This window comes from uncultured Prevotella sp. (genome assembly GCF_946407605.1).
Taxonomy (GTDB): domain Bacteria; phylum Bacteroidota; class Bacteroidia; order Bacteroidales; family Bacteroidaceae; genus Prevotella.
Genome location: NZ_CAMJOS010000007.1, coordinates 1 through 57671, shown reverse-complemented (window position 1 = coordinate 57671; position 57671 = coordinate 1). Strand labels below are relative to the sequence as shown.

Genomic DNA, 57671 nt, shown 5'->3' with positions numbered 1-57671 from the left:
AGGACGCGACACCTCAGAGCTCTCGGCTCAGGAGGTGAGGACGGCTGCCTTGGAGACCCTCGCCGAGAACCTGAGCGACGGTGTCATCGCGCCCCTGTTCTGGTTCGCCATCATTGGCGTGCCAGGCATGTTGGCCTATAAGATGGTGAACACCCTCGACTCGATGATTGGCTATAAGACAGAACGCTATCGTGACTTCGGCTGCTGGGCAGCACATATCGACGATATCGCCAACTATATCCCAGCACGATTGACGGCCCTACTCATGGTGTTGCCTCACGCAATTCTTAATTTTAAATTCTCAATTTTCAACTTCGTTCGTAAGAACGGAAGACACCATGCCTCGCCCAATAGCGGTTACCCAGAAGCTGCCCTTGCTGGCATCCTGAACTGTCGCTTTGGAGGGCCACACTATTACTTCGGACAACTGTTTCCCAAACCCTATATTGGGGAGAACGAACGTCCACTCACCACAGAAGACATGAAAAAAGCCGTTCGCATCAATAGAACGGCAGAAGTGTTGATGGTTGTACTCACAGCTCTTAGCTTGTGGTTATGCCACTAAAGCGCAGACCGTCAAGTAAAACGATAATTCGCTTAGCAGACAGACGGCACCACAACAGTCTCCAGTATAGCCTCGAAGTCGGCGCCATATCAGCCAACAAAGTAAGCACGTCACCAAGCAGGGCACGACGATAATCATCACCCATGATAATCCTGTATACCATAGGAATGCTATTAGCGGCAACAAGCCCTGAATACAGAGACTGATACCTGCTTTCCAATCAATAGTCCTATATACCGTCTTGTTCTTGGCTGTCTCTTCCGTTCTGGCATAGGGCATCATGACGACCATGATACTCGTAATCATCTTACTAAATGGATTGGCGGCAAGGATGGTTAGCGCAGCTATCTTGGGTGACATCGAGATGAGTGCGAACACTAAGAGAGCAATGTAGAGGATGAGACTTAATACGCCATAGGTGCCGATATGTGAATCCTTCATGATGTCGAGGATTCTCTGACGGTCTGAGCCCCCACCGCCAAAGCCATCGAAGAAATCGGCGAGTCCGTCTTCGTGGAGGGCTCCTGTGATGAGTAGACGAATGACGATAGCGGCAATGACGGCGACGGCATAGGGCATCACCATAGCGCCATAATAGAGGGTGGCAGCCATCGCACCACCAATGAACCAGCCTGTGAGTGGCCACCATTCCACCACAGCGGCATATGATGACTTGGGCGGCTGATATACTCGCCAGAAAGGCAGACGCGTGAAGAAGATGAATGCCGCCCAGAGGTGGTCGTAGAACTTAGAAGTATTTTGTGATTCTTGCATCTTTGAAATTATTCATTTCATTTATCATTCGTACAGCGCTGTCAACGATAGGATAAGCACAAAGGGCTCCTGTTCCCTCACCCAGTCTTAATCCAAGGTTCAGCAACGGCTTGGCATCTATGATATCGAGCATCATCTTATGTCCACTCTCATCGCCGCAATGGGTAAAAATCATATAGTCCTGCGAGGCAGGATAGAGTCTAATGGCAGCCAGCGCACATGCCGTCATAATAAAACCGTCTACTAATATGATAAGGTGATGTTCAGCAGCCCGCAACATTGCACCAATAGCGGCAATCATCTCGAAGCCTCCAAAGTATTGCAGAGGAAGTATACAGTTCTCATTGGCTTTATAAGTCTTATAGGCTTCCAACGCCTTGGTCAGTACCTCATATTTATGGCGGATACCATCGTTGTCGAGTCCTGCGCCTGCGCCAATGCAATCCTTCAGAGGGATATCGCCAAACAGACTCATCCAGATACTGGAAGGCGAAGTATTGCCGATGCCCATCTCTCCGATACACAGCACATTACATCCCTCGGAAATACACTCGTCCACAAGATCGGCACCCACCTCTATAGCCTTGTTGAACTCCTCTTCCGTCATAGCGGGCCCGTATAAGAAGTTTTTCGTACCACGTGCTATCTTTCGATGGATGATGCCTGGCTCATCACTCAAGTCGTAGTCCACTCCCACATCCACGATGCGTAACTTGAAACCATGCTGACGACAAAACATATTGACGCCTCCGCCACCATGAGTAAAGTTGATCATCTGTTGCCAAGTCACCTCACGTGGCGACACACTCACGCCTTCACGTTCTATGCCATGATCACCACCTAACAGCAGATGATAGGGATGTTGCAACGATGGTTCCAGAGTCTGCTGAATCAGACAAATATGCATCGCCAACTCCTCCAGCCTACCAAGCGAGCCTTTGGGTTTGTTCAGGTTGTCAATCTTATCCTGAATGACAGCCTGCAGCGATTTGTCTGTTGCTTGTATATCGAATGTCTTCATATTTCTTTTTTACCCTTTTACCTTTACGGCTATGCCGCTCACCATGAGTATCACCTCGTCAGCCTTCGAGGCAATATACTGGTTCATCCAGCCTTGCAGGTCGGTGAACTTCCTTTGCAGGGCATTTTCGCTCACACCACCGCTGCCTATCTCGTTGGTCACAAAGATATAGGTTGCATCGCGTTCTGTGAAACGGTCGAACTCAGCTTTCGCTGTTTCTAACGCCTTATCCTCATCAGAATCTTCGAAGAACAGGTTCGTCAACCACAACGTCACACAGTCTATCACAGCCACACGCCCAGTGAGGTCATGCTTACTCAGGGCCTTTTCCTCTTCTATGTTTGTCCATTGTGGTCCCCTTCGCTCCTGATGTTTAAGCACCCGTTCACGAAACTCGTCATCCCAGATATGAGCCGTAGCCAGATAGACAGGATGGTCCGTAAGACTTAACGCCATCTGCTCTGCCTGACTGCTCTTACCTGAGCGTTGACCACCCGTTATCAGAATGATTTTCCTCTTCACTTTCGTATAATTTTCTGATTTATGCCGCAAAGATACAAATAAATATCAATTATCAATTGTCAATTATCAATTATTTTTATATCTTTGCAGCAGATATGAAGAAAATAATTATTGCAGGCATAGGACCAGGCAGTCGTGAGGACATCACTCCTGCCGTGATGGAGGCCGTCAGAGAGGCCGATGTCGTAGTAGGCTATAAGTATTACTTCCAGTTTGTAGAGCCATACTTGAAGCCGGGCTGCGAGTGCGTAGATACAGGCATGAAGAAAGAGCGTGAACGAGCAGAACAGGCTTTTGCGCTGGCAGAGCAGGAGAAGACCGTTGTGGTTATCTCCTCTGGCGATGCAGGCATCTATGGTATGGCACCACTTATCTATGAGATGAAGCAGGCGCGTCAGTCTGACATAGAGATCGTGACGCTTCCTGGTATCTCGGCATTCCAAAAGGCTGCCTCGCTGTTGGGAGCACCTATTGGTCACGACATGTGCATCATATCGCTTTCCGACCTGATGACCCCCTGGGAGGTTATTGAGCGGCGTATCAAGGCAGCCTCAGAAGGCGACTTCGTGACAGCCATCTATAACCCCAAGTCGCATGGACGCTACTGGCAGTTGTATCGCCTGGTGGAACTGTTCTTACAGGTCCGCTCGGTAGAGACTCCTGTGGGCTATGTTCGTCAGGCTGGTCGAGATGATGAAGAAATCAAGATCACAACACTTGGCGCTTTTGACCCAGAGGACATCGATATGTTTACTGTCATTCTGATTGGCAACTCACAGACATATATTTCTGAGGGTAAGATGATAACGCCTCGCGGCTATTACCGCGAAGAGAAAGAGAATGACGTTAAGCCAGGTCAGCAGATTATGATGGAGTCGTTCCGTACCATCGCCAGCGAACTGAAGCGTCAGGACTATCCCCTCGACCACAAATGGGCACTGCTACATGCCATCCACACAACTGCCGACTTCGACATGGAGGATATCCTCTATACTGATTCTTTGGCTGTAGAGACATTATATAATAAGGTAAAGAACGGCACACTAACCACCATCATCACCGATGTCACGATGGTGACCAGCGGCATCCGTAAGGGCGCTCTGCAGCGATTAGGTATCGAGGCCAAGTGCTACCTGTCTGACCCACGTGTAGCTGAAATGGCAGCCACACAGGGAATCACCCGTACCCAGGCAGGCATCCGGCTGGCTGTGGAGGAACATCCCGATGCACTCTTTGCCTTTGGCAACGCACCAACGGCACTCATGGAACTATGCGACCTGATTCGTAAGGGCAAAGCCCATCCTGCTGGTATCATTGCTGCCCCCGTCGGATTTGTACACGTCAGGGAGTCGAAACACATGGTGAAACCCTTCAAGGATATTCCAAAGATTATCGTTGAGGGTAGAAAAGGCGGCTCTAACCTTGCCGCCACCCTCTGCAATGCCATCCTCACTTTCGACGATGCTGAACAACTGAAGCCTGGTCGCGACTTATAAAACGAACACGGATTAAACGGATTAAGCGGATAATATGCAACGGTTCATCGTTATAGGAATAACGGACAATCCCAAACCTTGGTTTCCTCCAGAAGTGCTGGAAATTATCAAGAGCGGAAAGGTCTTTTCTGGAGGCAAGCGCCACCATGAGATAGTAGCGCCGTTATTGCCAGAAGGCGTGGAGTGGATAGATATCACCGTACCCCTCGATGCCGTCTTTGAGCAGTACAGCCACTATTCCCAACGGTTTTCCGTTGGGTCCATCATCATCTTCGCCTCTGGCGACCCGCTTTTTTTCGGATTTGCCAATACCATCAAGCGTAAAATGCCAGAAGCCGACATCGTGGTTTATCCCTCCTTTAACTCCCTACAGTTGCTGGCGCACCGTCTCGTGATGCCCTACCACGACATGCGTATCGTCTCGTTGACAGGTCGTCCTTGGCCTGAGTTCGACAAGGCGCTGATAGAGCAGGCAGCAAAGATCGGCATCCTGACGGATATGGAACACACGCCTGCAACGATAGCCCAGCGCATGATAGACTATGGCTACACCAACTATCAGATGCATGTGGGTGAACATCTGGGTAATCCTTCACTCGAAAAGGTCACCACCTTGTCGCTTGAAGAGGCAACCCAACGCAACTTCACGATGCCGAACTGTGTCATTCTTGACGCTGTCAGCCATCAGACATCAGCCATCAGACATCCTTTCGGCATCCCCGATTCCGAGTTCACATTGCTCGACGGCAGAGAAAAGATGATTACCAAGATGCCCATCCGTTTGCTGACACTACAAGCCCTTGAATTGCGCAAGAGGAGCGTCCTCTGGGACATCGGTTTCTGTACAGGCAGCGTCTCTATCGAAGCCCGTCTGCAGTTTCCTCATCTTCAAGTCTGCGCCTTTGAGATCCGTCCTGAGTGCGAAGCGATTATCCAAGAGAACACTCGCAAGTTTGGTGCCCCAGGCATCGATGTTCATATCGGCGATTTCCTCGGAACAGACCTCTCTGCATTGCCTCGTCCTGATGCCGTATTCATCGGAGGTCACGGAGGCCGCCTGAAGGAAATCATGGCGAAGGTGCTGACCGTATTGCCGGATAATGGCTGTATCGTGATGAATAGCGTCAAGGCACCTCTTGTCAAGACTGACAGCCATCAGTTATGGGATGAGGCCTGTCAGGAACTGGAGCTGAAGCAAGAACCACCCACCAGGATTATCCTCAACGACAACCATCCTATCGAGATCCTCAAGGCCTATTATCATCCTGACAAATAGGCTACACACAAAACTTAATTCACTAATTTTTTTGTGCTTTAAGAAAAAAGCATTATCTTTGCAGAAAATTTCCGTTCCAAACTTTGGAATGCACATACCAGACTCTGGAATGTAGATACCAAACTTTGGGATGGACATTTCAAACTTTGAAACAAAAATTAATTAGTATTATGGCAAAATATATTATTAAGGACATGCCCGAGGGCATGGGAAACAACAAGAAAGGGAGAATATTCCCTAAGATGCAAGTCTATACGGAGTTCGACAACGACAAGGTTGTGGAACTTATCAACAAGTATTCGCCAGCATTCAGTCAAGGCACCATACGAGGTGTGCTCGATACATTATCCACTGTGATGAAAGCATATCTCCCAATGGGTCACAGCTTGAAGATCGACTATCTGGGTGTGTTCTCGCTGTCGCTGCAATTCTCTGACAACAAGGCAGATGCCAATACTCAAGAAACTTCGCAGACAGAACCAAAGACCAAATACCGTCATGTGGAAATCAAGGGCATCAACTTCAAAGCCGACAAAAAGCTGGTGAAAGAAATGAACAAGGAGAACAGCTTTGAGCATACTTCCTCCAACCCAGTTCCATCCTCCTCATACACCCCTCAGGAGCGTTTGCAGCGCGCCCTCCAACATATCGACAAGAATAGATTCATCACGCTTCAGGAATATGCCAACCTTAACGATCTCAGTCGCAGCTCAGCATCAAGAGAACTGGTGGCCTTTGTAAACGACCCATCATCAGGCATCACCACCAAAGGCGCCGGCTCACACAAATTCTGGGTGAGAAGAAAATAAAGCGATAAATCCTTGGAAGTTTCGATTATTCTCCTTATATTTGCAGGCAGAAAACGATCTGAAACCTCGCCTGAGTATAATTTCAGTTACCCTGGACACGTAAAATCGCATCTCTGAAGGCACAGGCAGAGGCCTTCCTGAAATTTATTGGATGACAATGAATATAGCAATTATACAAATCAGTGAGGCTGGTAGTGAGATGGCCTCGACGCTGCGAAGGGAGCTGAAAGCCAAAGTGATCCAGCGCTCAGAAGTGGGTGAGGAATGGCAGAAGCAGGATGCCTTTATCTTTATTGGAGCGATGGGTATCTGTGTTCGCACCATTGCTCCTTATATCAAGAACAAGCACGAAGACCCTGCTGTGGTATGCGTGGATAGTCTGGGACAGAATGCCATCTCCGTGCTTTCAGGACATATCGGAGGGGCGAATGATCTGGCTCGTGAAGTTGCAGGTATCATCGGAGGCAGAGAAGTAATTACCACCCAAAGCGACAATGCAGGACTTTGGGCACTCGACACCTTTGCAGAACGATTCAACTGGGCCATCGCCAGCGACGACGATATGAACGAATGCATCTTTGCTTTCGTCAATCGCGAGCCTACTGCCCTGCTGATGGAAATCTGCGATGAGGGTACGGACTATCTTGAGAAGACATTACCTGAGCATGTGACTGTTGTGAAAAGCCTCGAAGAGGTCGATCCCAAAAAGTTTAAGTTGGTCATCATGGTGACACCTTACAACCTCTGTGCACCATACGGCGTGCTCGAGTTGCATTTCGTGCCGATGATAGCATCTTTAGGCTTCGGACTCGCACATCATCCTGTGGACTATGAGGACATCTACGATGAGATCGACGAGGCTATGAGTCAGATTGGTGTATTGCCTTGCTACAAGCGCTATTGCACCATCGATGTGAAGCAGGATGAAGAATTTTGCGCGATGCTTGTCGATGACTTAGGTGAAGAGCTGGTATTCTACACAGCAGAGGAACTCGCCAAGGTTGAGGTGCCTAATCCCAGCAAGACCGTTCAGAAGCATGTAGGTACACCCAGCGTTTGCGAGGCTGCTGCCATCCTTGGGGCAAACAATGGCAAACTGATTGTTCCTAAAGTGAAAGGCAAGAACTGGACTGCAGCCCTCGCCATTGACTACAAATACCTGCGAGAGAAGAAAGGTCATATCGAGATTGTAGGTGCCGGTCCTGGTGACCCTGATCTGGTATCTGTACGAGGACGCAAGATGCTCGAAAGGGCTGACCTTATATTATATGCAGGTTCGCTGGTGCCTAAGGCTTTGACAGAATGCCACAAACCGGGGGCTGTGGTGCGCTCTTCAGCCGATATGAACCTCGAAGAGCAATGCCAGCTGATGAAGCAGTTTTATGACGAGGGAAAGTTCATTGTTCGTCTGCATACTGGCGATCCTTGTATTTTTGGGGCTATCCAGGAACAGATGGCTTTCTTCGATGCCAATGGAATGGATTATCACATCACCCCAGGTATTTCGTCGTTCCTCGCTGCTGCTGCTGAACTGCGCTCCCAGTTTACCATCCCAGAGCGTACGCAGACCATCATCTTGACTCGTGGTGAAGGTCGCACACCCATGCCCGAAAAAGAACAATTGCATCTGCTGGCCAAGAGTCAGAGCACCATGTGTATCTTCCTCTCTGCCGCCATTGTCGATGACGTGCAGCGCGAACTCCTGCAGGAATATTCTGAGGATACTCCTGTTGCTGCCTGCTACCATCTGACATGGCCTGACCAACACATCTATCGTGGTGTGCTGAAAGACCTCGCAAAGATTGTTCACGATAACCACCTCACCCTCACTACGATGCTCGTGGTTGGTGAGGCTATCGACAACCGTCAGGGGCTCTCCGAGTTATATAACAAACACTTCACCCACCTGTTCAGACAAGGCGACGCTTCATGATATTGGTATTCGGAGGGACAACTGAAGGACGTAGTGCGGCAGAGGTGCTGGAAGAAGCTGGCAGTCTCTATTACTATAGCACGAAGATGGGTGAACAGGAACTGACGCTGCATCATGGTGTGCGCATTGATGGGGCGATGGATGCTGAGGCCATGAAAGCCTTTTGCTGTAATCAACAGATTCGGCTGATAGTGGATGCTGCCCATCCGTTTGCGTCAATGCTGCATCAGACGATAGGCAAGGTAGCGTCTGACATGCGGATTCCCGTCATCCGTTACGATAGGATCTATCCACAAAGAGACCCCGATATTACGTGGATTGACGACTACTTAGAGGTTCCGACAGATATCCATACCCTTCTTGCTACTACGGGTGTGCAGAGCATTAGTAAACTGAAGTGGTTGGAGGAGCTGGGTGTCAAGGTTATCTACAGAATCTTAAGACGTGAAAGCAGTCTCTTGATGGCTTACGAGCAAGGCGCTACCGATGAACAACTATGTTATTTTGAAGACGGTCTCCTGCCAAAAGCCGATGCTATCCTGCTAAAGGAGAGTGGACTTAGTGGCGGCTTTGTAGAGAAGGTGGAAGCAGCACGCGAAAAAGGCATGCGGATTATCGTCCTTAAACGTCCAAGCTATGGGACTTATAAGGCCAATGGGGCCTATAAGGAAGTCAACGGACCGTATGGATTGCGGCGGATGGTGGAGAAGCTGTTGCCAGAGTTTTATCCGCTGCATAGCGGACTGACGACGGGAACGTGTGCTACTGCAGCGGCGATTGCTGCAACGATAAGACTGACGAAAGGTGAGACACCTGCGGAAGTCCCCGTTTTATTGCCAGATGGCGAGACGATTACTGTTCCCGTCGGTTTTGCCGACAGGTATGCCTACTGCATCAAGGAGGCAGGTGACGACCCCGACGTGACTGACGGTATTGAGGTGAGGGCTCACATAGAACAATCCGAACAGTTTGAAATTATTGGTGGTGAAGGTGTGGGGCGTTTCACGCTTCCAGGATTTGATTATCCTGTAGGTGAAGCCGCAATCAACAAGGGACCTCGTGAGATGATGCGCCAAAACATCAAAGAAAATGTTAGGATTACTATTTCTGTACCGCAGGGTACGGAGATTGCCAAACGGACTTTTAACCCCCGTCTGGGTATTGAGGGCGGCATCTCGATAATCGGTGTGAGTGGCATTGTGAAACCATTTAGCGAGGAGGCTTTTATCGACAGCATCCGCAAGTGTATGACTGTGGCAAAGGCCTCAGGCGCTGAACGCGTAGTTATCAATAGCGGCGGCAAGAGCGAACACTTTGTGAAGGCCCTCTATCCCACCCTGCCCCAGCAGGCGTTTGTGGAATACGGCAACTACATCGGAGAGACCCTGAAGATAGCCAATGAATTGAATATCAATACTGTGACACTGGGAGTGATGTTGGGTAAAGCGGTTAAATTAGCTGAAGGCCATTTGGACACACATAGTCGGAAGGCCACGATGGATAAGGCGTTTATTCAGCAGATTCTGGAGGAATCGGGCATCAGCATCGACATCAGCGATATGACGCTGGCCCGCGAGCTATGGGAACGTATTGCTGAGAACAGCCGAGCGGCTTTTGCCCACACTGTTATACGGCATTGTTATGAGCACTGTGCTCCGTTATTGCCCAACGGTGAACTTACGGTTTTACTGATTGACGATAATGGAAAAATATATGAAGTATAACAATCTAAGAGACGTTATTCCTCAGTTTCGTTCTTGCGCTTGCGGAAGAGCACTGCAGCGATGACAGGGGCTCCTACAAGGGCTGTGACGCTGTTAACAGGCAGGGCACCCTCGAAGCCAGGCATACGGGCAATGAAGTTACAGAAAAGTGCGAGTACGGCACCACAGAGAGCTGTAGCTGGCATTAGGATACGATGGTCGCTGGTGCGGAAGATGGCTCTTGTCAGATGAGGAACAGCCAGGCCAATGAACATAATCGGGCCGCAATAGGCAGTAACGATGGCAACGAGAACGCCAGAGGAGATGATGACCAACATACGGCTGCGACGGATGTTCAAACCCAGATTAGAAGCATAGCGGTCGCCCAACAGCATCAGGTTCATATCCTTCACCAACAGACAGGCCAACGGCAACAGGATGCACATCAGCACAATAAACAACACCATCTCGTCGCCAGATACCCTTGAGAACGAGCCTAAGCCCCAAACCACGAAGGCCTTCACATCTTCCTCAGGCGACAGGAACTTCAGCACGCCAATAACGGCATTGGCCAAGTAGCCTATCATTACACCTATTATTAATAAGGTGACATTGCCCCTTACCTTTTGAGATATCCAAAGAATCAATGTCAGCACGGCCAAGGCACCAATGACGGCTGCCACACTCATGGCAGCGTCACCCAGATAACCCAGACGCGAAAGTGCCACGCCACCGATACGTCCAGACAACAGCACCACAAAAGCTACGCCCAAGGCCGAACCATTTGAAATACCAAGCACTGAGGGTCCTGCCAGGGGGTTACGGAATACGGTCTGCATTTGAAGACCACTGACAGCAAGTCCGGCACCAGCCATAATGGCCGTCAGAGCCTGTGGGAGTCGTGACTTCCAGATAATGTTCTGCCATATTTCTGATTCCGATGCATCGCCCAGCAGAATACGGCAAACATTCTTTAGGGGAATGTCAACGGAACCGATGAGAAGGTTGACAATAGCTAAAACCACTATTGCCACTATGAGCATCAGAATCAGGGGTAGAGTACGTCTTATCATTTCAACAGATAATAAAATGTGGGGCGATAATCATCCTCCACCAACTCTGGATGGAAGATAGCTACAAAGTCTTTCAGCAGAAAGTCTGGTTCTACAGGCGAAATCTCATAGTAAGGCGTCTGCTTCATATTGCAGTAGATAACCTTCTTTTCTTTGAATGCCTTGAACAATTCGTTGCGAGGCTCAGAGGCCTTCAGCGCCTCGTACGAGAACTCGTCGGGATAACTGTTCAGGATACGCCAGTAATCTGCATTGGCAGCCAAGGAATACATCTTCTCAAACTCCAAGTCTTCGCCAGCTGTCTCATCGTCGTTGATGACATAGTTGGCTCCGGCATCACGGAAAATCTGCGCCAGATAGTTCTTTCCACCCACAGCGTGCCAATTGCCATAGTGCATTTCGCCGCTGAAAACTGTGGGCAAGACTTTGTAATCTGAACTCTGGACTTTGGACTTCAGGTCGTTATATCGACTCTCAATACCGGCGAACACCTCGTTGGCTTCTTTCTCTTTACCAATAAACATACCCACGAACTTAATCCATTCGGCCTGTCCTAAGGGATTGAGTTCCTGATAACCCAGGTGGGGTACCAATGTGATGCCTGTCTCCTTGATGGCATCATAGCCACCACGCTTTGAGGGCGATATAAAGATGACATCGGGATTAGCAGCCAGCACCATCTCGGTATCGAAGTTGCCTTCCATACCGATCTTCACAATACGTCCGTCTTTTACACGTTGTATGATGTCTTTGTTAAAGAGGTTCTTCGTACCTGTCAGGCCTTTCACTATGTCATGAGCATTGAGAATCGTGAAGTTAGACAACTGTAAAGATGTCATACAGATGGTATTTTTAATAGGAACCTTCACCTTCGTGTAGCAATCGGGAACGTCCAAACCGTCATCGGCGACCAATGCAAAGTGATATCCACCGTCCACATCCACCAGTCGCACTCCAGCGCTATCTCTCACCTCATAGCCCGTCGCATACTTGGGACTCATCAGCGAGTCTACATCTATCATACTACTAACAGTCTTGTTTCCACTGTTGCTGCAGGAATAGAATAAGCACATACATAGGCCTGTTAGGTAAAAAGCAAGAATCTTCTTCATCTTTTCTCAATTATATTCTTGAAAAACTTTGCAAATTTAATGAATTTCGTCAAAGTATCGATATTTTTTCTTCGTTTATTAGGAAAGTTTAGATTTTAAGTCTCGCAACTTATGCGCGTCTGTCTGCTCTGTTTGTCATGTTGATGTACATTCAGATCACAAGAAAAGGGAACCTTCACAGGCTCCCTTTTAATTACCAATTAAAGAAAATTTAATTGGTTTTTGGGGAAGTTTGATTGTCTCGCGACAACCAACCTTCAAATTAACCTTAATAATCTAATACCATGAAAAACACACTGCAAATATAGGAATATAATTCCAAAAAAGGAAGAATTGAAGTAGAATGGGGTTGTTATTTAATAAAAATTAACTAAAACCAAATCCTTTTGCATGTTATCTGCTCATATAGTTTGGCTATTTAACTGATTTTTCGTAACTTTGCACCCATAATGAACGAAATGTCACCCAAAATAGCTATTATAGACCCTAACACCTTGGCTGCGCTTGGACTGCGACAGCTGCTGCAAAGTGCCATACCCTTTATTGAGGTTGAATCCTTTGGCAACATGGAGGAAGTTCTATCTAGTAAGGAACAATATATGCACTATTTTGTGGTAGTAGATGTGTTCTTAGAGAACAAGTCTTTTTTCTACACCAACGTCAGAAAAACAATTGTTTTGACCAACTCAGACAACCAGCAAGAGCTTCTGCCTGGATTTCATACCATTAACATCAACGTACCCGAGGAAGAGTTGGTAAAACAGATTCTGAAATTGCAGCAGCATGGTCATAAGGGTGGACGCAACCTGCCAGAGAAGTCGAGAAACGCCATGATGAATAAGACGTTAAGTGACCGCGAGGCTGAGGTTATGGTGCTGATTGTCAAAGGCTATATTAACAAGGAAATTGCTGACAGACTAAACATCGGACTAACCACCGTAATTTCTCATCGCAAGAACATCATGACGAAGCTGGGATTAAGAAGTGTGTCGGCTCTGACCATATACGCCGTGATGCATGGTTATATCAATATTGATCAGATATAACCTTAAAGATTCTTAAATATTTATATAAATATGGTACGCAAGTGGCACAATATCAAATAAATTGAGTACCTTTGCAGCCGTTTTGTCCGCATAGTGTGGAGATAGGTGGCAGAACAGGCGCTGACACCTATAGAATATTAACCAATTAAACATGTCTGATAAACGTCTGTTCAGACAAACAAATGCCCACTAAAGGGCGCAAGAGAATTTTATGTCAGAATTAACAAAGAACGTTCAGCCGTTGCAGGATTTCAACTGGGACGAGTTTGAAAATGGCACCGTGGCCAACATCAGCAAGGAAGAGCTTGACAAGGCCTACGACGAGACTCTGAACAAGGTGGCCGACCACCAGGTTGTAGAGGGTAAAGTCATCTCGGTTGACAAAAAAGAAGTGGTAGTCAACATTGGCTACAAGAGCGACGGTATCATCCCCGCTACAGAGTTCCGCTACAACCCCGACCTGAAAGAGGGCGACGTAGTAGAAGTCTATGTGGAGACCGCTGAGGACAAGAAAGGCCAGCTGGTACTTTCTCACAAGAAGGCACGTCTGAGCCAGGCTTGGGACCGTGTGAACCAGGCTCTGGAGGCCGAGGAGATTGTACAGGGCTACATCAAGTGCCGCACTAAGGGTGGTATGATTGTAGACGTATTCGGCATTGAGGCATTCCTGCCCGGCAGTCAGATCGACGTTCATCCCATACGCGACTACGACCAGTTCGTTGGCAAGACTATGGAGTTCAAGATCGTGAAGATCAACCAGGAGTTCCGTAACGTGGTAGTAAGCCACAAGGCCCTCATCGAGCAGGAGCTCGAGGCCCAGAAGCAGGAGATCATCTCTCGTCTGGAGAAGGGTCAGATTCTGGAGGGTACTGTCAAGAACATCACCAGCTACGGTGTATTCGTAGACCTGGGTGGTGTAGACGGACTGATCCACATCACCGACCTGTCTTGGGGCCGCGTAGACGATCCCAAGAAGGTAGTAGAGCTCGACCAGAAGATCAACGTGGTGATCCTCGATTTCGACGAGGAGAAGAAGCGCATCGCTCTCGGTCTGAAGCAGCTCACACCTCATCCCTGGGATGCTCTGGATGCCAACCTCAAGGTTGGTGACCACATCACCGGTAAGGTTGTTGTCATCGCCGACTACGGTGCATTCGTAGAGGTTCAGCCCGGTGTTGAGGGTCTGATCCACGTCAGTGAGATGTCTTGGAGCCAGCACCTGCGCTCAGCTCAGGAGTTCCTGAAGGTTGGCGACGATGTAGAGGCTGTTATCCTGACTCTCGACCGCGACGAGCGCAAGATGTCTCTGGGTATCAAGCAGCTCCGCGAGGATCCCTGGGAGGCTATCGAGACCAAGTATCCTGTTGGCAGCAAGCACACCGCCAAGGTTCGCAACTTCACCAACTTCGGTGTATTTGTTGAACTCGAGGAGGGTGTCGACGGTCTGATTCACATCAGCGACCTGAGCTGGACCAAGAAGGTGAAGCACCCCTCAGAGTTCACCAAGGTGGGCGAGGTTATCGACGTTGTCGTGCTCGACATCGACAAGGAGAACCGTCGTCTGTCTCTCGGTCACAAGCAGCTCGAGGATAATCCTTGGGACGTATTCGAGGAGAAGTACGCCGTTGGTTCTGTTCACACCGGTAAGATTACCGAGGTTATGGAAAGAGGTGCCGTTGTTTCTCTCGAGGAGAACGTTGAAGGCTTTGCCACTCCAAAGCACCTGGTTAAGGAAGATGGCTCTCAGGCCCAGCAGGGCGAGGAGCTCGAGTTCAAGGTGATTGAGTTCAACAAGGACTCTAAACGTATCATCCTGAGCCACAGCCGCACCTTTGAGGATGCACAGCGTGAGGAGAAGCGTGCTGCCCGCAAGACCGCAGCTCCTAAGAAAAAGGACGAGGCTCCGAAGATTGAGAACGTTGCAGCCAGCACCACTCTGGGCGACCTCGACGTTCTGGCCAAGCTGAAGGCCGATATGGAGAAGAGCGAATAATAGACTCCTCTATTTATAATTTCATTGGCTGCACACCTGAAAGAAGGTTCGTGCAGCCAATTTCTGTATTAGAAAGATGGTCAAAGTAAAAAAAGCATTTTCTAAAAAAAACAAAAAACGTTGATAATTTGCTTTAAAACTATTGTCGTTTCAGAAATTTTTCATATCTTTGGCCTTGGAAACAGTAAAACTTGAAAACTATGGCAAACAAAAGATCTTTGAAGAAAGCGATTAACGTGGTCTGTGAAGAACTATTCGCTGAGGCTGTTGCCGCTTCACTCTATGGCAACGAGGGATACAAAGAAAATACGGAGGCACTATTATTGTCTGTAGTAAAGATACATAAGGAATATACTTGTAGGGTTTCGCACCCCGAACCAGGTATGCCTGCTAAACAATACTATAAGGACCTGAGAGAGAAACTTGCTGCCCAGGTGAGCGAGTTGGTAGACCAAATCAACAATCTCTGATGTGGAAAAAATTCTGTAACTGGCTTTTATATAAGCGAATGGGATGGACGTCGGAAGTAACTGAGGTCCATCCTGATAAGTATATTATATGTCTGGCACCTCACACCAGCAACTGGGACTTCCTGATTGGGCAGCTCTATAACGGAGCACATTGTCTGGGAAGTAACTTCCTGATGAAGAAAGAATGGTTCTTCTGGCCATTGGGACCTATATTCAAAAGCATTGGCGGCATACCCGTATATAGACAGAAAAGCACCAGCATGACCGACTCGATGGCCGAAACAGCACGTGCATGCAAGACCTTCCATCTATGTATTACTCCCGAGGGCACGCGCTCGCGCGTAGAAGAATGGAAGAAAGGATTCTATTTCATAGCCCTCAAGGCAAAGATGCCCATTCTGCTCTACGGACTGGACTACGAGAAAAAGCATATCCAATGCACAAAGACCATCTGGCCATCAGGCGACTTAGAGAGCGACATGCGCGAGATAAAACTCTATTTCAAGGATTTTAAGGGCAAACGGCCTGAATTGTTTTCAATAGGAAATGTCTAAACACACACATATCAAACTATTATTATCATTGGTGCTGACCATTCTCGTCAGCCAGTATTTACCAGCACAAACCACATGGGGCAAAATAGACCACAACGGAGAACCGTGGATCAAGAACGTATCACGCCCCTACTCTATCGAACGAGGACTTGAAGCACGCCACATTGCTCTATGGGCCAGTCATGGACGCTATTTTGACAACAACGAACGTAAATGGAGATGGCAGAGACCAGCACTCTTCGGAACCACCGAGGACCTCTATACGCAGACTATCGTCATACCCTACCTCATACCCATGCTTGAGAATGCCGGAGCCGTGGTCTTCACACCACGCGAACGCGACTGGCAACGCAACGAGGTCATCATTGACAATGACCGTCCTCTACTCCTTGGCAATTACCAGGAGAAGAGCCAGCGCCAACAATGGCTGACGGCTCCCGAGCCAGGATTCGCCTTCCACGCAGAACCCTATCACGACGAGGAGAACCCCTTTGAGGCAGGTACAGCACGAATGATTGAGACCACTCATTCCAAATCGACACTCAGCACTATCAGCTATCAGCCCGACATCCCCCATGAAGGAAGCTATGCCGTCTATGTCAGCTATCAAACTGTAGAAAACAGCGTTGACGATGCCCACTATACCGTTTGGCACAAAGGTCAGAAAACAGACTTCTTTGTTAATCAGCAGATGGGAGGCTCCACATGGGTCTATCTGGGCACATTCGAATTCGACAAAGGCAGTTCAGAGTTCAACCGCGTGGTACTCTCCAACCAAAGCAAGCACAAAGGTTATGTCACTGCCGATGCCGTACGCTTTGGCGGTGGTATGGGAAACATTGAGCGAGGTGGAGCTGTGAGCGGACTGCCGCGCTGTCTTGAGGGCGCGCGTTATGCCGCACAATGGGCTGGAATGCCCTACAACGTCTATAGCTCGAAGCAAGGCGCTAATGACTATGGCGATGATATCAACGTTCGATCGCTGATGACTAATCTGCTCTGCGGAGGCTCATCCTTCGCACCCGATTCCGTGGGTCGTAAGGTACCTATTGAGCTATCTCTAGCCATCCATAGCGATGCAGGATTCACCAACACCGGACTGGGCGTCTATGGCTCGCTAGCCATCTGCACCACACAGTTTGGCGACAGCCTGCTGGCAGCGGGCATCAGTCGAGAGGCTTCACACGAGTTGGCCGTAGACCTGCTTCACAACACCACCGCCGACCTGCAATACCGCTTTGGCGAGTGGAACCTGCGAAAGCTCTACGACCGCAACTACTCCGAGACACGAGTACCCATCGTTCCCAGCGCCATCCTCGAGACCCTTTCGCACCAGAACTTCGGCGACATGCGCTACGGTCAAGACCCTAACTTCCGATTCACGCTGGCACGATCCATCTATAAGACTATACTGCGCTATATCACCAGTCGACACGGCGAGAGCTACGTGGTGCAGCCTATGCCGCCACAAGATCTGCACATCGCCTTTGCTGACAACGAAGGTAGGGTCAACGTCAGCTGGCAAGGTATCGAGGACGGACAGGAACCCACGTCGATACCGACGGGCTATGTGCTCTACATAGCACAGGATAATGGTGACTTCGACAACGGAACGTACCTGCGAGGCACTTCATGTACTGTTAAACTGAAACCCAACGTGCTGTACAGCTTCCGAGTAACTGCCACCAATGACGGTGGACAGAGTTTCCCCACAGAGACGTTATCGGCTCTCTATAATCCCAACGCTCGTCAGACGGTACTCATCGTCAACGGCTTCCACAGACTCTCGTCGCCTGCCATCAGCCGACAGGGACAGGGTTTTGACCTGACAGAAGACATCGGCGTGAGCTACGGACGAAACTGCGGATGGCTGGGACTGCAACGCGTATTCGACACCCAGCGCATGGGCATCGAGGACTCTACAGGGCTAGGATACACCACTCCCGACCTGCAGGGAATGTTCATTGCCGGCAACGAGTTTAACTATGCCAGGGAACATGCGGAAGCCATCCGTACGGCTAATGCCTATAATATCGTCAGCGCATCAGGAAAAGCCGTCGAGAAAGGATTCATGAACCTCAGCAACTATCAGGTAGTTGACCTGCTGCTGGGCCTTGAAGAGAACGACGGACACAGTCTGGTAGCCTATAAAAGCTTCCCGCTCACCCTTCAGCAACAGCTTAGAGGCTATGTGGCCCAAGGTGGCAACATGTTAGTCAGCGGCGCCTACATCGGCACAGACATGGATACGGAAGAAGAGAAACAGTTTCTGGCCGATATCCTCAAGGTGAGACTGGAAGGCACCAACCGCGATATCGACGAAAACATGAAGGGGTTGGGCACCACGTTCGAATGCTACAGGCTACTGAACGAAGATCACTATGCCGCACAACAGACCGATATCCTGATGCCTGCCAACGAGAAGGCCTTCCCTGCACTCGTTTATAGCAGCGGAACAAGTGCCGGTGTGGCTTATCAAGGCAGTGACTACAAGGCCTTTATTATGGGATTCCCCTTTGAGTGTATCAAGGGAAAAGATACTCAAGCAATTATTATGCGAGGAATGTTAAACTTTCTAACAACCAAATAGTTATGATAAAGATTCAAACAAACGCTTCAGGCACAAGAAGCATCGAAATCAGCGAGCAACATCTCTGTGTGATAGACCGCTATCAGCTGTTTCAGGACCTGATAGACTCTAACGGATATATCGACGAGCCTGTGCTCGACAAACTGAAACTGAACATCCGAGCTCTCCTAGAGTCGGAGGCCGGAAGAGACAAGGAACTGCTTGACCTATGCCTCGATGTGGTTTATCATCCCAACATGAAAGCTTTGGGATTACAGAACCTAGTACAGCTTTACAAAGACTGGAGGAACAATCAGGAGAATGGAGTATCGGCTGACTGATTTTCTTCCCACTACCAAAAAGGAACTTGAACTGAGGGGATGGGATTACGTGGACGTTATCCTCTTCTCAGGCGACGCCTATGTAGACCATCCGTCCTTTGGCGCTGCCGTCATAGGACGTGTGCTCGAGGCAGCAGGCTATCGTGTAGCCATCGTTCCGCAGCCCGACTGGCATGGCGACTTCCGCGACTTCAAGAAGTTAGGGCGTCCACGCCTCTTCTTTGGCATCTCGCCAGGATGCATGGACTCGATGGTCAACAAATACACAGCCGCTCGCCGACTAAGGTCCGAGGATGCCTATTCGCCTGACGGACGTCACGACATGAGGCCGGAGTATCCCACCATCGTCTATACCAAGATACTGAAACAGCTCTACCCTGATGTGCCAGTAGTGCTGGGAGGAATTGAGGCCTCGCTGCGCCGACTCACCCACTATGACTACTGGCAAGACAAGCTGCGCCCAAGCATTCTGGTAGATAGTGGCGCTGACTTGATTACCTATGGTATGGGTGAGAAGACCACGATAGAGCTGGCGCGTATAGCTGATGCCTACGGTTGTCTGCCTATTCACGAACTTGTGAAACTGCCGCAGATAGTGTATTTCTCCAATGACATGACGCCCACAAAGGACGATATTGTACTGCATAGTCATGAGGAATGTCTGCAAAACAAAAAGGCGCAGGCCGAGAACTTCAGGCATATTGAGGAACAATCGAACATGATGCATGCTCAAAGGCTACTACAAAAAGTGGGAAACGAGTATGTCGTTGTCAATCCTCCCCACCCACCTATGACTACCGAAGAGCTCGATGCTTCGTTCGACCTGCCCTACACGCGTCAGCCCCACCCCAAATACAAAGGCAAGCGTATTCCTGCCTACGACATGATTAAGCACAGTGTCAACATCCATCGCGGTTGTTTTGGAGGCTGCGCATTCTGCACTATCTCAGCCCATCAGGGCAAGTTTATCGCCTGTCGTTCGAAGGAGAGCATATTAAAAGAGGTGAAGCAGGTGATAGAGATGCCAGATTTCAAAGGTTATCTTAGCGACTTAGGCGGTCCCAGTGCTAATATGTACGGTATGCATGGTCGTAACCTGAATGCTTGCGAGAAATGTAAGCGACCCAGCTGTATTCACCCCCAGATATGTCCCAACCTGAATACCAGTCATCAGAAGTTGCTCGACGTCTATCATGCTGTCGATGCCCTGCCAGGCATCAAGCGCAGTTTCATTGGTAGTGGTGTGCGCTACGACCTGCTGCTGCACAGAAGCAAGGACGAAGAGGCCAACCGTTCAACACAGGAATACACCCGAGAACTGATTTGCAAACACGTCAGTGGCAGACTGAAGGTAGCTCCCGAGCATACCAGCGACCGTGTGCTGATGCTCATGAGAAAACCCTCGTTCACACAATTCGGGGAGTTCAAGCGCATCTTTGACCGCATTAATCGTGAAGAGAATCTCCGACAGCAGATCATCCCCTATTTCATCAGCAGTCACCCAGGATGTCACGAAGAAGATATGGCCGAGTTGGCCGTACTAACCAAAAGTATGGACTTCCAACTGGAACAGGTGCAGGACTTCACGCCAACGCCAATGACAGTAGCAACAGAGATGTGGTACACAGGCTATAATCCCTATACGCTTGAACCAGTATTCTCGGCTAAGACTCCACAGGAGAAACAAGCACAGCGTCAGTTCTTCTTCTGGTACAAGCCGGAGGAAAGGCGCAACATTGAACAGAGCCTCAGACGCATAGGCCGCACAGACCTCATCAGGAAGCTATTCCCAACGCCACCATCACCCTATTCCCCATCAGCCCCGTCAAATAATGGAAATTATAGAGCAAAACATCGTTCCGAAGAACCCAAAGAAAAAAAGCGAGGACGGAATCGTCGTCACTCCTGATTTCATTGCCGTCATCGACGGTTCCACATCGAAGACAAGTCGCCGCTACAGTTTCTTCAAGAGCAACGGCCGCTATGCCATGCAAATAGTAGAGCGTTTTATCAGGAAAGCGCCAAAGAACATCAGCTATAACGACTTCTGTATTGGTGTCACCAAGAAGATACGTCAGCACTATAAGAAAACACAAATAGAACAGTTAACAAAGCATCCGGAAGAGAGACTTACAGCCAGTGCCGTCATTTTCAGCAGAGTGAGACGCGAGATATGGATGATAGGTGACTGTCAATGTTTTGTTGGCGACACTTTTTACGATAACCCCAAACCCTATGAACAGGAGTTGGCCGAGAAGCGAGCCGCCATCATAAAGGCCAGCCCGAAACCGTGGGATCACTTCTTGGAAGAGGACACTGCACGTACTGCCATTATTCCACGAATGCTGGAGACGATGCAAGAGCAAAACAAGTCATACAGTGTCATTGACGGATTTACTATCGACAGACAACATATACGCGTGCTGACGCTCGATTTTCAGCCCTGGGAGATTGTGCTGGCCTCTGACGGTTATCCTTTTCTCTGCAAGACATTAGAAGAGTCTGAACAGCAACTGGCGCGACAAAAGAGCGAAGACCCGCTGAACATCGGAGCCTTCAAAGCCACAAAAGCATTTGCAAAGGAAAACAACTCCTTCGATGACCGTGCTTACATCCGATTTAAGGCTTAAAAATGAGAATTCACCCCACATTATCTCACTACTCAGTAAAGAAAATAAGTTTTTATTTGCTTTAGAGCCCCGAAAATTTGGATGTTTCATAAAAAAACAGTACCTTTGCACTCGCAAATCGGGCACATCCCTGTGATGCAAAGGATGGTTCCGTAGCTCAGTTGGATAGAGCAACAGCCTTCTAAGCTGTGGGCCTTGGGTTCGAATCCCAACGGAATCACATTATCACATAAGCCCCATATTCTTTTAGGATGACGGGGCTTTTTTAATAAAATAGGCTTGCAGATGAAACTAATCATCATGACAAAGGCCACGTTTTTCGTGGAGGAAGACAAGATTCTGACGACCCTCTTTGAAGAAGGGCTGGAGAATCTTCATCTATATAAGCCGAACTCGGAGCCAGTATACTCCGAACGGCTACTCACCTTGCTTTCTGACGATTACTACAAGCGTATCACGGTTCACGACCACTTTTATCTTCGCGAGGAATTTGGACTGAAGAGCATTCACCTTGACTCACTCGACACAGAACTGCCCTATGGCTACAAAGGCGGATTCAGCTGCACATGCCGTTCGCTTAGTCAGTTGCAGGAATGCAAGAAGAAGGCAAGTTATGTATTCCTTCAGAACATCTTCAACAGTCAGAGCAATCCCAACGACACACAATCGTTTACAGAAGAAGAACTGAAGGCTGCTGCCAAACAGGGGCTTATAGATCGTCACGTCTATGCTTTGGGAGGCATCAACCTGGATAATGTACGCATGGTGCGTGATCTCGGTTTCGAGGGTGTCGTCATCTGCGGAGACCTGTGGAACCGCTTCAATATCCATCAGGAGCAGGACTATAAAGACCTGATTGGCCATTTCAAGAAATGGCAGAAGGCTGTCAGTTAACAGAAACTCAAATACGAACCATAATATATAATGACTACACAAAACTCTTACATGGTCTTTTCAGGTACCGCTACAAGATACCTCGCAGAGAAAATCTGTCAAAGTCTGGGATGCCCTCTGGGCAAACTGCAAATCACAAAATTCTCTGATGGAGAATTTGCTGTGTCATACGAAGAGTCCATCCGCGGACGTGATGTCTTCCTGGTGCAGAGCACATTCCCCAACAGCGACAACCTGATGGAACTGCTGCTGATGATTGATGCCGCCAAACGTGCATCGGCCCGCACCATCAATGCCGTGATTCCGTACTTCGGATGGGCTCGTCAGGACCGCAAGGATAAACCCCGCGTCAGCATTGGTGCAAAATTAGTTGCCGACCTGCTGAGTGTAGCTGGTGTAAACCGTGTGATTACGATGGACCTGCATGCCGACCAGATTCAGGGCTTCTTCGATGTTCCCGTAGATCATCTCTATGCTTCTGGCGTGTTGCTGCCCTACCTGCAGAGTCTGAAGTTAGACGAATTAGTCATTGCATCACCCGATGTAGGCGGTTCTAAGCGTGCCAACACCTACGCCAAGTATCTGGGTTGTCCGCTGGTGCTGTGCAACAAGACCCGTGCTCGTGCTAATGTGGTAGCCACCATGCAGATTATCGGTGATGTGGAAGGTAAGAACGTAGTTATTATCGACGATATGGTCGATACTGCAGGCACCATTACAAAGGCTGCTGACCTGATGATGGAATCGGGTGCTAAGAGCGTGCGTGCCTGTGCCTCTCACTGTGTGATGAGTGGTCCAGCCAGTGATCGTGTGCAAGAGTCTGCCCTTGAGGAGATTGTATTCACCGACTCTATCCCCTACACCCAGCGTTGTGCCAAGGTGAAACAGATCAGTGTTGCCGATATGTTTGCCGAGACCATCCGTCGCGTCATCGAAAACGAAAGCATTAGTGATCAATATATAGTATAATATGAAACAGATAGTCCAGTTCTTCGGACTGACTCTGACAGTCCTATTCATGGTTGCCTGTAGCACCAATAGTTTCAAGGTGGATGGTGTGGCCGAAGGTTTTGATGAGGGTGACACCCTGTTAGTGATAAGAGGCGACAAGCCAGAACCTCTCGATACCATCATCGTGAAGGACAACAAGTTTGAGTGGCAGGGAGAAGCTGACTCGGTGGTGTTCTATGTGATTGCAGCACCAAAGGCTAACTCATCGGTAGTGTTTTTTGGAGAACCCGGCACTGTGAAGATTCGGCTGTCGGCAGACGGCAACTCAGAAATCTCTGGAACAAAGTCTAACGAAGCCCTTCAGGAAATGAACAAGCTGAATGCAGAGTTCCAGAAGAAGGTTGACGTTCTTATGCCAAAGTTCTCTGAAGATGTGGACGAAGAACAGCAGAAAGCCCTCTATGAAGAGTATAACAAACTGGTAGAGGAGATGCAGGCCAACGTTGCCGAACTGGCTAAGAAGAATCTGGATAATGAGTTGGGCTTTGTGCTGATGTCAACCATCGCCTATGGTGATGACTTCTCGACTGACGAACTGAAGGAGCTGATTTCAAAGATGCCTCAGGAGTATCAGGACAGACAGGCAATGAAAGATATTCTGAAGATGATTAACGACCGTTTCCCAGCAGAAGAAGGCGATCAGATTCCTAACTTCAGCATGCAGTCTCCTGAGGATACGGAAATATTTATCCTTGACGAAGTAAAGAAGAACAAGGTGACGGTGCTGGACTTCTGGGCTTCATGGTGTGGTCCTTGCAGAGACGAAATGCCTGCTATGAAGAAAATGCTGGCAGACTATCAGGAAGCAGGATTCGGCATCGTAGGTATCTCTATCGACGGCAACAAAGAAGACTGGATAAACTGTATTAAGACATTGGAACTCACCTGGCCTCAGATGTCTGACTTAAAAGGTGGAGCATCGCCTATAGCCCAGAGCTTTGGTGCACGTTTCATTCCTTTCACTGTTGTTGTTGACCAACAAGGCAAAATCCTGAAGAAAGGTTTGCGTGGCGAAGAACTTGCAGCCTTTATTGGAGAGCAGCTGAAATAATTCTTGAATTAAGATAGAAAAATTAAGTGGGTGTTTTTTGAAGACACCCACTTATTTATTTTACTTTATTTGGTTTTATACCAGATGATTGTCCTGAGGGAATACCACCGTTGGTTTGAACGACTTCGCCTCTTCGAAATCCATCAAGGCATACGAGATAATGATGACCGTATCACCCACCTGTACCCTGCGGGCTGCAGCACCGTTCAAACAAACACATCCACTGCCACGTTCGCCCTTGATGATATAGGTCTCAAAACGCTCTCCATTATTATTATCAAGCACCTGTACTTTCTCACCAGCTATCAGATTGGCGGCATCCATCAGATCCTCATCGATGGTGATGCTACCCATATAGTTCAAGTTAGCTTCTGTGACCTGTACACAGTGCAACTTGGATTTCATTACTTCTATCATCATATCTCTACTCTTTATATTTGATATGGTCAATCAAACGGATAGGCGTCTTACCACAATAAACGGTAATACAACCTACCACATACGATGAGTCTTCCCATTCTGCAACATCCTGTAAGGTATTGCCATCAACAATTGAGAAATACTCTACTTCGAGTCCTTCAACCTTATTAATATCATCTACCACCTTATCGTGTGTCTCCTTCAGAGTGTGCTTCTTGGCATAAGTCACACTATTCTTCAGGGCTTTATAAATGGTGGGAGCAATAGCACGCTCATCGGGGGCCAGCAAGGTATTGCGGCTGCTACGTGCCAATCCGTCGTCATCTCGAACAATGGGACACTCCACAATCTGTACAGGCAAGCCCAACTGCCTTACCATTGCCTTGACAACAGCAATCTGCTGCCAGTCTTTTTCTCCGAAATAGGCTCTATCTGGACGAACAATGTAGAACAGACGACTCACCACCTGACAAACACCATTGAAATGGCCAGGACGATGTGCGCCCTCCATCACAGTTGATACTGGCGGGAACTCAAACTGACGTGTATCGGGTGTAGGATACATCTCCTCCACTTCAGGAGCCAGTACATAATCAGCCCCGCAACTCTCCAACAAACGGCAGTCTGCCTCCAGGTCACGAGGATAGTTCTTTAAGTCATTTTTATCATTAAACTGAGTCGGATTCACAAACACAGAAACAACAGTGATTCCGTTCTCTTTCACACTACGTCTCACTAGCGATGCATGACCCTCATGCAGGGCACCCATCGTAGGCACTAATCCGATTTCTTTTCCCTGCTTACGATCATCGAAAAGTGCGTTTTGCAGGTCAACAATCTTCTTAAAAACTTTCATTCTATTTTCCTTATCGTCGATTTGAGGGTGCAAAATAACAACAAATTTCCCAAATATGGAAAAAAAACGCTAAAAATAAGCCTATAAAATGTCACTTTTTCCTAAAATCGCACATTTTATGCGGTTTTATGCAAAAAAAATAGTACCTTTGCATCGTATAATTGAATAAAGATGGCAAAGAAGAAAATCCTATTCATCAATCAGGAGATAGCACCCTATGTTCCTGAAACCACCTTGTCAGTCATGGGTCACGATTTGCCTCGTGCTATGCAAGAGCGTAATAACGAGACGAGAACATTTATGCCTAAATGGGGCAACATTAACGAACGGCGCGGTCAGTTACATGAGGTCATCCGTCTATCAGGCATGAACCTCATCATCAACGACACTGACCATCCCCTCATTATAAAAGTAGCCTCTATACCATCTACTCGTGTTCAGGTGTTCTTCATCGATAACGATGATTATTTCTCAAAGCGCGATATGACACCCGATAACAACGATACTGATGGTTTGCTGAATGGCGAGCGTGCCGTATTCTTTGCCCGCGGCGTTATGGAGACTGTTAAGAAACAAGGTTGGATTCCTGATATTATCCACTGTCAGGGCTGGATGAGCAGCGTTGTTCCTTTCTATATCAAGACAGCTTATCAGGATGAGCCATCTTTTGCCAATACCAAGATTGTTACTTCCATCTTCCCCAAGGAAACGCCTAAAAGCTTAGGACCCGATTTCAAGAAGACGCTGGAGTTCCGTAGTGCAACGCCTAACCTATTGAGCAACTATAAAGACGAGTTCGACACGATTGAGTTAGGTAAGTTGGCTATTGACTATAGCGACGGCGTATTGTTGGCAACAGCCCATTCAGATGCCACGCTGCAGAAATATGCCAAAGACAAAGGGCTGCCTATTCAGAAATTCTTGGCCGAAGACTATGGTGAGGCCTATGAGGCATTCTACGACTCCATCTGTCCGGAGGAACAACAGGAATGAGACATTATCAAAGAAATAATATCATTTATTAATGAAAAGAATATCAATTATGGCTGGCGTCGTACTAACGGCAATAGCCATTTCTTCTTGTAGCGAAGATACTTCAAACATTGGAGAATCACTCATTAAGGATACCGACAAGCTTGACGTGACAACAGAGGAATATGAGGTGTCAACGCAAACTGTCGTTGCCGACTCTGTGTTCACCCTCAGCAACAACTGCTACTTGGGCTTTGTGCGTGATCCAGAGACTATGGCCGATGTTAAAAGCGAATTTACTACCCAGTTCCATTATTTGGAGCATCAATATGTCTCTCCAGACAGTAAGTTCATTAGCCGCGTCGAAGGTAAGGCTGCTGCCGACTCATGTGAGATTATCCTCTATCTGACATCTCCTTATAACTCAAAGGACAGCCTCTCTGCCCTGAAGATGAAAGTACATGAGCTGAAGAAGCCTATGGAAGAAGGCGTTCGTTATTACTCCAACTATAACCCGATGACATTGGGCATGATTAGAGAAGATGGACTGAGCAAGAGTAAGATGTTCACCTTCTTGAACCTGCAGGATGAAGACACCTTACGCACAAAGACCACCTATATTAATAATGTGCGTATCACTCTTAACTCACCCTATACTGACATCAATGGTAATGTATATAATAACTACGGCACTTATATCCTACGCCAATATCATGAGCATCCAGAGAATTTCCGTAACTCTTATACCTTCAGCCACAACGTTTGCCCAGGTTTCTTCTTCCAAATCACCGATGGCTACGGCTTCTATGCAAGGGTGAGAGATATGGGATTGAAGACCTACTATAGAGTACAGACCGACTCAGGCGTAGTCAGCGCCGCACTGACACTGGCAGGTACTAAGGAGGTACTGCAGACAACCTTCATCACCAACGACAAGCAGGCCATCAACAAGTTGGCTGCTGAGCGTAACCACACATATCTGAAATCACCTGCAGGTCTCTTCACAGAGGTTACTCTGCCTGTCAAGGAAATCAAGAAAGGACACGAGAAAGACTCACTTATTGCTGCTAAGATTACCTTCCAGCGCATCAACAACCAGACTGATGATGAGCGTAAGTTCAACATACCTCAGAACATCCTGATGCTACAGAAAGACAGCCTGAACGCTTTCTTCGAAAACAACAAGACGCCAGACAATAAGATGTCGTATTATGCCATTTATAACTATAACGGCAGTACGTATAAGAACAGCAATACCTATAATTTCACCAACATCTCCAACCTGATTACCAGCCTTTGGAATATCAGGCAGAAGGGTGTAAAGGAGAATCCCAACTGGGAGGCCGAGCATCCCAACTGGAACAAGGTGCTGCTCGTTCCCATCAGCTACAATGTTACTTCTTCAACAAGTACAGACCATGATATGTCGCTCACCAGCGCCTGTCTGGTAGGTGGTCCCGACAATGATCACGACCCCGTTACCATCAGCGTGGTCTACGCAAAATTCAAAGAACAATAAAGAAGTTTATGGCAGACGGATATCTGGAGAAACATCAGGCGGACTATGAAGCCCGCAAAGAGGCATATCTCAGGAAGAAGCGACACCTGCCATCAGTGAAACGCACTATAGAGCGTCCAGACGACGAGGCCTTGTAAGATGTGTGTTCTTACAAGGCCTCGCCTTTTACACCTTATTTATATATAAGGAGACAGGTATTCCAGAATTTAGGAATTCATCAGTACGGCGGTACGCACACGACTCAACGTCTCTGGCGTCATCTGCAGATAACTGGCAATATAAACCAACGGTGCACGGAGTACCAGCTGCGGACTGCTCTTTACCAGTTTCTGATAACGGTCCTGAGCACTCTCGAAGCGTAACATGTCTGCACGCTGCTGACTGATGATCAGCGACTCCTCCAGAATCTTACGATATAGAATCTGGATATTCACGCTACGCATGGCCACAGCCTCCAGCTCATTCTTGGGCATAGCATAGATAATGGTAGGTTCCAATGCCTGCATAATCTGCATCGAGGGTTTCTCTTTGAAAAGGCTCTCGATACTCATCATGATGGTGTTCTCGGTAGCCATATATTCCGTCAGCTCCTTGCCGTTCTTAAAGTAATACTGGCGCACCAAGCCTTTCACAATCCAGTAGATATGCTGGCATGTGTCACCTTCGCTCAGGACTCTTTCGCCCTTAGCAAACTTCATTGGCACAAGCACGCTCTCGAGGATGTCGAGTTCTTCGTGCGTCATCGTACTATACCTGCGGGCCAATTCGCGGGCCACGTCGCGTGGGGTTAAACTTAGGTTTGGCATTGTTGTTGATTTAATTATCAATTAGGATTTTTATTAATCAAGTTTCAAGACGGCGAGGAAGGCTTTTTGCGGCACCTCCACATTACCAATCTGCTTCATGCGTTTCTTGCCTCGTTTCTGCTTTTCCAGCAGTTTACGTTTACGGCTCACATCACCACCATAGCACTTGGCCAGCACATCCTTACGTACCTGTTTCACCGTCTCGCGGGCAATAATCTTGGCACCGATGGCAGCCTGAATGGCAATATCGAACTGCTGACGTGGAATCAGCTCTTTCAGTTTCTCACACATTCTACGACCAAAGGTCACGGCGTTGTCCTGATGCGTCAGCGTTGAAAGCGCATCCACCGGCTCACCATTGAGCAAGATGTCGAGCTTCACCAGCTTAGAAGGACGGAACGAGTCAATATGGTAGTCGAACGAGGCATAGCCTTTCGAGATACTCTTCAGTTTGTCGTAGAAGTCAATCACAATCTCACCCAGCGGCAGCATGAAACGCAGTTCCACACGATTGCCGCTCACATACTGCTGGTCTATCAACTCGCCACGCTTGTCAAGACAAAGCGTCATGATAGGACCGATATAGTCAGCAGCAGTAATGATCGAGGCACGGATATATGGTTCCTCAATATGGTCTATCATCGTCTGGTCGGGCAGTCCCGAGGGATTGTGCACCTCTTTCTCTTCTCCCTGCTTGGTGTAGCACATATAGCTAACGTTAGGCACCGTGGTGATCACATCCATATCGAACTCACGGTCCAGACGTTCCTGCACAATCTCCATGTGGAGCAGTCCCAGGAAACCACAACGGAAACCAAAGCCCAGGGCTACTGACGACTCAGGCTGGAAGGTCAATGATGCGTCGTTAAGCTGCAACTTCTCTAACGAGGCACGCAGGTTCTCATAGTCTGTAGGGTCAATGGGATAGACACCTGCAAACACCATCGGTTTCACCTCTTGGAAACCCTCAATGGCTTTGTCGCAAGGTGTAGCCACATGTGTGATGGTATCGCCAACCTTCACCTCTTTTGAGTCTTTAATGCCGCTGATGATATATCCAACATCGCCTGTGCGCAGTTCCATGCGAGGTATCATATCCATCTTCAGCACGCCAACCTCATCGGCGTCATACTCCATGCCGGTATTGAAGAACTTCACCTTGTCGCCCTTACGAATCACGCCGTTCACAATCTTGAAGTAGGCAATGATACCTCTGAACGAGTTAAACACTGAGTCAAAGATCAAGGCTTGCAAAGGTGCCTCTTCTTCACCCACAGGATGAGGAATACGGTCCACCACAGCATCCAGAATCTCGTCAACGCCCTCACCCGTCTTTCCTGAAGCACGGATAATATCCGAAGGGTCGCAGCCTATCAGGTCCACGATTTCATCTTCCACCTCATCAGGCATAGCGCTGGGCATATCAATCTTATTGATGACAGGGATAATCTCCAAGTTATTGTCGATAGCCATATAGAGGTTCGAGATGGTCTGCGCCTGTACACCTTGTGTGGCGTCGACCACCAGCAGCGCACCCTCGCAGGCTGCAATGGAACGAGAGACCTCATACGAGAAGTCCACATGTCCCGGGGTGTCAATCAAGTTGAGTATATATTTCTCTCCATCACGCTCGTACTCCATCTGAATGGCATGACTCTTGATGGTAATGCCTCGTTCGCGTTCCAAGTCCATATCGTCAAGCATCTGTCCCTCAGTCACTTGTATGGTCTTGGTACGTTCAAGGAGTCTGTCGGCAAGGGTTGACTTACCGTGGTCTATATGCGCTATGATGCAGAAATTCCTGATATTCTTCATTAAAGTATGTGTCTTATAGACTGCAAAATTACAAAAAAGAATGCAATTTATTCGCTATTTTACATTTTTTTTGTAACTTTGCAATCAAATTTCAATAATACCTATATTCATGAAGAAAGTATTATTAATGGCATCAGCCGTTATTCTACTCGCATCGTGTCAGGAATCACTTGAAGAGCGTGCAGCCCGTGAAGCCCGCGAAGTGACAGAAGCGAAGTGTCCCATGCCTATTGGCAATAACATGTATCTTGACAGTATCGTCTTCGACATCCCTTCTATCACCCAGACCCAATATTTCCGGTTTACTGGCGACTCTGACAACGACAGCGTAGTAACCGTACTCAATAATTCTGATGTTAAAGGCACGTTGGTTCGTGAGTTGAAAAACGCCGCCAACTACAAGGCCTTGCTGAATCGTGGCGTCAACTTCCGCTATGTCTATCGTTCCAGCAAGAATCCCGAGAAGATATACCTTGACGTCACTCTACACAAAGAAGATTACCAATAATATCCATAAACTATGCAAAAGAAATTATTAATAGCATCGGCCTTGATGGCCGTCAGCTTACAGATGGACGCACAGACCACCATCGCCGCCGATTACAAAGGAACAGCCAACGGCAACCCTATCAGCGCCAACATCTTCTGTGCCGACCCAACAGCACTGGAGTATAATGGTCGTCTATATGTCTATGGCTCCAACGACCACCAACAGTTCATCAAGAATGGTAAGAAAGGAGAGAACAGCTATGGCGAAATCAAATCCATTGTAGTGTTCTCTACCGATGATATGGTGAACTGGACCTTCCACGGCACCATCGACACAAAGAAGATCTGCTCCGGATGGGTTACTAATCCTTGGTATCAAGGCTATGGTGTCTCGTGGGCACCATCCGTCACATGGCGTACTAACGAGGCTGGTGAAGACGAGTTCTTCCTCTATTTCTGCAACAGCAGTCACGGCGTTGGTGTGCTAAAGGCCAATTCGCCTATTGGTCCTTGGACATCGCCCCTGAAAAAGCTGTTGATTCATTACGACACACCAGGTGCTAACGCTATGGGCACGAATGCCAATTTCGACCCAGGCGTAGTCATCGACGACAATGGTGTGGGCTGGCTGTCTTTCGGCGGCCTTGGTCCCAGCCAGATTATGCCTGATGCAGCGCGTATCGTCAGGTTAAAGCCCTCGATGACTGCTGTCGACACGACCGCTGTCAAGATCAAAGCCCCCTATCACTTCGAGGCTAACGAGCTGAACTACATCGGTGGCAAGTATGTCTATACCTACTGCTCTAACTGGGCCAACCGCAGCGATAGCGAGTGGAACACCTATAAGCAGCAGCATGGCATCACCGCCAGCAAGCCCAACACATGCACCATGTGCTATATGGTTACCGACACGCCCAACGACCCCGACTCGTGGGTGTATAAAGGAGTCTATGGTCCCCACCCTGGCATGGGTACCAACAACAACCACTCTCATCTTCAGAAGTTCCAAGGAAAATACTACCACATCTATCACGGAGCTCCTCTGATGGAGAAATGGAGAAGTGCTGGTGTCATCGCGCAGGACTGTGGCATCTTCCGTTCTATCTGTGTCAACAAGGTCACCGTCGACTCGAATGCGGTGAAGATTAATCAGGTGGATCTTTCGGGCGACAAGGGTCTCAAAGGTATCACCACTCCTATCAAGAACTTCAATCCCTACGACCCGCAGCAGATGGAGACTATGGCCAGCTGTGGTGGCGTCAACTACGAGGACTTCAAGAATGTCAAGAACAACACCAAGGTCAGCACCTTGTCCAACGATGCTTCCGAGAATCTGTATGTCAAGATGATTGCCGGCTCATGGACAAGTGTTCGTAAGGCAGACTTCGATACTGGTGCCAAGTCGTTCATACTCAGAGCCCGTGGCACTGGTAAGCTCGAGATTCGTTTCTCTCGTACTGGAACCACTCAGGCCACCATCGAGTTCTCGTCAACATCCTTCGAGGATCATATCATCAATGTCGATTCCACATTGTTCAAGGGCGTGAAGAGCCATTTGTTCTTCGTTGTCACCGAATCAAAGAACGCACAGTTCGACGCTTGGCACTTCTCTCAGGAGGAGCTCACCCCCACCGCCATCAGCGATGTACTCACCAAGCCGGCAGCTACTGTCAGGAAGGGCATCTTTGACCTGAGCGGCCGTCGCCTGCAGAACGGCAACAACAAACATGGCATCATCATTAAGGATGGCAAGAAGATAAAGAAGTAATTTCGAATAACGAATAGACAAAAAGAAAACGGGCTGAATTTCTTCAGTCCGTTTCTTTATTTATAAGAGGTGTGTTCTTACTCCTCAGGCTTCATGTTAGTGTACACAGTCTGCACGTCATCGAAGTCCTCGAGCTTCTCAACCATCTTGTCGATAGCCTCGCGCTGCTCAGGAGTCACATCCTTCAGGTCGTTGGGGATACGGGTGAACTCTGCACCAGTCACCTCAAAGCCCTCTGCCTCCAGGTGTTTCTGGATGGCGCTGAAGCTTGAAGGATCACCATAGATAGTGATTTCGCCTGTCTCCTCATCCTCGTCGAACTCATCCTCCACACCATAGTCAATCAGGTCGAGAATCATCTCGTCCATATCCAGTCCGTCCTTCTTCTTGAAGGTAAACACGCTCTTGTGGTCAAAGAGGAAGCTCAGGCTACCCTGTGTTCCCAGGTTACCACTGAACTTGTTGAACACCGAACGGACGTCACCCACCGTACGGGTGGTGTTGTCTGTCAGCGTCTCAACGAAGATAGCTACTCCGTGAGGGCCATATCCCTCGTAGGTCACCTCCTTATAGTCGCTCTGGTCCTTACCCATTGCGTTCTTGATAGCACGCTCGATATTATCCTTCGGCATGTTCTCGCGCTTGGCGTTGGCAATGCAGGCACGCAGTGCGGGGTTGTTCTCGGGCTCTGGACCGCCAGCCTTCACGGCAATGGCAATCTGCTTTCCGATCTTTGTAAATGTCTTGGCCATGTGGCCCCATCTCTTCAGCTTTGTAGCTTTACGATATTCAAATGCTCTTCCCATATTATTTATTTAAATTTTTCGTTATTACGTTATCACGTTATATCGTTATCACGATAATTATCTCAGCTCAGCACCAAGTTGTTTCTTGATGTTAGCGATGAGCTTCTGCATGATGGCATCAATCTGCTTGTCGTTCATCGTCTTCTCCGTATCCTGCAGGATGAAGTTCACGGCATACGACTTCTTGCCAGCGGGCAGGTTCTTACCCTCATAGACATCGAACAGCTCTACCTTCTTCAGCAGCTTCTTCTCTGTCTGACGGGCTATCTGCTCAATCTGTGCAAACTCCACGCTGTTGTCCACCAGCAGAGCCAGGTCACGACTGACGGCAGGATGCTTCGAGATCTCGGTGAAGGTCACCTCGTTCTTCTTCGTAGCCTTCATCAGCTGCGTCCAGTTCAACTCGGCGAAGTAGACTGGCTGCTGCAGGTCAAACTGCTTCAGCACCTTCTTCGACAGGATACCCATCTCGATGAACTTCTTGCCACCGCGGTTCTCGATGACGATGCCAGCCGAGAAGTTAGGATTCTCGCTCTTCTTCTGAACCATCAGACCCTGCTTCATGCCAATGCGATTCAGGATATTCTGAACATACGCAGCCAGCTCGTAGTAAGTGGTGTCTTCGTTGGGATGTGCCCATGAGCCTTCCACGCGCTTACCCGTCACCCAGACACCCATGAAGTTCTCTTCCTTATAGGCCTGCATGGGATTCTCAGGATCATTCTTCTCAGGGTCGAAGAAGTAACAGTTGCCAAACTCGAAGAACTTCAGGTTGGCATTCTTACGCTTCACGTTATGCTCGATGCTCTCCAGACCGCCATAAAGCAGCGTCTGACGCATTACGCCGAGGTCGCTCGACAGGGGGTTCATAATACGAACCACCGTGGTATCTGCGTCGTCATAATACGACGACTTACTCAACGAGTTATTGAGGATCTCGTTGAAGCCAGCACCCACCAGCTGCTCTGACACCACGTTTTGCAACTTATGCTTGCGGTCCTCCTCGGCCTTGATGACGAGGCTCGACTTCAACTGTGTGGGAATCTCCACATTATTATATCCATAGATGCGCAGGATGTCCTCCACCACGTCGCAGGGACGCTGCACGTCCACACGATAGGCAGGCACCTCCAGCTTCAGGCCCTCGGCATTCTCCTCAAGCACCTTCATCTCCAGGCTCTCACAGATGCTCTTGATGGTCTCCACAGGAATATCCTTACCCACCAGGTTGTGCACATAGATGTAGCTCAGGTCAACGATGGCGTTCTCCATCTTCTCGGGATACACGTCCTTAATCTCCATCGACACCTTACCGCCAGCCAGCTCCTTACAGAGCAGCGCAGCCTGCTTCAGGGCATAGATCACGCCATTGGGGTCGATGCCACGCTCAAAACGGAACGAAGCATCCGTGCTGAGTCCGTGGCGACGGGCACTCTTACGAATCCATGTGGGATGGAAGTAAGCACTTTCCAGCACCACGTTCTTCGTGGTCTCGTACGTACCACTACCCTTTCCGCCAAACACGCCGGCGATACACATGGGATCCTCGGCATTGCAGATAGCCAGGTCGCGGTCCGAGAGCTTATGCTCCTCGCCGTCCAGCGTGACGAAAGGTGTGCCCTCGGGCATCGTCTTCACCACAATCTTGTTGCCCTTCACCATATCAGCATCGAAGGTATGCAGCGGCTGACCATAAGCCATCATCACATAGTTGGTGATGTCCACAATATTATTAATAGGACGCAGACCAATGGTAGTCAACTTGTTCTTCAGCCAGTCGGGCGACTCCTTCACCTCACAACCCGTCACGCTCACGCAGGCATAACGCTTGCAGGCCTCAGTGTTCTGAATCTCCACATCGATGGGCAGGTCATGATTGTCGACGACAAAATCGTCGACCACAGGACGGTGAAGGCTGGTCTCATAGCCGTTCTGCTTCAGCCAGGCATAGAGGTCGCGAGCCACGCCCCAGTGACTCAGGGCATCGGCACGGTTGGCGGTGATGTCCACCTCGATAAGCCAGTCGCTATCCAGGTTGTAGTATTCTGCAGCAGGCGTACCCACCACAGCATCCTCGGGCAGCACGATGATACCATCATGACTGGTACCCACGCCAATCTCGTCCTCGGCACATATCATACCGTTCGACTCGACGCCACGCAACTTCGACTTCTTAATCACAAATTCCTGATCGCCGTCATACAACACGCAGCCCAGGTCGGCCACAATCACTTTCTGACCAGCGGCCACATTAGGAGCGCCACACACAATCTGTGAGGGTTCGCCCTTGCCCAGGTCCACCGTTGTCACATGAAGGTGATCAGAGTTAGGATGCACTTCGCAGGTGAGCACCTTGCCCACATAGAGTCCTTTCAGTCCACCACGTATGGACTGCACTTCTTCCAGAGCGTCAACTTCGAGTCCCGTAGAGGTCAGTGCATCGCATACCTGCTGCGGCGAAAGGTCGAAATCAACGTATTCTTTCAGCCATTTATAAGAAATATTCATTCCTAAAAACTATTGTTAATTCGAATTCGCCTGCAAAGGTACAAATAAGTGAGCAGAAAACCAAAAGATTTTTGAGTTTTCTCGAACGAGAGCGCTCGGCTTTGCCGCTTTTACCAAGCTGAAAGCGACTAAAAGAACCTTCGACCGCAGGTCAGAGGTACGAATAAACGAGCAGAAACCAGTTATTTCTTTTTATTTTCGAGCGAAAAAACTAATAAGTGAGCAATTCCTTTATCAGCGGCACATAGTATTTCTTCACTTCCTCGGCCGTAGGCGTATGAGCACCCGGAAAGTGGAACGATTTATTGTAGTGCTGCAAGAATAGCGGCTCAAAATGTGCCAACGCATCATGATCGCCAAAGAGTCCCCAGATGCGGTCTCGACCTTCAGGCGAGCAGTTATTACGTTCGGCTTCGCCGCTTGGCTTTTCCAAGAATTGATGAGCCTCCATCTCTGCAAACTCGGCTATCAGCTGCTCGTCGATGACGAAGTCCTGCCTGCCGTCCATTCGTGGCGACTTATATTGATGAGCCCCTACCCTCGCCTTCAGAAATTCCGTCATCCTGAAGTGCGGGTTACCCAGCAAGGCAGGCAGTCCCAGGGCCAATGCCACCATCTGTGCGTAGAACGACCCACAGCTGTTACCCACCACCACGTCAGGCTTCTCGCGGTCAATCAACTCTCGCACAAATGCCAGCGCCTCCTTGGGATGCATCGGCAGGTCAGGCGTCATCACCTCCGCTTCACCCTCAAAAGCCTCCCTTAATGCCACTGCCGGCACACATTGACCACTGGCAAAGAAGCCGTGCAAGAACAAAATCCTTTTCATCATCTCTTTTGGATTGCAAAGGTAGTGCAAACCGAACGAAAAACCAAATATATTTGATTATTGTGTAAAAAACGCGAGATTGAAGAATAAGAAAAATTGTTACGTTATTCATAAAAAAGTAATTGGTAAAATGTTTGGTGGTTTCAATTATTCTTTGTACCTTTGTATCGTCAATAAAGATAGAAAAATTGCGTCCCAACTAGAGAAGTTTTCTCGCCAACTGAAGAGATAAAATACTTCAAATAGGCGCGGATAACCTTCAGATTTGATAAGGAAGATGGAAGGCGGAAGTGGCCACCCGTTAGACCAGAACCTTTAGTATTAACTATGAAAAACATTTACAACTATGACACTTAATAGTAAAAGGAAAAGAACAATTCCAAAACATCGGCAAGTTTGCCGGTACGTATCGTTATGTGATTTTGCTCAGTTATGCGTACCTCTGAGGCTGCGCCTCGAAGGTAGGCTGCACCTCGGAAAAACTCAAATAAATTTGGTTTTTCGCTCAGTTTGCACTACTCTGACCTACGGTCGAAGGTACTTTCACTCGAGAATGAAAAGAAAAACAAGTTTTCCTTTTGCATTCTCCTCGCTTATTCGTACCTTTGCAGTATGATATCAAAGAACCAGATAAAATACGTGAGGCAGCTGGAGAGGAAAAAGGGACGCACAGCAGAGGGACTCTTCGTGGCAGAAGGGCCGAAAGTGGTGGGTGACCTGATAGCTGCAGGGTACCAGCCGAAGATGGTGTTTGCCATCAAGGAGTGGAAAGAGAAGCACGGCGACATGGACGTGCAGGAGGTGACTGAGGAGGAGCTGCAGAAGGTGAGCTTCCTGCAGCATCCGCAACAGGTGCTGGCGCTATTGGAGATGCCAAAGAGCGTGGCTCTGGACAATGCTGGCAAGGAGCTGTGCCTGGCGCTGGACGGCGTGCAAGACCCTGGGAACCTGGGCACCATCATCCGCATTGCGGACTGGTTTGGCATCAGGACCATCTACTGCTCGGAGGATACGGCTGACGCCTGGAACCCGAAGGTGATTCAGGCTACCATGGGTAGCATAGCCCGCGTAAAAATGGTATATACCGACCTGAAAGCATTGATAGAGAAGGCTGAGGTGCCGGTATATGGCACGCTGCTGGACGGACAGGATATCTACACGCAGCCGTTATCGAAAGAGGGCATCATCGTGATGGGAAATGAGGGTAACGGCATTTCCCAGGAGATTAGAAAACTGATAACACACCGACTGCTGATACCGAAATATCAGGAGGGCCCAGAGAGCCTGAACGTAGCCATTGCTACGGCGATAACGTGCTCGGAATTCAGACGCAGACTATAACACGTGCTGCATGACGATGGCATCGTGATAATGCTCGCCATCGAAAAGCCAGTCGGCAAGACGCGCTGACTGCTGATAACCCATTTGCTGGAAGAGTCGCAGCGTGTTGTCGTTGCTGACGGCGATAACCACATAGATCTGATGAAGATGGAGCGTGCGGCGGGCATAGTCGTGAATCTTCAGGATGGTGGCGGCGGCATAGCCCTGATGACGACAGGCACGCAGGATGACAAGTCCCAGCTCGGCCTTCATGTTCTTGGGGTCAAAAGACATCAGGTCGGCAAGACCAACGGTCTGGTGCGACTCGTTCTCGATGACCAGTCGCACTTGCTTGTCGGTATAGATGTCGCCTGTGGAACTGGAGAGGAACTCGTGGAGCAGAAAGCGAGAATAAGGCACATTGGTGATGCCCACGCCCCACAGCGCATCGTCGTTTTCGATGCGATAGAGCAGGTCGAGATCCTCAGGTTCGAGTGCCCTTAACGAGATAGCTGGCAATGGTTTCATAAAAACAACTCCCTTTGAACGATAATTACCTGACTGTCGTGATGATAGGTACCTATCTGATAACCGGCATGATGGGTGGCCTGAGTGATGATTTCCTCGTACGTCAAGGTGTCGGCATCGTAGATTAAAGTGACGAATCGCCTGTCGGTAGGCAGCTGCACCTCGGTGAGGCCTTTCTTATGGAGAATGGCGCGACACTCGGCTTTCATCCTGTCGCTGCCAATCAGCACATAGACGCGCTCCTCGCCGTAATTCTTGTAGATGCCCAGAGAACGGCGCACACGTGCGGTGAGCATCTGGATGAGGGCCAGGAAGGCGCGGAAATAGATGGCAAGCTTGATAGGCAGCGTGACCAGCAGGCTGAGGTGGCCGTAGTGCTTGCGGAAGAAGATGAACATGGCCTGATAGAACACATGCACATAGCGGAAAGTAGTTTTCTGCGTGGACTCGCCCTTATAGTGGACGATGCGTGCAGGCACATACCAGTTCTCGTAGCCTGCCTTCTGCAAGCGGTATGACAGGTCGATATCCTCGCCATACATGAAGAAGTCCTCGTCGAGCAGACCGGCTTTGTCCAAAGCCTCGCGACGCAGCATGAAGAACGCGCCGCTGACGACATCAATCTGTCCTGGGCAGTCCCACGACAGATGGCTCATGTAATAACGCTTGGGGAAGCCCAGCATCTTGAGCAGCGAGACAAAGGGTGTGGGCAGACCGCGGCGTGACTCACGGGCGATGGTGCCGTCGGAATTGTGCATCATGACGCCTGCACCGCCAGCCTTGGGATGGGCATCCATGAAGTCGAGCACCTGACGGATGCTGTCGTCGCCTACGAAGGTGTCGGGATTGAGCAGCAGCACATAGTCGCCCTTGGACTGACGAATGGCGAGGTTGTTGCCTTTGGCAAAGCCCAGGTTGTGGTTGCTGTCGATGATGGTAATAGCTGAGCCGAAACGCTGGGAGAGATAGTCCACAGAGCCGTCGGAGGAGTGGTTATCGACAACGATAATCTCGCAGTCGATGTCCTTCGTGGCCTTCTGGACACTGACGATGCTCTGCTCAACGTAGTAGCGCACATTATAATTGACTATGATAACAGACAGCTTCACTCTTCCTCGATTTCAGATTGACAGCGACTCATGGTAGGCAGGATGAACGGCATAGAGAGCAGCACCATCACAGCCAGATAGCCAAAAGCGGCCTCGAAAGCGTAAATATAATATAATAAGGTGTTGGCAATGAGCAACAGCCCCAAGATGTTGATGCGGATGAAACCCCAGCGCAGCAGGGCCGACTCGCGCTGAGTGACCAGCTGGCGATGGACACGGCCGAACTTGAACAGGCGCAGCGACAGTGGCACGAGGCCCAGCGTGAGCAGAATCATCACCATCTGAACAATGTACATCGACGTCTTAGAAGTCTCGGTATCAGACACCATAGCCATATCGACCTCGAAGTAATCGCCCATCACATAGATGATGCCTGCTACGAGCAGAAACTCGCAGTAAAGGAAGAGCAATATGTTTTTGACTTTCTTCATAACCAATTTTATTTATCTTCAAACGGCACACGATGGAGGATAGAACGCCCCAGCGTGACCTCATCGGTATATTCCAACTCGTTGCCAACGGCAATGCCGCGGGCTATCATCGTGACCTTAACATCGAACGGCGCCAACTTGCGGAAGATGTAGAAGTTGGTGGTGTCGCCCTCCATCGTAGAGCTCAGCGCGAGGATGACTTCCTTGACGTCACCTTCGGCCACACGACTGACCAGCGACTCAATCTCGAGATCGGAGGGCCCGATGCCATCCATCGGGGAGATAAGACCGCCCAGCACGTGATAGAGTCCCGTGAACTGCTGGGTGTTCTCTACTGCCATCACGTCCTGGATATTCTCAACCACGCAGATGGTAGAGGCATCGCGACGATGATCGGAGCAGATGGGACAGATGTCCTGGTCGCTGATGTTATGGCACACACGACAGAACTTCACCTCACGCTTCAGACGGTCGAGGGTCTGCGTGAACTGCGACACCTCGTCGGTCTCGAGCCTGAGCATATAGAGCACCAGGCGCAAGGCGGTCTTGCGGCCTATGCCGGGCAGCTTGGAAAACTCCTGTACTGCCGACTCAAGTAGTCGTGAGGGATATTGTTGTGTCATCAACTCTTAATTCTTAACTCTCAATTTCACTGAGTTCCAGCCATCGCATCGACTTCTCATCGAGTTCGTCGTTAAGCAACGGCAAACGCTTACTCATCGTGGTTATCTCATCGACGCTGAGGGTGCCAGAGCTCAGCGCGTCTTCTATGCTTTTCTTCTCGGCTTCCAGAGCGGCGATATCCTTCTCCAGCTGCTCGAACTCGCGTTTCTCCTTGAACGACATCTTACGCTTGGAGGTAGCCTCACGAACGGGGCGGGTGTCTTTCGACTCTTTCACCACCCCACTCTCTCTAGGCTGCAACGCCTGCCACTCACGATACTGGGTGTAGTTGCCAGGGAAGTCCTTGATCTCGCCCTGACCCTTGAACACCAGCAGATGGTCGACCACCTTATCCATGAAGTAGCGGTCGTGGCTAACCACGATGACGCAGCCTGCAAAGTCCTGAAGGTATTCCTCGAGAATCTGCAGCGTGACGATATCGAGGTCGTTGGTAGGCTCGTCGAGTACCAGGAAGTTGGGGTTGCGCATGAGCACCGTACAGAGATAGAGCTTGCGCCGCTCGCCACCCGAGAGCTTATAGACGTAGTTGTGCTGCTGTTCGGGGGTAAAGAGGAAATGCTGCAGAAACTGACTGGCGGTGAGATGTTTGCCACCACCCATATCGACATATTCGGCAATATCGCGCACCACGTCGATGACCTTGGTCTGCTCGTCGAACTGGATGCCGTCCTGCGAGAAATAACCGAAGCGCACGGTGTCGCCAATGACTATCTTGCCGTTGTCGGGCTCCTGCTGGCCTAACAGCATCTTCAGGAAGGTGCTCTTGCCTGTGCCGTTGTTGCCCACGATGCCCATCTTCTCGAAACGCGAGAAGTTATAGTAGAAGTCCTTCATGATGACATAATCATCGAAGGCCTTCGAGATATACTGACACTCGAAAATCTTCGAGCCGATATAGACGTTGGAGGCTTTCAGACGGATGGAACGCTCTTCAATCCTGCTCTTCGCAATACGCTCCAGGTCGTAGAACGCATCCTCGCGGTACTTGGCCTTATGGCCTCGGGCCTGAGGCTGGCGGCGCATCCAGTCGAGCTCGGTGCGATAGAGGTTGTTGGCGCGGGCTATCTCGGCACGGCGGTTGTCGATACGCTCCTGGCGTTTCTCCAGATAATAGGAGTAGTTGCCGCGATAGGTGTAGATGGTGTGGTCGTCGAGCTCGAGGATGACGGAGCACACACGATCGAGGAAATAGCGGTCGTGGGTCACCATCAAAAGCGTCTTGTTGCCACGACTGAGGAAGCCCTCCAGCCACTCAATCATCTCAAGGTCGAGGTGGTTGGTAGGCTCGTCGAGAATCAACAGGTCGGGCTCGGTAATCAGCACGTTGGCCAGCGCCACACGCTTCTGCTGTCCGCCGCTGAGCTGACCCATAGGCTGCTGCAGGTCGCGAATCTTCAGTTGCGTAAGGATCTGCTTAGCCTTGAGTATCTTCTCTTCGTTGCCCTGATGATTAAAGCAGGCATCGAGCACGGAGTCGTCAGGCGAGAACTTCGGCGTCTGGTCGAGGATGCCCACCTTCAGGTCACGACGGAAGATAATCTCACCGCTGTCGTAGCCCTCCTTGCCTGCAAGGATAGAGAGCAGCGTGGACTTGCCCGTACCGTTCTTGGCGATGAGACCCACGCGCTGACGCTCGGCAATAGAGAACGAGATATTCTCGAAGAGCACCAGCGAGCCAAACGACTTCGTGAGGTTCTGGACGTCCAAATACGGTATTTCCTTCGCCATTATTCTTTCAACGACTTGTTGCTATTATTCCTTCAACGACTTGTTGATTTGGTCAATATAGTCGAGCACTTCATCACGACCACGAGCCTTTTCGGCCGAGGTGATGAAATAGGGCGGCATCTCCTCCCACGTCTCCAGCATCTTCGTGACGTAAGCCTGAACGTTGGCTTTCACCTTCGACTCCGACAGCTTGTCGGCCTTGGTGAAGACGATGGCGAAAGGAATAGACGAGATGCCCAGCCAGTTAATGAACTCCAAGTCGATGTTCTGTGCCTCGTGACGAATATCGACCAGCACAAAGACGTTCACCAGCTGCTCGCGTCCGAGGATATAACCGCGAATCATCTGGTCAAGCTTGGCAATCTCGCTCTTCGAGCGCTTGGCGAAGCCATAGCCTGGGAGGTCGACGAGATACCAGTCGCGATTTATCAGGAAGTGATTGATGAGCAGCGTCTTACCAGGTGTGGCTGACGTCTTTGCCAACTTCTTGTTGCGCGACAACATATTAATCAGACTCGACTTACCCACATTAGAGCGGCCAATGAAGGCATACTCGGGCTTCGTGTCCTTGGGGCACATAGTGACGTTGGGGGCCGATAATGTAAATTCCGCGGTTTTTATATCCATCTGTTTAAAAGAGACAATAAAGGGGCGACTCGCTTTTTAGTTCGACGCCCCTATAATCATTTGAGTTATTATCTGATTCTGTCAAGCGACCTCACCAGCTTTTCGTCTTTCACAATAGCCTTTCGAGCCAGGAAGGTCAGCAGGACACCCGCAAGGGGTAACGCCAGAAACCACTCCATAACGGGCTGCTTGACGGCCAACGTGATATAGAACATGATGCCGACAGACATCACCAAGTTGCAGAGTGTGGTCTGGAGCGGACGGTTGCGATAGAGAAATATCGTCACCAACGCCACAAGGGCCATCAGAGCGGCCAGCAGACGGGTGATGAGTTCTCCATCGAACACGGCACAGACTGCCTGGACGATAGCTGCAAGAAACAGGTATACAGTTTGAATGCGCTGTATCATGCCTCTGCGTTCTGAGAGTCCTTGGCGGGGTCACGCCAGTAGACCTTGCCCTCAACAAACTCCTGAGTAGCCAGCAACGAGGGCTTGGGCAGCTTCTCGTAGTAGCGAGAGATTTCAATCTGCTCACGATTCTCGAACACTTCCTCCAGAGAATCGTTATATGAGGCGAACTCAGCCAGCTTCTTAGACAGGTCTTCCTTGATCTGTACAGAGATCTGGTTGGCACGCTTGGCGATGATGGCAACACTCTCGTAGATGTTTCCGGTCTCATCGCAGAGATCCATAATGTTTCTGGTAACGGTATTTACCGGTGCTTTTGATTTCTTGTAATCCATGTTTATAAAATTATTCGCTTATGTTTTGTTCTTAATCTTTCGTAACTTTCTTGCACTTGGCAATATATTTCTCGGCCAGACTGCATTGTGCTGACTCAGGATATTCGTTCAGGAAGCCGTAGCACTCGTCCTCAGCATCGCGATAACGCTCCAGCTTCTTGTCCTCCGTAGAGTTCTCGGCCAACTCGAACTTGCTCTTCATCACCAGCAACGAGAAATCCTCGCGCCACTTGGTGTAGGGATAGGTCTTCAGGGCGTTCTGGGCCACGATGATGCATGAAGAATAGTTGCTCTCGGTGCCAGAATTCACATTGCCGAAATAACCGCCGAGGTTGAAATACAGCTGGGCGGAAAGCAGCTCTTTCACCACCAGCTTGTCCTGCAACTCGAACAGACGGTTCTGAGCCTTCTCACGCAACTGGGAGCCTGGGAAGAAATCGAGGAACTGCTGATAGGCGTTGATGGCACCAATGGTAGGCGTCTGATCCAAACGGGGCTCGGGCGCACTCTCATAGAGCGACTGACCCACATAGTACATAGCCTGCTCGGCATAAATGCCTCGCGGATAAATCTGATAATACTTGCGGAAGGTGGCAGCTGCCGACTCGAAATCTCCATTCATATAGTCGGACATGCCCAGCATATAGAGCGACTCCTCGGCTTCGTCAGAGCCTTTCTTGGCGGTAATCAAATCCTGTAAGAGAATGGCGGCTTGATTGAACTTTCCTTCGGCAAAGCTCTGCTTGGCATACTCATACCGATAGTCTAAGTCGGAACTCTTCAAAACCTTATTGTATTCACCCGCACAGCCCGTCAGAAGGAGGGCTAAAAGCGGCATGACTATAAGTCTTATCTTCATCATTGTTTATTTTTGAGCTGCAAAATTACTCATTTTTATTCAAAACGCAAAGAGTTTACATATTTTTTAACCGCTCATTATACAGATTTCACAGAATATTAGTACCTTTGTACCCCAAAATGAGCATTTTTAATCTTTCTTCAAAGTACAAACCTACTGGCGATCAGCCAGAAGCTATCCGCCAACTGACGGATGGTGTGATGCGTGGCGACAGGGCTCAGGTGCTGTTGGGCGTCACGGGTTCGGGTAAGACGTTCACGATGGCCAATGTCATTGCGAATGTCAACAAACCCACGTTGATTCTGAGTCATAACAAGACGCTGGCAGCACAGTTGTACGACGAGATGAAAGGCTTTTTTCCTGACAATGCCGTTGAGTATTATGTCAGTTATTATGACTACTACCAACCTGAAGCCTACCTGCCTACAACAGATACTTATATCGAGAAGGACTTGGCCATCAACGAAGAGATTGATAGGTTGAGACTATCTGCCGTAAGCAGTTTATTGTCAGGACGAAAAGATGTGGTCGTTGTATCTTCTGTTTCATGTATCTATGGCATGGGAAGTCCCAATGCACTTTCAGAGAATGTCATAGAACTGCATCAAGGGCAACATATCGACCGCAATGTTTTGTTAAGAAAATTGGTGCAGTCGCTATACATTCGTAATGACCTCACCTTGGAACGTGGCAACTTCCGTGTGAAGGGCGATACGGTTGATATCTACATGGCCTACAACAACATTATCCTGAGAGTGATTTTCTGGGACGATGAGATTGACGCCATCGAGGAGCTCGACCCAATCACGATGTTGCGTACTGGTCGCTATGCCGCCTATAAAATCTATCCTGCCAACCTCTTTATGACTACGCAGGAGCAGACCGACAAGGCTATTCACGATATTCAGGACGACCTGGTGAAGCAGGTGGCGTTCTTCGAGGAACTGGGCGACGAGATCAAGGCCCAGCGTATCAAGGAGCGCGTGGAGTATGATATGGAGATGATCAAGGAGCTGGGCCATTGCTCAGGCATTGAGAACTACTCGCGCTACTTCGACGGACGACAGGCTGGCGAACGACCCTACTGTTTGCTGGACTTCTTCCCTGACGACTTCCTGCTGTTTATCGATGAGAGCCACGTGTCTGTGCCGCAAATTGGTGGCATGTATGGCGGCGACAGGGCCCGCAAGACCAACCTCGTGGAATATGGTTTCCGTTTACCTGCCGCCTTCGACAACCGTCCCCTCACCTTTGAGGAGTTCCAGAAAGAGGTGCACCAAGTCATCTACGTCTCAGCCACCCCTGCCGACTTCGAGTTGGAGGAATCGGAAGGCGTGGTGGTGGAACAGGTGATTCGTCCTACAGGCCTGCTCGACCCAGAGATTGAGGTGCGCCCCAGCGAACATCAGATTGACGATCTGCTGGCGGAGATACATCTTCGCATAGACCGTCATGAGCGTGTGTTGGTCACCACGCTGACCAAGCGTATGGCTGAGGAGCTGTCGGAATATCTGCTGAACCACGGTGTTCAGACGGCTTATATCCATAGCGATGTAGGCACGCTGGACCGTGTGCAGATACTGGAGAAGCTGCGTGCAGGAGAATATGACGTGCTGGTGGGCGTGAACCTGCTGCGCGAGGGTCTCGACCTGCCTGAGGTATCGCTGGTGGCTATCCTTGATGCCGACAAGGAGGGTTTCTTACGTTCGCGCCGTTCGTTGGTACAGACAGCTGGTCGTGCTGCTCGTAACGTCAACGGTCGCGTCATCATGTATGCCGATACCATTACGCGTTCTATGCAGGAAACCATCGACGAGACCAACCGCCGTCGCATGAAGCAGCTGAAATATAATGAGGAACATCACATCACGCCTACACAGATTGTGAAGACGCTGAAGAGCTCGCTGAGTCGTGAGGACCGTCCTGATGTGAAGGAGCTGAAGATGACGGCTATTGGCGGTCAGCAGCAGGGCGATATGGCTGCCGACCCGATAGTGGAACACATGACGCGTCCGCAACTCGAGAAGCTCATTGCCGAGACTACCCGTCGCATGAAGGAAGCCGCCAAGGAGCTGAACTTCCTACAGGCAGCCCAGTATCGCGACGAGATTATCCGCATGCAGAAAGAGCTCGAACTGAAATAACCTTCCCTTATTTTCTGATTATCTGCACCTCGCCCGAAGCGCTCAACTTGATGATGCTCGACGGCTTGTGGGGCTTATGCTCCTGTCGGCGCGTCCAGCACACATAGTCCACCTGCTCCAAGATGCGTGGGTCTATGTCGCCATAGTTCTGAGCGGCAGGCTCGCCGCTGATATTCACCGACGTAGAGACGATGGCCTTCTGGAAACGGAAGCAGAGCTCCTTAGAGAAAGGCTCCTGCGTGATGCGGATGCCGATAGAGCCATCCTCGGCTATGAGGTTTGGAGCCAGGTTCACGGCACCATCGAGAATCAACGTGGTGGGCTTGTCCAAACAGTCAATCAGTTGCCAGGCCACATCGGGTACGTTACGGACATAGCGTTGCAAACGGGCATCGCTGTCTACCAAGCAGATCAATGCTTTTGAATCATCACGCTGCTTGATTTCATACACGCGTTTCACGGCTTCCGCATTGGTGGCGTCGCAGCCTATTCCCCAAACGGTATCTGTGGGATAGAGTATCACCCCACCCTTTCTCATCGCCTCAATGGCGTTCTTGATATCTTGTTCCTGTGTCATATTAATGTTTTTGATTTACCTTTCAACTTTCACCTTTCAACTTTCACCTTGATAACTCTAATTCCAGTATGCGAGGCATGTTTCTTGAGATACTGCCCCAGCGTCATCGGCTCTTCCACCACCTTCTTGTGTATCGACGAGGCGTTGAGCAGATGAAGACCATCGGCACGCCAAACGGCAAAACCCAAATGAGCTATGTCGAGTCCTGGCTTCGAACAGGTGATGGCGATGATGTCGCCGTCGTGAACAGCCTGCCGCATGGCCTGCGTGTTCTTCACTTCACGCTTGGGGATAAAGCGGTACTGCCTACCACTAAGTAGTTTCTCTTGCTGGGCTATCGTCGTTATAAACTCTGGATGTGCTTTCAGTGCGTCGTAGGCCTGCGGATGACGGCTCATATAGTTGATGTTCAACGTCTGCACAGCGGTAAAGGGTGCTGTGGTCTGCTGCACCTCGCTCACCAGTTGCATCGATGTCTTGTCGTCAATCCAGTCCGAGAAATAATGCAGGCGAGAGGGATATCCGTCGATGATGCCCTGACGATAGCGCAACAGCTTCAGATAGCGTGTAAAGTCGGCAAAGGTGCGTTCGTTGTTCTGCGCACATAACGTCAGCGCTACCACATACTCTACCAGCGTGGTACAGTCCAACTCGCGGGTATTCACCACCAGTCGCTCATCGCCCTTGGCGTTCACTTCCAGGGTATGGGCCACATAAGGGCGTCCTATCAGTTGACGGGCGAAATAGAGAGGCTCGGCCTGCGCATTCTTCAGCACATCGACCACAAAGAGGCTGTCGGCAGTCTCGTAGTCGATAGTTTGTGCCGATATGGTCAACGGCCACATCAGCAGCACGATGCAGAGTCTCACTAATCGTTTCATGACTTCTTGCGGTATTTCTTTTTCAGTCCGAAGTTACAGCCTACATAGACATTCAGGCTGCCAAAGGTGTTGTTGGTGCGGAAACGAGACATACTATAATTATAGGTATGCACAATGGCGCTGGCGCCAGCATACCATCGCATGTTGTTATAAACCACAGCGAAACGTCCCACGCCGTCGATATTCATATTCTTGAACGTAAAACCGCCACGCTCGTCATTCATCATATCGCCAAAGCTACGCTTATAGCCCAAGGCCATCTGCAGACTGGAGCCAAAGAGCCAGTTCTTGGCAAACACCCAGTTATAGGCATAGCCGCCCGAGATGCTGAGGTCATAATAGCGCACCTCGTCAACCCTCAGGCCGCTGTCAACAAGTATCGCATTTTTACCAAACTTGCTGTCTATCAGGTCTTGCAACTGGTCGGAGTCGAAATCCAGCGAGTGGCGCGTATAGCCCACGCCAGCCAGCCACGATCCGCAGCTTATTTTCTGGATGGTGCTCTGCGAGAAAGCCGCAGGATAGGAGAATCGTCCGTGATTGAAGATATAATAGATATTAGCGCCAGTAATGCCTACCTCTATGCCGTTGAAGGGTTGGTCCTCCAGTTCTGACATATCGGCATTACCGAAGTTCACTTGTTTCAGCTTATAGTCCTGACCTGTACGACGATAGAACAGGTCGATGCCAATCTGCGAGCTATACATGCTGAAGTCAAACTCGCGTCGTCCACCACCGAAGTTCAAGTTGCCCAGTTCGAAGGTATAGCCCAGAAACACCCATTTCCAGCCGGCATAGGGTCCTATGCGCAGGTTCCTGTCGGGCTTCATCGTGATGCTCTGGTTACCACCACTAAGACTGTATCGCTCATAGTTATAGGTAGTCTGTAGCATGGCGGCAAACACATAGTGCTGTGGTTCGATATAGCGTTCGTCCAAGCGGTCGAAACCTCGGATGATGCGACGAATCAGTCCCAGTTTTTTCTTGGGCTGTTCCGGCTCGGCCACAACAGTATCTGCCAACTGCTCAATAGGTGCTTCCATCTCTTCCTGTGCGCCTATTGTGTCAGTCAGCTCAACAGCTCCAGCTGTCATAGCAAACATCCATCCTATAGCTATAGTCAGTAATCTCATCAATATTTTCCTAAAATACGGTCCAGCACCCAGTTGACTGAGGTGGCAGAGACGCTGGTAGCAGTACACACAGCTCGTTCCTGAAGATGTTCACACACATTCTTGACGAGCGGATACTGTACATACTGCGGGTTGGGCACCTCGATATGCTGCGTGCCCTCGCTGGTGTGCACCTCGATGGGTGCGTAGTTGAACACAGAGAAGCTGAGCGACCCTTTGTTGCCAATAAGCAGAATGCGGTCTGTTCGTGCCGACTCGTGACCCACAAAGACCCACGAGCCGCTGCCAGGCAGTCCGTTCTCGAACTTAAACACCGCGCTCACAGAGTCCTCTGCACCATAGAGACCGCCCCTGTTGGCACAGATGCCACGGGCCTCGACAATGACGCCGAACATCTCCTGCAGCAGGTCTATCTGATGGGGCGCCAGGTCGTAGAAATAGCCACCACCCGCAATGTCGGGCTGAAGACGCCAGGGCAGGTTCTCGGGATGACCGTAGTCCAACTCACGCGGGGGCCACGCAAACCTTATCTGCACGTTGATGATATCGCCTATCTGTCCCTGCTCTACTATCTCCTTCACCTTGAGGAAATAAGGCAGGTAACGACGATAGTAGGCCACGAAACAGGGCACGCCAGTCTGCTCGCTAATGCGGTTTACACGGGCACAATCCTCATAGTTGGCTGCCAACGGTTTCTCCACATAAACAGGCTTGCCTGCCTTCATAGCCATGATAGCAAAGGTGGCATGACTGCTGGGCGGCGTGGCCACATAGATGGCGTTGACCTCAGGGTCGTCAATCAGTTCCTGAGCATCTGTATACCATCGTGGCACACCGTGTCTCACGGCATACGAGCGGGCCTTGAACTCCGTGCGACTCATCACAGCCACCACGGTCGAGTCCTCAACCTCGGCAAAAGCTGGTCCGCTCTTTTTCTCGCAGACCTCTCCGCAGCCTATAAAACCCCACTTCAACTGTTTCATATTTCCTAAATTTTTGCAAAGGTACAAATAATTATCAATTTTCAATTGTCAATTCTCAATTATTTTGTACCTTTGCAGAAAATTTCAGATACATCATGAATGCTACAAGCAATTTAAGCCTACATCATGTACGAAGCGTAGGGGCTGTCGTCCGCGACGGCTACCTGCTCTATACCAGCAATTTCAAACGACTTTTCCGGGCATCATGGATTTATGCCCTACTCTATGCGCTGGCCTTTGCCTGGATGACCAGCCGCATCATCTACGACGTGCTGCCGCTCATCGTCATCAGCCAGTATCCCTCGCTCGAGGTTCACTGGACGGCCAGTACCGCTGACTGGATTCTGGTAGCTATCTACTGTCTGGCGTTCGTCATCACCGCCCTGTTGCTGGCTGCCGTAGCCATCAAGGCCTGCGACGACCATCGCACCACTGATGCCATCCAGCGTCCTGACCACTGGTGGGGCGTGCTGCCCAATAAGACGGTGCCCTGTCTGTTGCGTCCACTGCGCAGCAAGTCCTACGCCCACACTACCTTTTTCAAGGGGTTGCGCTATTTCGGACTGCTCTTTGCCACGCTGTTGCTCACGGGCATCATCACCTCGCTGCTCACCTTCTTCTGTGAGTTGCCGGGCATCATCATCGGCACAGCCAACATCAAGGCTTATGCTGGAGCTGCTATGGGCGACCCGCTGGGCTTGCCCGACTACCTGAGCACGCTGACCTTCGTGGCCTTCACCATCGCTGGCTTCATCCAGGCCTACGTTCATCTGGTCACCATCTTCCCGCTCTACTACGCCTGCGGCACCATCGCCCAGCGCGAACAGCTCAACAAGAAGTTCCAGTAACCTTTCAACTTTCAACTTTCACCTCTTCACCAAGTATGAAAAAAATACTCTTTATAGATCGCGACGGAACAATCGTAGAAGAACCCCACGACGAGCAGGTCGACGACCTCTCGAAAATCCGATTCAAGCCAGGCGTATTCCGCTGGCTCGCCTTCCTGCGCGAAAAGACAGATTTCCGTTTCGTCATGGTTTCCAACCAAGACGGCCTAGGCACCTCTGCCTTCCCAGAAGACACTTTCTGGCCCTCGCAGAACTTCATCCTCGATGCCCTCAAAGGCGAAGGCGTTGAGTTCGACGATATCCTCATCGATCCGCACTTCCCTGAGGACAACGCCCCCACACGCAAGCCACAGACCGGCCTGGTAGAGAAATATATCAACAACCCCGACTACGACATCGCCAACAGCTATGTCATCGGCGACCGCGAGACTGACGCCCTCTTTGCCAAGAACATTGGCTGCAAGGCACTCATCCTGGGTGAGAACATGACCTGGAAACAAGTAGCTGAGCAGGTATTCGACGGCGAGCGTACAGCCGAGGTACGACGCACCACGAAGGAGACCGACATCCACGTGCGACTCACTCTCGACGGTACGGGAAAGGCCGATATACAAACGGGACTGGGATTCTTCGACCACATGCTCGAACAGATAGCACGCCACGGACAGATGGACCTGCTGATCCACACCAAGGGCGACTTACACGTTGACGAGCACCACACCATCGAAGATACTGGACTGGCCCTCGGTGAATGCCTCCTCAAGGCGCTAGGCAGCAAGCGCGGCATCGAGCGCTACGGCTTCTCATTGCCCATGGACGACTGTCATGCCCACGTGGCCCTCGACTTTGGCGGACGTCCCTGGCTCATCTGGAAGACCGCCTTCCACCGCGAGCGCATTGGCGATGTGCCCACCGAGATGTTCTTCCATTTCTTCAAGAGCCTCTCCGACGCTGCCCTTATGAACCTCTACATCGAGGCAGAAGGCGACAACGAGCACCACAAGGCCGAGGCCATCTTCAAGGCCCTTGCCCGCTCGCTCCGTGCGGCAGTGCGTCGCGACATTGACCACTATCAGCTGCCCTCAACCAAGGGTATGCTCTAGAGAATATTCTTACATATTATTAACTAATTAATCAATTCTACACAAATGAAAAAAGTTTATTTAGCAGCCATGCTGTCACTCTCTGTGATGGCAGCCAACGCTCAGGAGCCAAATATCCCCATGTTTGGCGGCCAACAGCAAATCGACGTGAATTTCGATGAGTACGTAGCAGCACCTCAAGGCTTTGACCAGGAGCGCGAAGGCATCGCAAAAGGCACCGTGAAGCTCATTGAGTATCAGTCAGAATCAGTAGGCACAGTACGCAAGGCCAACGTCTATCTGCCCCCGATGTACGACGCCAGCAAGAAGTATAGCGTGCTCTACCTGCTCCACGGCATTGGTGGCGACGAGAACGAATGGTATCGTGACGGCGGCAAGCCCAACATCATCATGGACAACCTCTATGCCGACGGCAAAGTGGCCGACATGATTGTGGTGATGCCTAACGGTCGCGCACAGAAGGACGACTCACGCAATGGTGGCTTTGGTTCGTTTGCTGCGTTCGGTGAGTTCGACAAAGACCTCATCGGCAGCCTCATTCCATATATAGAGAAGAACTTCAGCGTCTATGCCGACAGAGACCATCGCGCCATCGCAGGCCTGTCAATGGGTGGCGGTCAGTCGCTCAATTTTGGACTGGGCCACATGGACGTCTTTGCCTTCGTGGGCGGTTTCTCGTCAGCACCCAACACCCAACGTGCTGCACAACTCATCCCCGATGTAGAGAAGGTGAAGAAGGAAAACAAGCTGCTCTGGATGGTATGTGGCGGTGCTGACGGCCTGATGAACAACAGCGCACAGCTCAAGGCGTTCTGCGATGAGAAAGGCATTCCCTGCACCCTCATCAACTATCCTGGAGAAGGTCACAACTTCGTAGTATGGAAGTATGGCCTCTACAACTTTGCCCAGCTAATTTTCAAATAAATTACATGCAAGTGCCAAAAGTGCACTGAATTGAATATAATTATTTGCGCTCACACGAGGAAATAGATTTTTCTACGTGTGAGCGCAATATTTTATATGGTAATGAAATGAATCGTTTCTTAATAATCACAGATGAATTAATGAATGAAACGGAGCTCGCGCAGCTCGTGATCGCCCATAAGACAACTCTTGTCCACCTCACCGCTGACACCGAGGATGCGACCCTTGCAAGTGTACTGCCAGATGATGTAATCGCGCTTGTCAGCAAGCACAGGAGGCTCATCGGCATACATGGCAACCATCAAATGGTATTCGGAAAGCTGGCCTACGAGGTGTTCGTTGTAGAAATTACGATAGGTATAGACCAGTGGTTTCTGATTGTAAGCACCCTCGAGCATGTCGAGGAACTTATGAAGTGAGTCGCAGAACTCACGGTCGGAGAGCTTGCCGGTAGTCTCAACATCGAGCATGGGAATAAGGTCCTGTTCGCCAGGCAGACATTGGGTCATGAAATTCTGGAGCTGGGAATACAGGTTGACGGTAGGACGGAAGAAATGGTAGGAACCCACCTTCAGCCCATGACGATGGGCCAGGTCGATGTTACGTTCATACTGTGAGTCTATGCGGTCGCCACCTTCGGTAGCCTTCAGATAGACGTAAGACATCTTGGTTTTCTCGCCAACGGTTTCCCAGAACACCTCGCCCTGATAATGGCTCATGTCGATGCCGTGAACATGGTTGCAAGTATCCTCACAAACGAGATATGGATTCTCGTGAATAGTTGGTGGCGTTACCTTCTTGCGCTTCACCACGCGGATGGTACGGGCGCGCTTCTTCGTTTTCTTCTTGGGCTTGGCGCCAGTGTCAATCACCATAGCGAAGCAGAAAAGTATTGTCAGGAATATAGTAAGTCTTTTCATGTTAGTTCTGTTTGATAATTACCTTAATCTTGGAGATGCGATGGCCATCGAGTTCTACGATCTCGAACTTGAACTTGTCGTACTCTAAACGCTCGTGCAGGCTGGGGAAGTCGCCCTTCAGCTCGAGCAGCAAACCAGCCAGCGTGTCGGCATCGCCTTCTACGTCCTCGAAGGCCTCGTCGTCAATCTTCAATATCTTATAGAAATCGGACAACAAGGTCTTACCTTCAAAGATATAGGTGTTAGTGTTGACGCGAACATACTGATGGTCGTCCTCGTCATACTCGTCGTTGATTTCGCCCACAATCTCCTCAAGAATATCTTCCAAGGTGATGAGACCGCTGGTGCCTCCAAATTCGTCGACCACAATGGCTATATGCACCTTGTTTTCCTGAAAATCGCGCAGCAGGTCGTCAATCTTCTTGGTCTCGGGCACAAAGTAAGGCGGACGGATAAGCGACTGCCAACGGAAGGTGGCAGGCTTGGAGAGATGAGGCAGTAGGTCCTTGATATATAGGATGCCGCGAATATTATCTATCGAATCCTGATAGACTGGAATACGCGAATAGTTGTTCTCGACAATGCAGTTGATAACCTCGGGGAACGACGAACGAAAGTCGAGGTCGACAATATCCTGACGGCTGGTCATGACCTCCTTGGCCGTCTCGTCGCCAAAACGCACAATACCCTCAAGCATGTTCTGCTCTTCCTTCAGTTCCTCCTTATCGGTGAGTTCGAGGGCCTGTTCCAGGTCGTCAACGCTCAGCACATGGTTCTCCTGATGCACCATCTTACCAGCCAGGGCACCAGAACGGATGAGGATGTTAGAGAGGTAATAAAAGACCTTGCTAAGCACCATGATGGCAGGGGCAAACATTCGGCAAACCGCCAACGCATGCTGTCCGCTATAGACCTTGGGCATAATCTCGCCGAAGAGCAACAGCAGGAAGGTGAGCAGGACAGTAATCATGACAAACTCCAACCACTGGCCGCCATCGTCGAACGAGACAAGCTGTGAGAAGAAATAATTGCAGAGCATAATGATGGTCACATTCACCAAGTTGTTGGTAATCAGAATGGTGGCCAACGTGCGCTCAGAGTTCTCGCGCAGATATTTTATCTTGGCGTCAACACGATTTTTCTCTTCGTCGAGCTCGTTTAAGTCATTGGGAGAAAGTGAAAAGAATGCTATCTCAGAACCTGAGGCGAACCCTGAAAACAGCAGGAGCACACAAGCCAGGACAATAGCAAAGATGGCCCCGAACCCTAAAGGTCCGTTAGGAAAAAACTCTATATGACTAAAAATCGATTGGAGATAATCCATTTTACCGCATTAGAAAGGCATTGCATTATTATCGTCCGATGTAGAAGTAGCGGCTGACGGCTGTGCGGCTGGCGAGGTTTCGGGCTGACCTACAGGGCGCGGTGAGAGCATTTCCATGTTGTCGGCCCAGATCTCCGTATAATACTGACGCTTGCCTTGCTTGTCATCATAGGATGCGTAATGGATACGACCTTCTATATAAAGCTTGTCGCCCTTGTGCACATAATGTTCTACCACCTCGGCCAACTTGCGCCAAAGGATGACAGAGTGCCACTCTGTGCGGTCGGGCACCTGAGTACCGTTCTGAAGGGTATAGCCGCGTTCGGTGGTGGCCAGCGACAAGCGTGCCACAGGCTGACCCTGGTCTACATAACGCACCTCGGGTTCTTTACCTACATTGCCTATCAGCATCACCTTATTCATAGCTCAATCAATATTGGTTCTTTGCCATTCCCAGATAACGGAAACTGAAATTCTTGCCTTTTGCTGAGGGGAACTGACTGCGCTCGTCAACACGCTGACGAAGATGTTCTACGATGCGATTATAGCAGTCGATGCCAGAGATGGCACGCACCTGAGCCACAAAATGGGTGTCGCGATACTGGAACTTACCTGTGCCGGGCACCAGCAACACGCGCTTGAAATCGATGGTTCCCTCATACCAACCGTCGCGCTCCTCGTTCAGCTTCATAATGGCTGACGTTGCTGGGCGCTGGGGCTTCATCTCCATATCGTCGGCACCACGCACGGCACGCTTCTCCTTGAAGTCGAGCATCGTGGCAGCCTCAGTCTTGATAATAATGAAATAAACGCGGGGACGAATCTTATATCTCTTAGGATAGAACACATCGCTTGCCACGTATTCACGGATATCGGCCTCGAGTACAGGATTCATGCCAATTTCATCAATATTGCTCAGAAATTCAATGGCATCATCAGCACTCGACACGAGCGTCTCATTGTCGAAATATCTTAAGTATAAATTCATTATTGCGTGAAAAGGTTGTTTTCCTAAAATAAAAAAAAGAGCGGAAAACGGGACTCGGACCCGCGACCCCAACCTTGGCAAGGTTGTGCTCTACCAACTGAGCTATTTCCGCAGAAGTGAGAAAAAAGAGGTGAAGAGGAGGAGACTCGAACTCCCACGTCGCAATTGACACTACCCCCTCAAA

56 protein-coding genes and 2 tRNA genes (1 of these 58 running past the window's edge) are annotated in these 57671 nt (G+C 49.7%); 28 read left to right on the top strand and 30 right to left on the bottom strand.

The features are described from left to right. Nucleotides 1-565 carry the 3' portion of an adenosylcobinamide-phosphate synthase CbiB gene (gene cbiB, locus Q0R57_RS05010; RefSeq protein WP_294744309.1) on the top strand. 395 nt of this gene lie to the left of the window's left edge, so only the last 565 of its 960 coding nucleotides appear in the window; its start codon lies beyond the left edge, outside the window; it ends in the stop codon at nucleotides 563-565. Here cbiB and cobS read toward each other — a convergent pair. The 3 genes from cobS to cobU are packed head-to-tail and all read right to left on the bottom strand — an operon-like array spanning nucleotide 554 to nucleotide 2882. Next, nucleotides 554-1339: an adenosylcobinamide-GDP ribazoletransferase gene (gene cobS, locus Q0R57_RS05005; protein WP_294744308.1), complete on the bottom strand. Its 786-nt coding sequence runs from the start codon at nucleotides 1337-1339 to the stop codon at nucleotides 554-556. The genes cbiB and cobS overlap by 12 nt on opposite strands. Continuing rightward, the gene (cobT, locus tag Q0R57_RS05000) at nucleotides 1314-2360 is read right to left on the bottom strand and encodes a nicotinate-nucleotide--dimethylbenzimidazole phosphoribosyltransferase (RefSeq protein WP_294744307.1); all 1047 of its coding nucleotides are present in this window, start codon (nucleotides 2358-2360) and stop codon (nucleotides 1314-1316) included. The genes cobS and cobT overlap by 26 nt, the downstream gene beginning before the upstream one ends. 9 nt (nucleotides 2361-2369) lie before the next feature. Beyond that, nucleotides 2370-2882 carry a bifunctional adenosylcobinamide kinase/adenosylcobinamide-phosphate guanylyltransferase gene (cobU, locus tag Q0R57_RS04995; RefSeq protein WP_294744306.1) on the bottom strand — a complete coding sequence of 171 codons (513 nt, stop codon included), beginning with the start codon at nucleotides 2880-2882 and terminating at the stop codon, nucleotides 2370-2372. A gap of 95 nt (nucleotides 2883-2977) precedes the next feature. Between cobU and cobJ the strand changes: the two genes are divergently transcribed. The 5 genes from cobJ to cbiD all read left to right on the top strand — a co-directional run bounded on the left by cobJ (nucleotide 2978) and on the right by cbiD (nucleotide 10120). Beyond that, on the top strand, nucleotides 2978-4378 hold the full coding sequence (cobJ, locus tag Q0R57_RS04990; protein WP_294744305.1) for a precorrin-3B C(17)-methyltransferase: 1401 nt from the start codon (nucleotides 2978-2980) through the stop codon (nucleotides 4376-4378). 34 nt (nucleotides 4379-4412) lie between these two features. Continuing rightward, nucleotides 4413-5654 carry a precorrin-6y C5,15-methyltransferase (decarboxylating) subunit CbiE gene (cbiE, locus tag Q0R57_RS04985; RefSeq protein WP_294744304.1) on the top strand — a complete coding sequence of 414 codons (1242 nt, stop codon included), beginning with the start codon at nucleotides 4413-4415 and terminating at the stop codon, nucleotides 5652-5654. A gap of 170 nt (nucleotides 5655-5824) precedes the next feature. Then, a complete protein-coding gene (locus Q0R57_RS04980; protein ID WP_294744303.1) occupies nucleotides 5825-6463 on the top strand; it encodes a hypothetical protein in 639 nt (212 codons plus the stop codon). A 157-nt stretch (nucleotides 6464-6620) separates the two neighbouring features. Beyond that, nucleotides 6621-8396: a precorrin-4 C(11)-methyltransferase gene (gene cobM / locus Q0R57_RS04975; RefSeq protein ID WP_294744302.1), complete on the top strand. Its 1776-nt coding sequence runs from the start codon at nucleotides 6621-6623 to the stop codon at nucleotides 8394-8396. Continuing rightward, nucleotides 8393-10120 (top strand): cobalt-precorrin-5B (C(1))-methyltransferase CbiD, encoded by a 1728-nt coding sequence (gene cbiD / locus Q0R57_RS04970; RefSeq protein WP_294744301.1) that lies wholly within the window; start codon nucleotides 8393-8395, stop codon nucleotides 10118-10120. The genes cobM and cbiD overlap by 4 nt, the downstream gene beginning before the upstream one ends. 14 nt (nucleotides 10121-10134) lie before the next feature. On the opposite strand, the gene Q0R57_RS04965 is transcribed toward cbiD, so the two are convergent. After that, the gene (locus Q0R57_RS04965) at nucleotides 10135-11172 is read right to left on the bottom strand and encodes an iron ABC transporter permease (RefSeq protein WP_294744300.1); all 1038 of its coding nucleotides are present in this window, start codon (nucleotides 11170-11172) and stop codon (nucleotides 10135-10137) included. Beyond that, complete coding sequence (locus Q0R57_RS04960; RefSeq protein WP_294744299.1) at nucleotides 11169-12194, bottom strand: ABC transporter substrate-binding protein; 1026 nt, start codon at nucleotides 12192-12194, stop codon at nucleotides 11169-11171. Before Q0R57_RS04960 ends, Q0R57_RS04965 begins: the two co-directional genes overlap by 4 nt. Nucleotides 12195-12733: 539 nt before the next feature. On the opposite strand from Q0R57_RS04960, the gene Q0R57_RS04955 reads away from it, so the two are divergent. From Q0R57_RS04955 to Q0R57_RS04900, 12 genes are all read left to right on the top strand, one after another. Next, entirely contained in the window at nucleotides 12734-13330 is a 597-nt protein-coding gene (locus tag Q0R57_RS04955; protein ID WP_294744298.1) for a response regulator transcription factor, read from the top strand. Between the two features lie 211 nt (nucleotides 13331-13541). After that, nucleotides 13542-15323: a 30S ribosomal protein S1 gene (gene rpsA / locus Q0R57_RS04950; protein ID WP_294744297.1), complete on the top strand. Its 1782-nt coding sequence runs from the start codon at nucleotides 13542-13544 to the stop codon at nucleotides 15321-15323. Between the two features lie 200 nt (nucleotides 15324-15523). Beyond that, a complete protein-coding gene (locus tag Q0R57_RS04945) occupies nucleotides 15524-15793 on the top strand; it encodes a hypothetical protein (protein ID WP_294744296.1) in 270 nt (89 codons plus the stop codon). Continuing rightward, a complete protein-coding gene (locus Q0R57_RS04940; protein ID WP_294744295.1) occupies nucleotides 15793-16347 on the top strand; it encodes a 1-acyl-sn-glycerol-3-phosphate acyltransferase in 555 nt (184 codons plus the stop codon). Before Q0R57_RS04945 ends, Q0R57_RS04940 begins: the two co-directional genes overlap by 1 nt. Continuing rightward, nucleotides 16340-18937 carry a xanthan lyase gene (locus Q0R57_RS04935; RefSeq protein WP_294744294.1) on the top strand — a complete coding sequence of 866 codons (2598 nt, stop codon included), beginning with the start codon at nucleotides 16340-16342 and terminating at the stop codon, nucleotides 18935-18937. The genes Q0R57_RS04940 and Q0R57_RS04935 overlap by 8 nt, the downstream gene beginning before the upstream one ends. 2 nt (nucleotides 18938-18939) lie before the next feature. Next, on the top strand, nucleotides 18940-19257 hold the full coding sequence (locus Q0R57_RS04930) for a hypothetical protein (RefSeq protein ID WP_294744293.1): 318 nt from the start codon (nucleotides 18940-18942) through the stop codon (nucleotides 19255-19257). Beyond that, nucleotides 19238-21166: a YgiQ family radical SAM protein gene (locus Q0R57_RS04925; RefSeq protein WP_294744292.1), complete on the top strand. Its 1929-nt coding sequence runs from the start codon at nucleotides 19238-19240 to the stop codon at nucleotides 21164-21166. Before Q0R57_RS04930 ends, Q0R57_RS04925 begins: the two co-directional genes overlap by 20 nt. Further along, nucleotides 21090-21887 carry a hypothetical protein gene (locus tag Q0R57_RS04920; RefSeq protein ID WP_294744291.1) on the top strand — a complete coding sequence of 266 codons (798 nt, stop codon included), beginning with the start codon at nucleotides 21090-21092 and terminating at the stop codon, nucleotides 21885-21887. The genes Q0R57_RS04925 and Q0R57_RS04920 overlap by 77 nt, the downstream gene beginning before the upstream one ends. Before the next feature lie 146 nt (nucleotides 21888-22033). Next, nucleotides 22034-22107, top strand: a tRNA-Arg gene (locus Q0R57_RS04915). A gap of 65 nt (nucleotides 22108-22172) precedes the next feature. Beyond that, nucleotides 22173-22781: a thiamine phosphate synthase gene (locus Q0R57_RS04910; RefSeq protein WP_294744290.1), complete on the top strand. Its 609-nt coding sequence runs from the start codon at nucleotides 22173-22175 to the stop codon at nucleotides 22779-22781. Between the two features lie 30 nt (nucleotides 22782-22811). After that, complete coding sequence (locus tag Q0R57_RS04905; RefSeq protein ID WP_294744289.1) at nucleotides 22812-23750, top strand: ribose-phosphate pyrophosphokinase; 939 nt, start codon at nucleotides 22812-22814, stop codon at nucleotides 23748-23750. A gap of 1 nt (nucleotide 23751) precedes the next feature. Then, a complete protein-coding gene (locus tag Q0R57_RS04900; protein WP_294744288.1) occupies nucleotides 23752-24843 on the top strand; it encodes a TlpA disulfide reductase family protein in 1092 nt (363 codons plus the stop codon). Nucleotides 24844-24918: 75 nt separating this feature from the next. Here the strand turns inward: Q0R57_RS04900 and panD are convergent, their stop codons facing one another. Then, nucleotides 24919-25263: an aspartate 1-decarboxylase gene (gene panD, locus Q0R57_RS04895; protein WP_294744287.1), complete on the bottom strand. Its 345-nt coding sequence runs from the start codon at nucleotides 25261-25263 to the stop codon at nucleotides 24919-24921. Between the two features lie 4 nt (nucleotides 25264-25267). After that, the gene (panC, locus tag Q0R57_RS04890; RefSeq protein ID WP_294744286.1) at nucleotides 25268-26119 is read right to left on the bottom strand and encodes a pantoate--beta-alanine ligase; all 852 of its coding nucleotides are present in this window, start codon (nucleotides 26117-26119) and stop codon (nucleotides 25268-25270) included. A 171-nt stretch (nucleotides 26120-26290) separates the two neighbouring features. On the opposite strand from panC, the gene Q0R57_RS04885 reads away from it, so the two are divergent. Genes Q0R57_RS04885 through Q0R57_RS04875 form a run of 3 tightly spaced genes read left to right on the top strand, consistent with a single transcriptional unit; the run spans nucleotide 26291 to nucleotide 28747 of the window. After that, complete coding sequence (locus tag Q0R57_RS04885) at nucleotides 26291-27112, top strand: glycogen/starch synthase (protein WP_294744285.1); 822 nt, start codon at nucleotides 26291-26293, stop codon at nucleotides 27110-27112. Between the two features lie 31 nt (nucleotides 27113-27143). Next, entirely contained in the window at nucleotides 27144-28610 is a 1467-nt protein-coding gene (locus Q0R57_RS04880) for a DUF4270 domain-containing protein (protein ID WP_294744284.1), read from the top strand. 8 nt (nucleotides 28611-28618) lie between these two features. After that, nucleotides 28619-28747 (top strand): dehydrogenase, encoded by a 129-nt coding sequence (locus tag Q0R57_RS04875; RefSeq protein WP_294744283.1) that lies wholly within the window; start codon nucleotides 28619-28621, stop codon nucleotides 28745-28747. Between the two features lie 69 nt (nucleotides 28748-28816). Here the strand turns inward: Q0R57_RS04875 and Q0R57_RS04870 are convergent, their stop codons facing one another. After that, on the bottom strand, nucleotides 28817-29416 hold the full coding sequence (locus Q0R57_RS04870; RefSeq protein ID WP_294744282.1) for a Crp/Fnr family transcriptional regulator: 600 nt from the start codon (nucleotides 29414-29416) through the stop codon (nucleotides 28817-28819). A gap of 33 nt (nucleotides 29417-29449) precedes the next feature. Further along, nucleotides 29450-31231, bottom strand: a complete 1782-nt coding sequence (lepA, locus tag Q0R57_RS04865; protein WP_294744281.1) for a translation elongation factor 4 — start codon at nucleotides 31229-31231, stop codon at nucleotides 29450-29452. A gap of 109 nt (nucleotides 31232-31340) precedes the next feature. Here lepA and Q0R57_RS04860 point away from each other — a divergent pair, with 109 nt between their 5' ends. Together Q0R57_RS04860 and Q0R57_RS04855 are read left to right on the top strand one after the other, a co-directional pair. Beyond that, a complete protein-coding gene (locus Q0R57_RS04860; RefSeq protein WP_294744280.1) occupies nucleotides 31341-31739 on the top strand; it encodes a hypothetical protein in 399 nt (132 codons plus the stop codon). Between the two features lie 12 nt (nucleotides 31740-31751). Then, complete coding sequence (locus Q0R57_RS04855) at nucleotides 31752-33488, top strand: glycoside hydrolase family 43 protein (RefSeq protein WP_294744279.1); 1737 nt, start codon at nucleotides 31752-31754, stop codon at nucleotides 33486-33488. Nucleotides 33489-33565: 77 nt separating this feature from the next. On the opposite strand, the gene Q0R57_RS04850 is transcribed toward Q0R57_RS04855, so the two are convergent. The 3 genes from Q0R57_RS04850 to Q0R57_RS04840 form a co-directional block, all read right to left on the bottom strand. Continuing rightward, a complete protein-coding gene (locus tag Q0R57_RS04850; protein ID WP_294744278.1) occupies nucleotides 33566-34294 on the bottom strand; it encodes a YebC/PmpR family DNA-binding transcriptional regulator in 729 nt (242 codons plus the stop codon). Nucleotides 34295-34351: 57 nt separating this feature from the next. Next, nucleotides 34352-36802, bottom strand: coding sequence for a phenylalanine--tRNA ligase subunit beta (gene pheT, locus Q0R57_RS04845; protein WP_294744277.1), 2451 nt, complete (start codon nucleotides 36800-36802; stop codon nucleotides 34352-34354). Nucleotides 36803-37013: 211 nt separating this feature from the next. Next, nucleotides 37014-37634 carry a YqiA/YcfP family alpha/beta fold hydrolase gene (locus tag Q0R57_RS04840; RefSeq protein ID WP_294744276.1) on the bottom strand — a complete coding sequence of 207 codons (621 nt, stop codon included), beginning with the start codon at nucleotides 37632-37634 and terminating at the stop codon, nucleotides 37014-37016. A 609-nt stretch (nucleotides 37635-38243) separates the two neighbouring features. On the opposite strand from Q0R57_RS04840, the gene Q0R57_RS04835 reads away from it, so the two are divergent. Beyond that, nucleotides 38244-38972, top strand: coding sequence for an RNA methyltransferase (locus Q0R57_RS04835; protein WP_294744275.1), 729 nt, complete (start codon nucleotides 38244-38246; stop codon nucleotides 38970-38972). Here the strand turns inward: Q0R57_RS04835 and Q0R57_RS04830 are convergent. From Q0R57_RS04830 to bamD, 9 genes are all read right to left on the bottom strand, one after another. Further along, nucleotides 38967-39479: a GNAT family N-acetyltransferase gene (locus tag Q0R57_RS04830; protein ID WP_294744274.1), complete on the bottom strand. Its 513-nt coding sequence runs from the start codon at nucleotides 39477-39479 to the stop codon at nucleotides 38967-38969. The genes Q0R57_RS04835 and Q0R57_RS04830 overlap by 6 nt on opposite strands. Further along, nucleotides 39476-40588: a glycosyltransferase family 2 protein gene (locus Q0R57_RS04825; protein ID WP_294744273.1), complete on the bottom strand. Its 1113-nt coding sequence runs from the start codon at nucleotides 40586-40588 to the stop codon at nucleotides 39476-39478. The genes Q0R57_RS04830 and Q0R57_RS04825 overlap by 4 nt, the downstream gene beginning before the upstream one ends. After that, a complete protein-coding gene (locus tag Q0R57_RS04820; RefSeq protein ID WP_294744272.1) occupies nucleotides 40585-41019 on the bottom strand; it encodes a hypothetical protein in 435 nt (144 codons plus the stop codon). Before Q0R57_RS04820 ends, Q0R57_RS04825 begins: the two co-directional genes overlap by 4 nt. Before the next feature lie 8 nt (nucleotides 41020-41027). After that, the gene (gene recR, locus Q0R57_RS04815) at nucleotides 41028-41642 is read right to left on the bottom strand and encodes a recombination mediator RecR (RefSeq protein ID WP_294744271.1); all 615 of its coding nucleotides are present in this window, start codon (nucleotides 41640-41642) and stop codon (nucleotides 41028-41030) included. Between the two features lie 13 nt (nucleotides 41643-41655). Then, nucleotides 41656-43431, bottom strand: a complete 1776-nt coding sequence (locus tag Q0R57_RS04810) for an ABC-F family ATP-binding cassette domain-containing protein (RefSeq protein WP_294744270.1) — start codon at nucleotides 43429-43431, stop codon at nucleotides 41656-41658. Between the two features lie 24 nt (nucleotides 43432-43455). Further along, a complete protein-coding gene (gene yihA, locus Q0R57_RS04805) occupies nucleotides 43456-44058 on the bottom strand; it encodes a ribosome biogenesis GTP-binding protein YihA/YsxC (RefSeq protein ID WP_294744269.1) in 603 nt (200 codons plus the stop codon). A gap of 68 nt (nucleotides 44059-44126) precedes the next feature. Continuing rightward, nucleotides 44127-44468, bottom strand: a complete 342-nt coding sequence (locus tag Q0R57_RS04800) for a DUF4293 family protein (RefSeq protein ID WP_294744268.1) — start codon at nucleotides 44466-44468, stop codon at nucleotides 44127-44129. Continuing rightward, nucleotides 44465-44803 (bottom strand): DNA-directed RNA polymerase subunit omega, encoded by a 339-nt coding sequence (locus tag Q0R57_RS04795; RefSeq protein ID WP_294744267.1) that lies wholly within the window; start codon nucleotides 44801-44803, stop codon nucleotides 44465-44467. The genes Q0R57_RS04800 and Q0R57_RS04795 overlap by 4 nt, the downstream gene beginning before the upstream one ends. 31 nt (nucleotides 44804-44834) lie before the next feature. After that, entirely contained in the window at nucleotides 44835-45662 is an 828-nt protein-coding gene (gene bamD / locus Q0R57_RS04790) for an outer membrane protein assembly factor BamD (protein ID WP_294744342.1), read from the bottom strand. Nucleotides 45663-45781: 119 nt separating this feature from the next. Here bamD and uvrB point away from each other — a divergent pair, with 119 nt between their 5' ends. Next, entirely contained in the window at nucleotides 45782-47806 is a 2025-nt protein-coding gene (gene uvrB, locus Q0R57_RS04785; RefSeq protein WP_294744266.1) for an excinuclease ABC subunit UvrB, read from the top strand. Nucleotides 47807-47813: 7 nt separating this feature from the next. Here the strand turns inward: uvrB and Q0R57_RS04780 are convergent, their stop codons facing one another. From Q0R57_RS04780 to Q0R57_RS04765, 4 genes are read right to left on the bottom strand one after another with little or no spacing between them, the layout of a single operon-like run. Further along, nucleotides 47814-48383 carry an L-threonylcarbamoyladenylate synthase gene (locus Q0R57_RS04780; RefSeq protein WP_294744265.1) on the bottom strand — a complete coding sequence of 190 codons (570 nt, stop codon included), beginning with the start codon at nucleotides 48381-48383 and terminating at the stop codon, nucleotides 47814-47816. 29 nt (nucleotides 48384-48412) lie between these two features. Continuing rightward, nucleotides 48413-49264, bottom strand: a complete 852-nt coding sequence (locus tag Q0R57_RS04775; protein WP_294744264.1) for an N-acetylmuramoyl-L-alanine amidase-like domain-containing protein — start codon at nucleotides 49262-49264, stop codon at nucleotides 48413-48415. Further along, complete coding sequence (locus Q0R57_RS04770; protein WP_294744263.1) at nucleotides 49261-50397, bottom strand: DUF4421 domain-containing protein; 1137 nt, start codon at nucleotides 50395-50397, stop codon at nucleotides 49261-49263. Before Q0R57_RS04770 ends, Q0R57_RS04775 begins: the two co-directional genes overlap by 4 nt. Next, nucleotides 50397-51380: a Gfo/Idh/MocA family oxidoreductase gene (locus Q0R57_RS04765; protein WP_294744262.1), complete on the bottom strand. Its 984-nt coding sequence runs from the start codon at nucleotides 51378-51380 to the stop codon at nucleotides 50397-50399. The genes Q0R57_RS04770 and Q0R57_RS04765 overlap by 1 nt, the downstream gene beginning before the upstream one ends. Nucleotides 51381-51475: 95 nt before the next feature. On the opposite strand from Q0R57_RS04765, the gene Q0R57_RS04760 reads away from it, so the two are divergent. The 3 genes from Q0R57_RS04760 to Q0R57_RS04750 are packed head-to-tail and all read left to right on the top strand — an operon-like array spanning nucleotide 51476 to nucleotide 54255. Beyond that, a complete protein-coding gene (locus tag Q0R57_RS04760; RefSeq protein WP_294744261.1) occupies nucleotides 51476-52228 on the top strand; it encodes a hypothetical protein in 753 nt (250 codons plus the stop codon). A 35-nt stretch (nucleotides 52229-52263) separates the two neighbouring features. Further along, nucleotides 52264-53331 (top strand): bifunctional histidinol-phosphatase/imidazoleglycerol-phosphate dehydratase HisB, encoded by a 1068-nt coding sequence (hisB, locus tag Q0R57_RS04755; protein ID WP_294744260.1) that lies wholly within the window; start codon nucleotides 52264-52266, stop codon nucleotides 53329-53331. Nucleotides 53332-53376: 45 nt separating this feature from the next. Next, a complete protein-coding gene (locus Q0R57_RS04750) occupies nucleotides 53377-54255 on the top strand; it encodes an alpha/beta hydrolase-fold protein (RefSeq protein WP_294744259.1) in 879 nt (292 codons plus the stop codon). Nucleotides 54256-54392: 137 nt separating this feature from the next. Here the strand turns inward: Q0R57_RS04750 and Q0R57_RS04745 are convergent, their stop codons facing one another. The 5 genes from Q0R57_RS04745 to Q0R57_RS04725 all read right to left on the bottom strand — a co-directional run bounded on the left by Q0R57_RS04745 (nucleotide 54393) and on the right by Q0R57_RS04725 (nucleotide 57599). After that, nucleotides 54393-55175 carry a GH25 family lysozyme gene (locus tag Q0R57_RS04745; RefSeq protein WP_294744258.1) on the bottom strand — a complete coding sequence of 261 codons (783 nt, stop codon included), beginning with the start codon at nucleotides 55173-55175 and terminating at the stop codon, nucleotides 54393-54395. 1 nt (nucleotide 55176) lies between these two features. Continuing rightward, entirely contained in the window at nucleotides 55177-56499 is a 1323-nt protein-coding gene (gene gldE, locus Q0R57_RS04740; RefSeq protein WP_294744257.1) for a gliding motility-associated protein GldE, read from the bottom strand. Between the two features lie 9 nt (nucleotides 56500-56508). Then, nucleotides 56509-56922, bottom strand: coding sequence for a single-stranded DNA-binding protein (locus Q0R57_RS04735; RefSeq protein ID WP_294744256.1), 414 nt, complete (start codon nucleotides 56920-56922; stop codon nucleotides 56509-56511). A gap of 7 nt (nucleotides 56923-56929) precedes the next feature. Continuing rightward, entirely contained in the window at nucleotides 56930-57487 is a 558-nt protein-coding gene (locus tag Q0R57_RS04730; protein ID WP_294744255.1) for a hypothetical protein, read from the bottom strand. A 39-nt stretch (nucleotides 57488-57526) separates the two neighbouring features. Then, nucleotides 57527-57599, bottom strand: a tRNA-Gly gene (locus tag Q0R57_RS04725). Nucleotides 57600-57671 lie beyond the last annotated feature (72 nt).

Bases quoted from the DNA above. Each gene is read 5' to 3' on its own strand.
- cobS (WP_294744308.1), bottom strand. From the start codon at position 1,339: ATGCAAGAATCACAAAATACTTCTAAGTTCTACGACCACCTCTGGGCG.
- cobT (WP_294744307.1), bottom strand. From the start codon at position 2,360: ATGAAGACATTCGATATACAAGCAACAGACAAATCGCTGCAGGCTGTC.
- cobJ (WP_294744305.1), top strand. From the start codon at position 2,978: ATGAAGAAAATAATTATTGCAGGCATAGGACCAGGCAGTCGTGAGGAC.
- cbiE (WP_294744304.1), top strand. From the start codon at position 4,413: ATGCAACGGTTCATCGTTATAGGAATAACGGACAATCCCAAACCTTGG.
- Q0R57_RS04980 (WP_294744303.1), top strand. From the start codon at position 5,825: ATGGCAAAATATATTATTAAGGACATGCCCGAGGGCATGGGAAACAAC.
- cobM (WP_294744302.1), top strand. From the start codon at position 6,621: ATGAATATAGCAATTATACAAATCAGTGAGGCTGGTAGTGAGATGGCC.
- cbiD (WP_294744301.1), top strand. From the start codon at position 8,393: ATGATATTGGTATTCGGAGGGACAACTGAAGGACGTAGTGCGGCAGAG.
- Q0R57_RS04965 (WP_294744300.1), bottom strand. From the start codon at position 11,172: ATGATAAGACGTACTCTACCCCTGATTCTGATGCTCATAGTGGCAATA.
- Q0R57_RS04960 (WP_294744299.1), bottom strand. From the start codon at position 12,194: ATGATAGATGTAGACTCGCTGATGAGTCCCAAGTATGCGACGGGCTAT.
- Q0R57_RS04955 (WP_294744298.1), top strand. From the start codon at position 12,734: ATGAACGAAATGTCACCCAAAATAGCTATTATAGACCCTAACACCTTG.
- rpsA (WP_294744297.1), top strand. From the start codon at position 13,542: ATGTCAGAATTAACAAAGAACGTTCAGCCGTTGCAGGATTTCAACTGG.
- Q0R57_RS04945 (WP_294744296.1), top strand. From the start codon at position 15,524: ATGGCAAACAAAAGATCTTTGAAGAAAGCGATTAACGTGGTCTGTGAA.
- Q0R57_RS04940 (WP_294744295.1), top strand. From the start codon at position 15,793: ATGTGGAAAAAATTCTGTAACTGGCTTTTATATAAGCGAATGGGATGG.
- Q0R57_RS04935 (WP_294744294.1), top strand. From the start codon at position 16,340: ATGTCTAAACACACACATATCAAACTATTATTATCATTGGTGCTGACC.
- Q0R57_RS04930 (WP_294744293.1), top strand. From the start codon at position 18,940: ATGATAAAGATTCAAACAAACGCTTCAGGCACAAGAAGCATCGAAATC.
- Q0R57_RS04925 (WP_294744292.1), top strand. From the start codon at position 19,238: ATGGAGTATCGGCTGACTGATTTTCTTCCCACTACCAAAAAGGAACTT.
- Q0R57_RS04920 (WP_294744291.1), top strand. From the start codon at position 21,090: ATGGAAATTATAGAGCAAAACATCGTTCCGAAGAACCCAAAGAAAAAA.
- Q0R57_RS04910 (WP_294744290.1), top strand. From the start codon at position 22,173: ATGAAACTAATCATCATGACAAAGGCCACGTTTTTCGTGGAGGAAGAC.
- Q0R57_RS04905 (WP_294744289.1), top strand. From the start codon at position 22,812: ATGACTACACAAAACTCTTACATGGTCTTTTCAGGTACCGCTACAAGA.
- Q0R57_RS04900 (WP_294744288.1), top strand. From the start codon at position 23,752: ATGAAACAGATAGTCCAGTTCTTCGGACTGACTCTGACAGTCCTATTC.
- panD (WP_294744287.1), bottom strand. From the start codon at position 25,263: ATGATGATAGAAGTAATGAAATCCAAGTTGCACTGTGTACAGGTCACA.
- panC (WP_294744286.1), bottom strand. From the start codon at position 26,119: ATGAAAGTTTTTAAGAAGATTGTTGACCTGCAAAACGCACTTTTCGAT.
- Q0R57_RS04885 (WP_294744285.1), top strand. From the start codon at position 26,291: ATGGCAAAGAAGAAAATCCTATTCATCAATCAGGAGATAGCACCCTAT.
- Q0R57_RS04880 (WP_294744284.1), top strand. From the start codon at position 27,144: ATGAAAAGAATATCAATTATGGCTGGCGTCGTACTAACGGCAATAGCC.
- Q0R57_RS04875 (WP_294744283.1), top strand. From the start codon at position 28,619: ATGGCAGACGGATATCTGGAGAAACATCAGGCGGACTATGAAGCCCGC.
- Q0R57_RS04870 (WP_294744282.1), bottom strand. From the start codon at position 29,416: ATGCCAAACCTAAGTTTAACCCCACGCGACGTGGCCCGCGAATTGGCC.
- lepA (WP_294744281.1), bottom strand. From the start codon at position 31,231: ATGAAGAATATCAGGAATTTCTGCATCATAGCGCATATAGACCACGGT.
- Q0R57_RS04860 (WP_294744280.1), top strand. From the start codon at position 31,341: ATGAAGAAAGTATTATTAATGGCATCAGCCGTTATTCTACTCGCATCG.
- Q0R57_RS04855 (WP_294744279.1), top strand. From the start codon at position 31,752: ATGCAAAAGAAATTATTAATAGCATCGGCCTTGATGGCCGTCAGCTTA.
- Q0R57_RS04850 (WP_294744278.1), bottom strand. From the start codon at position 34,294: ATGGGAAGAGCATTTGAATATCGTAAAGCTACAAAGCTGAAGAGATGG.
- pheT (WP_294744277.1), bottom strand. From the start codon at position 36,802: ATGAATATTTCTTATAAATGGCTGAAAGAATACGTTGATTTCGACCTT.
- Q0R57_RS04840 (WP_294744276.1), bottom strand. From the start codon at position 37,634: ATGATGAAAAGGATTTTGTTCTTGCACGGCTTCTTTGCCAGTGGTCAA.
- Q0R57_RS04835 (WP_294744275.1), top strand. From the start codon at position 38,244: ATGATATCAAAGAACCAGATAAAATACGTGAGGCAGCTGGAGAGGAAA.
- Q0R57_RS04830 (WP_294744274.1), bottom strand. From the start codon at position 39,479: ATGAAACCATTGCCAGCTATCTCGTTAAGGGCACTCGAACCTGAGGAT.
- Q0R57_RS04820 (WP_294744272.1), bottom strand. From the start codon at position 41,019: ATGAAGAAAGTCAAAAACATATTGCTCTTCCTTTACTGCGAGTTTCTG.
- recR (WP_294744271.1), bottom strand. From the start codon at position 41,642: ATGACACAACAATATCCCTCACGACTACTTGAGTCGGCAGTACAGGAG.
- Q0R57_RS04810 (WP_294744270.1), bottom strand. From the start codon at position 43,431: ATGGCGAAGGAAATACCGTATTTGGACGTCCAGAACCTCACGAAGTCG.
- yihA (WP_294744269.1), bottom strand. From the start codon at position 44,058: ATGGATATAAAAACCGCGGAATTTACATTATCGGCCCCCAACGTCACT.
- Q0R57_RS04800 (WP_294744268.1), bottom strand. From the start codon at position 44,468: ATGATACAGCGCATTCAAACTGTATACCTGTTTCTTGCAGCTATCGTC.
- Q0R57_RS04795 (WP_294744267.1), bottom strand. From the start codon at position 44,803: ATGGATTACAAGAAATCAAAAGCACCGGTAAATACCGTTACCAGAAAC.
- bamD (WP_294744342.1), bottom strand. From the start codon at position 45,662: ATGAAGATAAGACTTATAGTCATGCCGCTTTTAGCCCTCCTTCTGACG.
- uvrB (WP_294744266.1), top strand. From the start codon at position 45,782: ATGAGCATTTTTAATCTTTCTTCAAAGTACAAACCTACTGGCGATCAG.
- Q0R57_RS04780 (WP_294744265.1), bottom strand. From the start codon at position 48,383: ATGACACAGGAACAAGATATCAAGAACGCCATTGAGGCGATGAGAAAG.
- Q0R57_RS04775 (WP_294744264.1), bottom strand. From the start codon at position 49,264: ATGAAACGATTAGTGAGACTCTGCATCGTGCTGCTGATGTGGCCGTTG.
- Q0R57_RS04770 (WP_294744263.1), bottom strand. From the start codon at position 50,397: ATGAGATTACTGACTATAGCTATAGGATGGATGTTTGCTATGACAGCT.
- Q0R57_RS04765 (WP_294744262.1), bottom strand. From the start codon at position 51,380: ATGAAACAGTTGAAGTGGGGTTTTATAGGCTGCGGAGAGGTCTGCGAG.
- Q0R57_RS04760 (WP_294744261.1), top strand. From the start codon at position 51,476: ATGAATGCTACAAGCAATTTAAGCCTACATCATGTACGAAGCGTAGGG.
- hisB (WP_294744260.1), top strand. From the start codon at position 52,264: ATGAAAAAAATACTCTTTATAGATCGCGACGGAACAATCGTAGAAGAA.
- Q0R57_RS04750 (WP_294744259.1), top strand. From the start codon at position 53,377: ATGAAAAAAGTTTATTTAGCAGCCATGCTGTCACTCTCTGTGATGGCA.
- Q0R57_RS04745 (WP_294744258.1), bottom strand. From the start codon at position 55,175: ATGAAAAGACTTACTATATTCCTGACAATACTTTTCTGCTTCGCTATG.
- gldE (WP_294744257.1), bottom strand. From the start codon at position 56,499: ATGGATTATCTCCAATCGATTTTTAGTCATATAGAGTTTTTTCCTAAC.
- Q0R57_RS04735 (WP_294744256.1), bottom strand. From the start codon at position 56,922: ATGAATAAGGTGATGCTGATAGGCAATGTAGGTAAAGAACCCGAGGTG.
- Q0R57_RS04730 (WP_294744255.1), bottom strand. From the start codon at position 57,487: ATGAATTTATACTTAAGATATTTCGACAATGAGACGCTCGTGTCGAGT.